This is a genomic window from Staphylococcus sp. HMSC62D11 (genome assembly GCF_001839145.1).
Classification (GTDB): domain Bacteria; phylum Bacillota; class Bacilli; order Staphylococcales; family Staphylococcaceae; genus Staphylococcus; species Staphylococcus lugdunensis.
Genome location: NZ_KV840187.1, coordinates 1 through 55,021, shown reverse-complemented (window position 1 = coordinate 55,021; position 55,021 = coordinate 1). Strand labels below are relative to the sequence as shown.

The 55,021-nt window shown below is 33.3% G+C and carries 52 protein-coding genes; 24 read left to right on the top strand and 28 right to left on the bottom strand.

Going from position 1 to position 55,021, the window contains the following annotated elements:
- Nucleotides 1-239: 239 nt before the first annotated feature.
- Complete coding sequence (locus tag HMPREF3267_RS06635) at nucleotides 240-1,802, bottom strand: SLC13 family permease (RefSeq protein WP_062077837.1); 1,563 nt, start codon at nucleotides 1,800-1,802, stop codon at nucleotides 240-242.
- 135 nt (nucleotides 1,803-1,937) lie between these two features.
- Nucleotides 1,938-3,023 (bottom strand): glycosyl hydrolase family 28-related protein, encoded by a 1,086-nt coding sequence (locus HMPREF3267_RS06630; RefSeq protein WP_062077839.1) that lies wholly within the window; start codon nucleotides 3,021-3,023, stop codon nucleotides 1,938-1,940.
- Nucleotides 3,024-3,140: 117 nt separating this feature from the next.
- On the opposite strand from HMPREF3267_RS06630, the gene HMPREF3267_RS06625 reads away from it, so the two are divergent.
- From HMPREF3267_RS06625 to HMPREF3267_RS06615, 3 genes are all read left to right on the top strand, one after another.
- Nucleotides 3,141-3,695, top strand: a complete 555-nt coding sequence (locus HMPREF3267_RS06625; protein ID WP_002477934.1) for a cysteine hydrolase family protein — start codon at nucleotides 3,141-3,143, stop codon at nucleotides 3,693-3,695.
- A 54-nt stretch (nucleotides 3,696-3,749) separates the two neighbouring features.
- On the top strand, nucleotides 3,750-4,679 hold the full coding sequence (locus HMPREF3267_RS06620) for a manganese-dependent inorganic pyrophosphatase (RefSeq protein WP_002461385.1): 930 nt from the start codon (nucleotides 3,750-3,752) through the stop codon (nucleotides 4,677-4,679).
- A 443-nt stretch (nucleotides 4,680-5,122) separates the two neighbouring features.
- A complete protein-coding gene (locus HMPREF3267_RS06615; protein WP_062077841.1) occupies nucleotides 5,123-6,502 on the top strand; it encodes an aldehyde dehydrogenase in 1,380 nt (459 codons plus the stop codon).
- Nucleotides 6,503-6,596: 94 nt separating this feature from the next.
- On the opposite strand, the gene HMPREF3267_RS06610 is transcribed toward HMPREF3267_RS06615, so the two are convergent.
- Complete coding sequence (locus HMPREF3267_RS06610) at nucleotides 6,597-7,631, bottom strand: 6-phosphogluconolactonase (RefSeq protein ID WP_062077843.1); 1,035 nt, start codon at nucleotides 7,629-7,631, stop codon at nucleotides 6,597-6,599.
- Between the two features lie 125 nt (nucleotides 7,632-7,756).
- Nucleotides 7,757-7,930 (bottom strand): hypothetical protein, encoded by a 174-nt coding sequence (locus HMPREF3267_RS12475; protein WP_002461390.1) that lies wholly within the window; start codon nucleotides 7,928-7,930, stop codon nucleotides 7,757-7,759.
- Between the two features lie 311 nt (nucleotides 7,931-8,241).
- On the opposite strand from HMPREF3267_RS12475, the gene HMPREF3267_RS06605 reads away from it, so the two are divergent.
- Nucleotides 8,242-9,282, top strand: a complete 1,041-nt coding sequence (locus HMPREF3267_RS06605) for a C45 family autoproteolytic acyltransferase/hydrolase (RefSeq protein WP_062077845.1) — start codon at nucleotides 8,242-8,244, stop codon at nucleotides 9,280-9,282.
- A gap of 385 nt (nucleotides 9,283-9,667) precedes the next feature.
- On the opposite strand, the gene HMPREF3267_RS06600 is transcribed toward HMPREF3267_RS06605, so the two are convergent.
- The 3 genes from HMPREF3267_RS06600 to HMPREF3267_RS06590 all read right to left on the bottom strand — a co-directional run bounded on the left by HMPREF3267_RS06600 (nucleotide 9,668) and on the right by HMPREF3267_RS06590 (nucleotide 11,655).
- Nucleotides 9,668-10,507, bottom strand: coding sequence for a DUF4097 family beta strand repeat-containing protein (locus HMPREF3267_RS06600; RefSeq protein ID WP_062077847.1), 840 nt, complete (start codon nucleotides 10,505-10,507; stop codon nucleotides 9,668-9,670).
- Entirely contained in the window at nucleotides 10,507-11,061 is a 555-nt protein-coding gene (locus HMPREF3267_RS06595) for an HAAS signaling domain-containing protein (RefSeq protein WP_002461394.1), read from the bottom strand. The genes HMPREF3267_RS06600 and HMPREF3267_RS06595 overlap by 1 nt, the downstream gene beginning before the upstream one ends.
- Before the next feature lie 69 nt (nucleotides 11,062-11,130).
- Nucleotides 11,131-11,655, bottom strand: a complete 525-nt coding sequence (locus tag HMPREF3267_RS06590; protein WP_002477930.1) for a hypothetical protein — start codon at nucleotides 11,653-11,655, stop codon at nucleotides 11,131-11,133.
- 128 nt (nucleotides 11,656-11,783) lie between these two features.
- Between HMPREF3267_RS06590 and HMPREF3267_RS06585 the strand changes: the two genes are divergently transcribed.
- Nucleotides 11,784-12,341, top strand: a complete 558-nt coding sequence (locus HMPREF3267_RS06585; protein WP_002461397.1) for a thioredoxin family protein — start codon at nucleotides 11,784-11,786, stop codon at nucleotides 12,339-12,341.
- 93 nt (nucleotides 12,342-12,434) lie between these two features.
- On the opposite strand, the gene HMPREF3267_RS06580 is transcribed toward HMPREF3267_RS06585, so the two are convergent.
- The 6 genes from HMPREF3267_RS06580 to HMPREF3267_RS06555 form a co-directional block, all read right to left on the bottom strand.
- Entirely contained in the window at nucleotides 12,435-13,163 is a 729-nt protein-coding gene (locus tag HMPREF3267_RS06580; RefSeq protein ID WP_002477929.1) for a phenol-soluble modulin export ABC transporter permease subunit PmtD, read from the bottom strand.
- Nucleotides 13,163-14,035: a phenol-soluble modulin export ABC transporter ATP-binding protein PmtC gene (locus HMPREF3267_RS06575; protein ID WP_002461399.1), complete on the bottom strand. Its 873-nt coding sequence runs from the start codon at nucleotides 14,033-14,035 to the stop codon at nucleotides 13,163-13,165. The genes HMPREF3267_RS06580 and HMPREF3267_RS06575 overlap by 1 nt, the downstream gene beginning before the upstream one ends.
- Nucleotides 14,036-14,053: 18 nt before the next feature.
- Nucleotides 14,054-14,719, bottom strand: a complete 666-nt coding sequence (locus HMPREF3267_RS06570; RefSeq protein ID WP_062077849.1) for a phenol-soluble modulin export ABC transporter permease subunit PmtB — start codon at nucleotides 14,717-14,719, stop codon at nucleotides 14,054-14,056.
- A complete protein-coding gene (locus HMPREF3267_RS06565; RefSeq protein ID WP_002461402.1) occupies nucleotides 14,716-15,603 on the bottom strand; it encodes a phenol-soluble modulin export ABC transporter ATP-binding protein PmtA in 888 nt (295 codons plus the stop codon). Before HMPREF3267_RS06565 ends, HMPREF3267_RS06570 begins: the two co-directional genes overlap by 4 nt.
- A complete protein-coding gene (locus tag HMPREF3267_RS06560; protein WP_002461404.1) occupies nucleotides 15,600-15,980 on the bottom strand; it encodes a PSM export ABC transporter transcriptional regulator PmtR in 381 nt (126 codons plus the stop codon). Before HMPREF3267_RS06560 ends, HMPREF3267_RS06565 begins: the two co-directional genes overlap by 4 nt.
- Nucleotides 15,981-16,205: 225 nt before the next feature.
- Nucleotides 16,206-16,385: an SE1626 family protein gene (locus HMPREF3267_RS06555; protein WP_002461405.1), complete on the bottom strand. Its 180-nt coding sequence runs from the start codon at nucleotides 16,383-16,385 to the stop codon at nucleotides 16,206-16,208.
- A 473-nt stretch (nucleotides 16,386-16,858) separates the two neighbouring features.
- On the opposite strand from HMPREF3267_RS06555, the gene HMPREF3267_RS06550 reads away from it, so the two are divergent.
- Nucleotides 16,859-18,145: an aminotransferase class I/II-fold pyridoxal phosphate-dependent enzyme gene (locus tag HMPREF3267_RS06550; protein WP_062077851.1), complete on the top strand. Its 1,287-nt coding sequence runs from the start codon at nucleotides 16,859-16,861 to the stop codon at nucleotides 18,143-18,145.
- Nucleotides 18,146-18,683: 538 nt separating this feature from the next.
- Here HMPREF3267_RS06550 and groL read toward each other — a convergent pair.
- Together groL and groES are read right to left on the bottom strand one after the other, a co-directional pair.
- A complete protein-coding gene (gene groL, locus HMPREF3267_RS06545) occupies nucleotides 18,684-20,306 on the bottom strand; it encodes a chaperonin GroEL (protein WP_062077853.1) in 1,623 nt (540 codons plus the stop codon).
- Nucleotides 20,307-20,365: 59 nt separating this feature from the next.
- Nucleotides 20,366-20,650, bottom strand: a complete 285-nt coding sequence (gene groES, locus HMPREF3267_RS06540) for a co-chaperone GroES (RefSeq protein WP_002461410.1) — start codon at nucleotides 20,648-20,650, stop codon at nucleotides 20,366-20,368.
- A gap of 180 nt (nucleotides 20,651-20,830) precedes the next feature.
- On the opposite strand from groES, the gene mroQ reads away from it, so the two are divergent.
- On the top strand, nucleotides 20,831-21,571 hold the full coding sequence (gene mroQ / locus HMPREF3267_RS06535) for an intramembrane glutamic endopeptidase MroQ (protein WP_062077855.1): 741 nt from the start codon (nucleotides 20,831-20,833) through the stop codon (nucleotides 21,569-21,571).
- Nucleotides 21,572-22,055: 484 nt separating this feature from the next.
- On the opposite strand, the gene HMPREF3267_RS06530 is transcribed toward mroQ, so the two are convergent.
- Nucleotides 22,056-23,372 (bottom strand): SdrH family protein, encoded by a 1,317-nt coding sequence (locus tag HMPREF3267_RS06530; RefSeq protein WP_070866798.1) that lies wholly within the window; start codon nucleotides 23,370-23,372, stop codon nucleotides 22,056-22,058.
- Nucleotides 23,373-23,565: 193 nt separating this feature from the next.
- Here HMPREF3267_RS06530 and HMPREF3267_RS06525 point away from each other — a divergent pair, with 193 nt between their 5' ends.
- From HMPREF3267_RS06525 to agrA, 6 genes are all read left to right on the top strand, one after another.
- Nucleotides 23,566-24,189 carry a nitroreductase family protein gene (locus HMPREF3267_RS06525; RefSeq protein ID WP_062077860.1) on the top strand — a complete coding sequence of 208 codons (624 nt, stop codon included), beginning with the start codon at nucleotides 23,566-23,568 and terminating at the stop codon, nucleotides 24,187-24,189.
- A gap of 134 nt (nucleotides 24,190-24,323) precedes the next feature.
- Complete coding sequence (locus HMPREF3267_RS06520) at nucleotides 24,324-25,109, top strand: carbon-nitrogen family hydrolase (RefSeq protein WP_002477923.1); 786 nt, start codon at nucleotides 24,324-24,326, stop codon at nucleotides 25,107-25,109.
- 627 nt (nucleotides 25,110-25,736) lie between these two features.
- The gene (locus tag HMPREF3267_RS06515) at nucleotides 25,737-26,303 is read left to right on the top strand and encodes an accessory gene regulator AgrB (protein ID WP_037540641.1); all 567 of its coding nucleotides are present in this window, start codon (nucleotides 25,737-25,739) and stop codon (nucleotides 26,301-26,303) included.
- Between the two features lie 2 nt (nucleotides 26,304-26,305).
- Entirely contained in the window at nucleotides 26,306-26,449 is a 144-nt protein-coding gene (agrD, locus tag HMPREF3267_RS06510; RefSeq protein WP_002461416.1) for a cyclic lactone autoinducer peptide AgrD, read from the top strand.
- Nucleotides 26,450-26,469: 20 nt separating this feature from the next.
- On the top strand, nucleotides 26,470-27,759 hold the full coding sequence (gene agrC, locus HMPREF3267_RS06505; protein ID WP_062077862.1) for a quorum-sensing sensor histidine kinase AgrC: 1,290 nt from the start codon (nucleotides 26,470-26,472) through the stop codon (nucleotides 27,757-27,759).
- 12 nt (nucleotides 27,760-27,771) lie between these two features.
- Nucleotides 27,772-28,488, top strand: coding sequence for a quorum-sensing response regulator AgrA (gene agrA, locus HMPREF3267_RS06500; RefSeq protein ID WP_002461418.1), 717 nt, complete (start codon nucleotides 27,772-27,774; stop codon nucleotides 28,486-28,488).
- Nucleotides 28,489-28,579: 91 nt separating this feature from the next.
- Here agrA and HMPREF3267_RS06495 read toward each other — a convergent pair whose 3' ends face one another.
- From HMPREF3267_RS06495 to HMPREF3267_RS06465, 7 genes are all read right to left on the bottom strand, one after another.
- The gene (locus HMPREF3267_RS06495) at nucleotides 28,580-29,554 is read right to left on the bottom strand and encodes a carbohydrate kinase family protein (protein ID WP_062077864.1); all 975 of its coding nucleotides are present in this window, start codon (nucleotides 29,552-29,554) and stop codon (nucleotides 28,580-28,582) included.
- Nucleotides 29,555-31,039, bottom strand: a complete 1,485-nt coding sequence (locus HMPREF3267_RS06490) for a sucrose-6-phosphate hydrolase (protein ID WP_070823905.1) — start codon at nucleotides 31,037-31,039, stop codon at nucleotides 29,555-29,557.
- A gap of 99 nt (nucleotides 31,040-31,138) precedes the next feature.
- Nucleotides 31,139-32,089, bottom strand: coding sequence for a LacI family DNA-binding transcriptional regulator (locus tag HMPREF3267_RS06485; protein WP_062077868.1), 951 nt, complete (start codon nucleotides 32,087-32,089; stop codon nucleotides 31,139-31,141).
- A gap of 99 nt (nucleotides 32,090-32,188) precedes the next feature.
- Nucleotides 32,189-33,433, bottom strand: coding sequence for an ammonium transporter (locus HMPREF3267_RS06480; protein ID WP_002477917.1), 1,245 nt, complete (start codon nucleotides 33,431-33,433; stop codon nucleotides 32,189-32,191).
- Nucleotides 33,434-33,627: 194 nt separating this feature from the next.
- Nucleotides 33,628-33,852 carry a sulfurtransferase TusA family protein gene (locus HMPREF3267_RS06475; protein WP_002461424.1) on the bottom strand — a complete coding sequence of 75 codons (225 nt, stop codon included), beginning with the start codon at nucleotides 33,850-33,852 and terminating at the stop codon, nucleotides 33,628-33,630.
- 16 nt (nucleotides 33,853-33,868) lie between these two features.
- Nucleotides 33,869-34,963 (bottom strand): YeeE/YedE family protein, encoded by a 1,095-nt coding sequence (locus HMPREF3267_RS06470; protein ID WP_062077870.1) that lies wholly within the window; start codon nucleotides 34,961-34,963, stop codon nucleotides 33,869-33,871.
- A 419-nt stretch (nucleotides 34,964-35,382) separates the two neighbouring features.
- Nucleotides 35,383-36,018: a redox-sensing transcriptional repressor Rex gene (locus tag HMPREF3267_RS06465; RefSeq protein ID WP_002461426.1), complete on the bottom strand. Its 636-nt coding sequence runs from the start codon at nucleotides 36,016-36,018 to the stop codon at nucleotides 35,383-35,385.
- A 265-nt stretch (nucleotides 36,019-36,283) separates the two neighbouring features.
- Here HMPREF3267_RS06465 and HMPREF3267_RS06460 point away from each other — a divergent pair, with 265 nt between their 5' ends.
- A complete protein-coding gene (locus HMPREF3267_RS06460) occupies nucleotides 36,284-38,227 on the top strand; it encodes an ABC-F family ATP-binding cassette domain-containing protein (protein WP_037544451.1) in 1,944 nt (647 codons plus the stop codon).
- Nucleotides 38,228-38,581: 354 nt separating this feature from the next.
- Nucleotides 38,582-40,195, top strand: coding sequence for a MutS-related protein (locus tag HMPREF3267_RS06455; RefSeq protein WP_002461429.1), 1,614 nt, complete (start codon nucleotides 38,582-38,584; stop codon nucleotides 40,193-40,195).
- Nucleotides 40,196-40,519: 324 nt separating this feature from the next.
- Here the strand turns inward: HMPREF3267_RS06455 and tsaD are convergent, their stop codons facing one another.
- From tsaD to tsaE, 4 genes are read right to left on the bottom strand one after another with little or no spacing between them, the layout of a single operon-like run.
- Nucleotides 40,520-41,542 (bottom strand): tRNA (adenosine(37)-N6)-threonylcarbamoyltransferase complex transferase subunit TsaD, encoded by a 1,023-nt coding sequence (gene tsaD, locus HMPREF3267_RS06450; RefSeq protein WP_002477915.1) that lies wholly within the window; start codon nucleotides 41,540-41,542, stop codon nucleotides 40,520-40,522.
- Nucleotides 41,535-41,960, bottom strand: coding sequence for a ribosomal protein S18-alanine N-acetyltransferase (gene rimI / locus HMPREF3267_RS06445; RefSeq protein ID WP_002461431.1), 426 nt, complete (start codon nucleotides 41,958-41,960; stop codon nucleotides 41,535-41,537). Before rimI ends, tsaD begins: the two co-directional genes overlap by 8 nt.
- Before the next feature lie 11 nt (nucleotides 41,961-41,971).
- Nucleotides 41,972-42,634: a tRNA (adenosine(37)-N6)-threonylcarbamoyltransferase complex dimerization subunit type 1 TsaB gene (gene tsaB, locus HMPREF3267_RS06440; RefSeq protein ID WP_002461432.1), complete on the bottom strand. Its 663-nt coding sequence runs from the start codon at nucleotides 42,632-42,634 to the stop codon at nucleotides 41,972-41,974.
- Nucleotides 42,615-43,076 (bottom strand): tRNA (adenosine(37)-N6)-threonylcarbamoyltransferase complex ATPase subunit type 1 TsaE, encoded by a 462-nt coding sequence (gene tsaE / locus HMPREF3267_RS06435; RefSeq protein WP_070823906.1) that lies wholly within the window; start codon nucleotides 43,074-43,076, stop codon nucleotides 42,615-42,617. Before tsaE ends, tsaB begins: the two co-directional genes overlap by 20 nt.
- Nucleotides 43,077-43,543: 467 nt before the next feature.
- Between tsaE and ilvD the strand changes: the two genes are divergently transcribed.
- The 9 genes from ilvD to ilvA all read left to right on the top strand — a co-directional run bounded on the left by ilvD (nucleotide 43,544) and on the right by ilvA (nucleotide 54,191).
- The gene (ilvD, locus tag HMPREF3267_RS06430; protein WP_002461435.1) at nucleotides 43,544-45,232 is read left to right on the top strand and encodes a dihydroxy-acid dehydratase; all 1,689 of its coding nucleotides are present in this window, start codon (nucleotides 43,544-43,546) and stop codon (nucleotides 45,230-45,232) included.
- 15 nt (nucleotides 45,233-45,247) lie between these two features.
- Nucleotides 45,248-46,981, top strand: a complete 1,734-nt coding sequence (gene ilvB / locus HMPREF3267_RS06425) for a biosynthetic-type acetolactate synthase large subunit (protein WP_002477912.1) — start codon at nucleotides 45,248-45,250, stop codon at nucleotides 46,979-46,981.
- Nucleotides 46,978-47,211: an ACT domain-containing protein gene (locus HMPREF3267_RS06420; RefSeq protein WP_002461439.1), complete on the top strand. Its 234-nt coding sequence runs from the start codon at nucleotides 46,978-46,980 to the stop codon at nucleotides 47,209-47,211. The genes ilvB and HMPREF3267_RS06420 overlap by 4 nt, the downstream gene beginning before the upstream one ends.
- 132 nt (nucleotides 47,212-47,343) lie before the next feature.
- The gene (ilvC, locus tag HMPREF3267_RS06415; protein ID WP_070823907.1) at nucleotides 47,344-48,348 is read left to right on the top strand and encodes a ketol-acid reductoisomerase; all 1,005 of its coding nucleotides are present in this window, start codon (nucleotides 47,344-47,346) and stop codon (nucleotides 48,346-48,348) included.
- A 21-nt stretch (nucleotides 48,349-48,369) separates the two neighbouring features.
- Complete coding sequence (locus HMPREF3267_RS06410; protein WP_070823908.1) at nucleotides 48,370-49,920, top strand: 2-isopropylmalate synthase; 1,551 nt, start codon at nucleotides 48,370-48,372, stop codon at nucleotides 49,918-49,920.
- Nucleotides 49,910-50,950, top strand: coding sequence for a 3-isopropylmalate dehydrogenase (gene leuB, locus HMPREF3267_RS06405; RefSeq protein ID WP_062077874.1), 1,041 nt, complete (start codon nucleotides 49,910-49,912; stop codon nucleotides 50,948-50,950). The genes HMPREF3267_RS06410 and leuB overlap by 11 nt, the downstream gene beginning before the upstream one ends.
- Nucleotides 50,951-50,963: 13 nt before the next feature.
- Nucleotides 50,964-52,334, top strand: a complete 1,371-nt coding sequence (gene leuC, locus HMPREF3267_RS06400) for a 3-isopropylmalate dehydratase large subunit (protein ID WP_070648260.1) — start codon at nucleotides 50,964-50,966, stop codon at nucleotides 52,332-52,334.
- A 2-nt stretch (nucleotides 52,335-52,336) separates the two neighbouring features.
- The gene (leuD, locus tag HMPREF3267_RS06395; protein WP_002477907.1) at nucleotides 52,337-52,906 is read left to right on the top strand and encodes a 3-isopropylmalate dehydratase small subunit; all 570 of its coding nucleotides are present in this window, start codon (nucleotides 52,337-52,339) and stop codon (nucleotides 52,904-52,906) included.
- Between the two features lie 16 nt (nucleotides 52,907-52,922).
- Nucleotides 52,923-54,191 carry a threonine ammonia-lyase IlvA gene (ilvA, locus tag HMPREF3267_RS06390; RefSeq protein WP_062077876.1) on the top strand — a complete coding sequence of 423 codons (1,269 nt, stop codon included), beginning with the start codon at nucleotides 52,923-52,925 and terminating at the stop codon, nucleotides 54,189-54,191.
- A 143-nt stretch (nucleotides 54,192-54,334) separates the two neighbouring features.
- On the opposite strand, the gene HMPREF3267_RS06385 is transcribed toward ilvA, so the two are convergent.
- Nucleotides 54,335-54,901 carry a LysE family translocator gene (locus HMPREF3267_RS06385; protein ID WP_002477905.1) on the bottom strand — a complete coding sequence of 189 codons (567 nt, stop codon included), beginning with the start codon at nucleotides 54,899-54,901 and terminating at the stop codon, nucleotides 54,335-54,337.
- Nucleotides 54,902-55,021 lie beyond the last annotated feature (120 nt).

Below are 55,021 nucleotides of genomic sequence, written 5' to 3'. Positions count from 1 at the left end.
CGAACAACGCGAGTTGGGGTGGCTGAGACGGCACTCTAGGAAAGCGAAGCCATTCAATACGAAGTACTGTGAAAATAGAGAACAGCAGCAAGATATTTTTTAATTGAAAATATCTTGCTGCTGTTTTTCTGAGATTTATATCCCAGACCATATTTTTTGGAATTTATATCCCTACCTGTATTATTTTAAATTTTTATCTTAAACTGTATTTTCTTGTATTAATATTTATACTTTAGCCATTATTTTAATGGTAAAGCTTTTGAAATATCAATACCTAAAATGATAGGCATAAAGAAATAAACTACAATAATGATAAGTACGGCACTAATGAGATTGACCCAAAAACCTACATAAGCCATTTCCTTAATTTCTAATTTCCCAGTACCAAACACGATTGCATTGGGCGGTGTTCCCACAGGTAACATATAAGCACAGTTCGCTGCCATAGCTGCAGGAACCATCAATAATAATGGGTGTACATCAACAGCTACAGATAATGATGCCAATATTGGTAATATCATCGTCGCTGTTGCTGTATTGGAAGTTATTTCTGTTAAAAACAGGACAAATAATGTAATAACAGCTACAATAATCATCGGGCTAACACCATCTAAAGATTTTAATTGTAAACCTAACCATTTAGCCAAACCACTCTCTGATATCCCTTTCGCTAAAGCTAAGCCACCACCAAATAAAATTAGTACTCCCCATGGTAATTCTTTAGCCACTTCCCAATCAATGATTCGTTGAAACTGTTGTTTGTTCTTTGCGGGTATAATGAAAAGTAGCACTGAAATAAATATGGCGATGGTACCATCAGCTATTTCTGACGTTACAGACCAATTATTCAATAAAAATTCACGCGAAATCCAGAGTAAACTTGCAAATACAAATATAGCCTGAACAACCTTTTCTTCGTACTTCATTTTGCCAAGCTCATCTAATTTCGATTGAATCAATGATTGTCCACCAGGCAAATATTTCATATCATGTTTAAAAGCTACATATCTTAAATATGCCCATGTTAATGCGATAAGTATAAATACAGTTGGAATACCAATAATCATCCATTTAGCAAAACTAATTTCTTGTCCAAAATGTTGTTCAAATTGTCCTTTCAAAATTATTAATGGTGGCGTTCCTATCAGTGTGCCAAGACCACCTATCGTTCCTGCATAACCTATCGCTAATACTAAAGACTTTTCAAATTTGTGTAAGCTGACTTTGTGTTTTTCTTTATCATTCAATTCATTTGCTTCTTTAATTATAGCTAGTCCAATAGGAATCATTATCATGACAGCTGCTGTGTTTGACACAAACATTGATAGAAACCCTGTTGCTATCATAAAACCCAATAATATTTTGGCTGTACTTGCCCCTATATACTTGATAATCGTTAAGGCAACACGTGTATGCAAATTCCATCTTTCCATTGCAATAGCTAGAATGAAGCCACCTAAAAATAAGAAAATAATATCATTGCCATATTCTGATGATACAGCTTCAGGTGATAACACATGACCAATTGGTAATAAAATTAGCGGTAAAAAACTTGTTGCTGCAATCGGAATTGCTTCTGTTATCCACCAAATTGCAATCCACACAGTTATTGCTAATACAAAAACCCCTTTTTCTGGCAAAGCCGGTGGATGAAAGAAAATTAATATTAAAGCAAAACATAGCGGCCCTAAAATAAGCCCTAATAATTGCCCTAAATTGTAAGACTTTTTTGTACTATTTTGCGAGAAAAATGTTAAATAACTTGATGTCCGTTGCTGCGAGTCATTTTTTGAAAATAACATCGCTTCCACCCCCTACATCTTTATGTTAATTATCAAAATATTCACTTAATAGATGATAATTATAAGTATTATACCATATAAAAAAACACCCTTTTGAAAATTAATTCAACAGAGTGTTCGAGTAAATAAATTTTATTATTCAATATTAATTAAATTTATATTGATTTCTTCAGTCTGATTTATGGTCACGTCTTTGGCATCTTCAACATGTATCGTTTTTTCAGCATTATCAAATGTATTAGCCGAAATGCAAACAGTTTGATGCTTCACATTATTATAGCTGCGTATGTGAATAGCATCTTTAGTCATCTTACCTTTAAAATGATTGTTAATAATATTGATATTTCTCCCTGCCTCTGTTTGATGTTCCTGCCCCAGCATATCAGCCGCATTTTTCCCATCTTTCACTGCTAAAAAGCGGATGCCTCCAGCACAGCTAATAAAATGATTATGCGCAATAAATGTATCTTTCCATTTCAATGGTGTCACTGCATAGTCAGTCATGCCATCAAAAACATTATTATTTATGTGAACATTTTCATAAAAATGTTGATAACGACTCGCATGAGAGCCAATCGCCCGATTCCAAGGACCCATGCCAGCTGTTTCAGATTTTCCAAAGTAGCAATTTTCTATCACTACATTTTTAGTTATCGTACCATCACGCGTTCCAAATTTTGGAAATGCTCCAGGCACTTGTATATCGAGTTGAACAGCTTCTGAAAACCAGCGATCTCCATCTACATCTCTAAATCCAATAAATCGACATTGCTTAATATACAAACCATTGATTCCACAAGCATCAATACAGTGGCCTCCTACAACATTTCTAATGGTGACATCCAACAACTGTATATCTTCAGCATGTCCAAAACAAAGTGCGGTATTATTATAGGGACAATTTTTACCGTTCATATCAAAGGTGCCCCCTTTAATATGGATATGACCATTACCACGATATTCATGATAGAAAATATATGGTTTCCCATTTTTCAATAAGGCATCTTTACCTGTTCGCAATAAAGTGGTTTGCTCATCTAGCAATAATGTCGTTCCTTCATAAATAACTAATGCTTTATTTATATGAAATTCACCCGCAGGTATATAAACCGTTTGTCTTCCTTTTCTTCGATGTGCAATATTAAGTGCTTTTTGAATCGCCCGTCTATCTGCACGTCGATTCTTGCCTTTCAACCCATAATCTTGTGCATTGATAATCATATCGCACCTCCTCAAAAAAAGTTGTAACTGCAGTGTCCTATGGCTATACTTATTACTATAAATACATCATATCACATTACACGTTTTTCTTTATTTTAAGCAATTTGGGAGGCAAAAATGATTAAGAAAGCATTAATCGTAGTTGATTATTCAAATGATTTTATCGCAACTGATGGAAAATTAACGTGCGGACATCCAGGCCAAGCCATAGAGGAGTATATCAAATCCCGATTGGAAGCATATCATGCCGCACAACAAGACATTATTTTTACAATGGATTTACATTACGAAGAGGATATTTATCATCCAGAAACCCATCTTTTTCCACCACATAATCTTGCGGGCACACATGGACGAGAATTGTATGGAACGATAGGTGATTTCTATAAGCAACATCAAGATCAAAAGCATATTCACTATCTCGATAAACGTAGATATGATTCTTTTTATGGTACACCTCTTGATTCTCTTTTACGTGAACGGCATATTGATACCATTGAAATCGTAGGTGTGTGCACTGATATTTGTATTCTTCACACAGCGATTTCAGCATATAATTTAGGCTACAATATTCATATACCAGCCAAAGGGGTCGCTTCCTTTAATCCAGCTGGACATGCTTGGGCGTTGCAACATTTTAAAAATACATTGGGCGCAGAGGTAGAAGAATAATCTGAAAACGTGCTAAAATAAAAGATATCATATTTAGTAAGGGAGAATAAAAGCATGACAAAAACTTATATATTCGGGCATAAAAATCCAGATACTGATGCAATTTCATCAGCTATCATTATGGCAGATTTTGAACAACTCAGAGGTAATACTGAAGCAACTGCTTATCGTTTAGGTGACGTAAGTGCAGAAACACAATTTGCGTTAGATCATTTTAATGTCAATGCACCCGAACTTTTAACAGATGATTTGGAAGATCAAGATGTTATTTTAGTTGATCACAATGAATTCCAACAAAGTTCAGATACGATTTCTGGTGCTACAATTAAACATGTTATTGATCACCATAGAATCTCTAACTTTGAAACAGCAGGACCTTTATATTATCGTGCTGAACCAGTGGGTTGTACAGCTACTATTTTATATAAAATGTATAAAGAGCGTGGTTTTGAAATTAAACGTGAAATTGCAGGACTTATGGTGTCTGCAATCATTTCAGACAGCTTATTATTTAAATCACCAACTTGTACTAAAGAAGATGTTGCCGCTGCTCAAGCACTAAAAGACATCGCTCAAATAGATTTAGATAGTTATGGTTTAGATATGCTTAAAGCAGGCGCATCTACTACAGATAAATCTGCTGAATTTTTAATTAATAAAGATGCAAAATCTTTCAACATGGGAGATTATGTCACTCGTATTGCACAAGTTAACACAGTAGATATTGATGAAGTATTAGACCGTAAAGATGAATTTGAAAAAGTAATGTTAGAAGCAAGTGCCAATGAAAAATATGATTTATTCGTGTTAGTTGTCACTGATATTATCAATAGTAACTCTAAAATATTAGTTGTTGGTGCTGAAAAAGAAAAAGTTGGCGAAGCATTTAATGTTAAGTTAGACGACGGTATGGCATTCTTAACTGGTGTTGTATCACGTAAAAAACAAGTTGTTCCTCAAATAACTGAAGTTTTAATTAAATAAAAATTTTACAGTTTAATTGAATATTAATTAAGTAACGATTTTCATTGCTCATGCTGTGGAAATCGTTATTTTTTATAGTGAGTAAATATTTATATCATTTTTTCACATTACATCCTCCTACCCTAAATGCAAACACAAAAACTGAATTAGTATGATTATAATGAACCATATATTACAATGACAATGATATGTATTTATCTTATTAGACATGCTTTTATGGTCAAAACGTAATTATGAGTTTATAAAAAATGAGTCTGGAACATCATTATGTTTTAAACTATAAACTAAATATTGGCAGTAATTGACTTGATTGAAAGTACGCTGAATACAAGCTTTTTTCAATCCTAGTCAACCTTGCCGGGCGAGACTACGAATTCATAATGAATCCTGTCCCACTCCCCATGTCATTAATAATATTGATATAGAAAAAAGGAGGCACTGCATTGAATCACATAGAACAAAGATTTAATGAGAGCAAACAATATTTTAATACTCAAGCTACTAAAAATGTTAAGTTTAGAAAACAGCAATTAAAAAGTTTGCGTAAAAATATTAAAAATAATGAAAAAGCATTACTAGAATCATTGAAAAAAGACCTAGGCAAAAGCAATGTCGAAGCCTACGCGACTGAAATTGGCATCGTACTAAAAAGTATTAAGCTCGCACTCAAAGAATTAAAATCTTGGACTAAAACCCAACAAGTCGATACCCCATTATTTATGTTTCCAACAAAAAGTTATATTATGAAAGAACCTTATGGTACTGTCTTAATTATCGGACCTTTTAATTATCCTGTTCAACTAGTATTTGAGCCACTCATAGGTGCCATAGCAGCTGGTAATACGGCTATTATTAAGCCATCCGAATTGACACCACACACTACCGAAGTCGTTAAGCACATCATTGAATCGTCTTTTGAACATCGGTATATTAGTATTGTTGAAGGTAGTATTGATGAAACTCAAACGTTGCTTCATCTCCCCTTTGATTACATTTTCTTTACAGGTAGTGAAAAGGTTGGACGTATTGTTTATGAAACAGCTAGCAAACAATTGACTCCTGTAACCCTTGAATTAGGAGGAAAATCACCTGTTATTGTCGACGAAACTGCGAATATTAAAGTAGCAAGTGATAGAATAACCTTTGGAAAATTTACAAATGCTGGACAAACGTGCGTAGCACCTGATTATATATTAGTAAATAAAAAAGTAAAATCTGCACTAATTACAGCATTAAAACACTCTATTGCAGAATTTTATGGCAAAAATGTTCAAAACAGTCCTGATTATGGGCGCATTATTAATGACAAACATTTTACTAGGTTAAATGAATTATTAAATATTCATCGCAATGAAATTATTGTTGGAGGGACTAGCGACAAAGAAAACCGATATATAGCGCCTACATTGTTAGAAAATATTACCCCACATTCTAAAATTATGGAAGAAGAAATATTTGGCCCTATTCTACCTATCATTGAATACGATGATTTTAATGAGGCATTAGATATCGTGCGCGCAAAATCAAAACCTTTAAGTTGTTACTTGTTTAGTGAAGATGAAAATAATACACAACGCGTACTGAATGAATTATCATTTGGTGGCGGTGCAATTAATGATACTTTAATGCATTTAGCTAATCCAAATTTACCTTTTGGAGGCGTTGGTGCTTCAGGCATTGGACAATATCATGGTAAATATTCATTTGATACATTTAGTCATGATAAATCTTATATATTTAAATCGACACGCTTAGATTCAAGTATGATTTATCCACCTTATAAAGGTAAATTAAAATACATAAAAGCGTTTTTTAAAAATTAATAAACAAGCCCAATAACCACAAGGCAGTTTTGATAGATTGACTATCATGACAACATATGCCAATGTGTTATTGGGCTTATTTTTATCTATTATTTCAAATTAAAAATGTGACACAAACACCTTCTGGAGCAACATGTGTTGAATCAGTCAACGATAACTTTCCAGTATCATGATTGCGTTCAAAGACTGTGACAATGCCTCCATCTTCTTGATGTGCACAAACAATGTAATCATCTGAAGCTGTTATATTAAAGTCTCGAGGAAATACGCCGCAACTTTTAACGATATCAATTAACTCTAGATGTGCACCTTCGTCACTTAATTTAAAAATGGCAATGCTATCATCTCCCCTATTACTCACATAGATAAAACGTTGGTCGTGAGATAAGCGTACTGCTGCTAACTTCGTTTCATTTTGTAGCTGTTCTGGTATTGTTGAATGACGTTCTAATTCATGAAACTCGCCATTTTGATAAGTTGTCACACTGATGATATTTGATAATTCATGTACCACATACGCATATTGTCCATTGTTATGAAATGCGATATGACGAGGCCCATCTGCATCATTAAATTGTGATACTGCACTTTCTTTAAATCCTTTATCACTGAATTCATATGTGATAATTCGATCCGCACCCAAATCAGTAACAACAACAAAGCGTTGATCTGGTGTCTCATGAATAAAGTGTGCATGTGAGTGTTCTTGACGTTCATGAGAACCAAGGGGATAATGGAGTGCTAATTCATCTATAAGGTTGATAATATGGCCTGTTTGAGTATCCAATTTATATAATCTCACAAGTCCAGCACTATATACTGCCTCAAAAAGGTATTCACCACTTGTTGATATAGATATATAACAACCTGTCCCTTCCGTTGATGGCAGACATTGATTCATATATGTTAAAGAGCCATCCGCTTCCTTTTTAAAACTTGCAACACCACACTGAGCATCCTCTTTTGTGATTGCATATAAATAATCATCTGTCTGAGCCAAATATGTTGATGCTTCAATGTTGTAACCTGTTTCTAAAAATTTGATACGCCCTTGTACATCATCTAATTCATAACGATAAATACCCTTTCCGTTATATTTCGTATATGACCCAATATATCCAATTGTCATAACTATCATCCCTCCAAACTTCTTATTTACTATTCTATAAAAGATTACAATTAAATAACAACTATTTAACAAATAAAAAAACAGCGTCTGTAACACTAACAGACACTGACTAAAACAATATAGAATTAAGCATTATTTCCTTCAATATCAGAAATAATTTCTTTTGTTTTTCTTTCGATATCTTCAAAATCTTTTTTGAAAATGTAAGCAAAAGCTACAAAACCTACACTTACAATGACAGTTGTAATAGCCACTAAGCTAAATACAAATTTAAATAATCCTTTAATAAAGTTCCACATTGCGATTTCACCTCTATTTAAAAATAAGCATATTTACAATATATAATATTATCACATATGCATTTACCATTAAACTTATACCCTTATTCTGATATAATAATCAAAAGCTTATCACAATATTTTGTTACCAATTCCACCAATTAATAATAGCATTTTTTACTTTATTATAAGTGTTTCCATTCATGAAAATCACCTCATTAATTATGATTAGCAATATCTAATGCTGTTATTTATTATAAATTCATTATTGTGAAAAATACAATTAATAACATATTACAATTCTGTAATAAATTAACTTGTGGAGGTTTACAATGCAACATGTTCAATCTGAAATTATGACACATCGTGGCTCGCACTATGATTTAGGTGTTAAAACAGCTCAATGGTTACGTAAAACCCCTTTACTAAAAAATAGAGAACAAGAGTGGAAGAAACGCATGCCAAGATTTGATATAGATGTTAAAGAAACGTATGGCGTTTTTCAAACATATGCGCCAGAAATATGGCAAGAACTAACTGGAATGCAAGATGTATTAAATCTTCCAAGTAAACAAATGGTCTTAAATTTCGCACATTATCGTTTTACTGATTTACCAGAGAGCGGTTGTACCGTCTTTCAAGGCAAAGATTATATGGTCAGAAATTATGATTATCATCCTGCAACTTATGATGGTCGTTACTTATTATTTCAACCGAATGATGGTGGTTTAGCTCAAATTGGACCTACATCCAGAGTGACAGGTCGAATGGATGGCATGAATGAAGCTGGCCTAGTAATGGGGTACAATTTCATGCATCGTAAAAAGCCAGGTAATGGATTTGTATGCTATATGATTGGTCGCTTAATTTTACAATATTGTAAAACTGTTGATGATGCAATTACGTTTTTACAAGAACTTCCTCATAGAAGTTCTTTCAGCTACATAGTTATGGATAGAAACTTAAACCATGCAATTATTGAAGTCACGCCTCGCAGTTTCAACGTCCGTTATGATAAAGTATGTACGAATCACTTTGAACTTTTAACTCACGAAAATAGAAATTATACGGCTGAATCTCAAGCTCGCCTTGAACGTACTATCAGTCAAACATCACAATCACTTGACAAACATCAAGCATTCAAACTATTTAATGATCCTCAATATGAAATATATAGTAAATTATTCAGAAGTTGGTCTGGTACGATCCACACTTCTATGTATGAACCACAATCTTTATTTGCATGGATGACTTTAGGTGAAAATAAAGCGCCACGCGTAATTGATTTTCAAGCATGGTTAAACGGCACGCCGCTATCCTTTAATCAATTTGATGGTCGTTTAGATACAGATTTAACCTTTGCTACTTATTAATGAAAAAACATTAATTAACGTGTTTACTTCTATAACGAATAAACAAGAGAAAATAAGTCTCTGACAATATATAATTTAACATTAGGAATTAGTTCAAAGTATTTAGGCAAGGCTTTTGAGGGTTCAAGATGTGCTGAAACTATTACCAATGAAAGCAAGTCAATAATACGAACGATCATTAATAAAGAAAAGAGCGGGACTACGAGTTCATGATGAATTCGCAGTCCCGCCCTGGCAAGGTTGACTAGGATTGAAAAAAGCTTGGTATCAGCGTACTTTCAATCAAGTCAATTACTGCCAATATTTAGTTTATAGTTTAAAACATAATGATGTACCAAACTGAACTGTTTTCTAGGTATCATGTTTTAGACTCTGTGTCATCTAATTACTGGATTATTATATCTCCATCAGTTGTATAAAACTCTAAAACGTTATGACTGATACCTACTTTTCCTTCTTTAAATGCTGACTGTGTGACAACACTTTTACCGTGACCTGGATGAAGTTTTAATAATGTGTTTTTTGGCTTTCGTTTATATGCAAAATTAATGTCTCCATTTTTCGTAGCTGCTTTCAAATTTGATTGTCGCGGCATATCTTCAAATCTTATATCTCCTTGATTAGCAAGAAAAATAGAATCATTCATTTGGCTATTTTCAATGTTAAAGCCCCCACTGTCTACTTTAAAACGACTTGACCGCATCTTACTGTTATTGATGTTCATATAATAATTATCGCCATTGATTTCAGCATTATCGAAATGACAATTGGTAATATTTATGCTGTCAACCCCTTTATAAATTATTGTCTCAGCTGACTGAATACCATCAATAATTAACTTATTGTTTGGAGCATCGATCGTTAAATGCTTTAACATTTTAGATGGTACCTCTATTTCAATCATATAATTAATGGTTCTAAATGGATTGACATTAACACTATAACCTCTATTTGAAGATTTGGTTTGCATTACGCGCAATGTACCTTTGTATTTATGCATAGTTACCTTATTATCACTGTAATATTTCACCTTAAATTGTTTACCTTGCTTTATATGAACGCCACCAGAAGCTTTAATTGATAAACTTTTTATTTCATTTGCATCATAAGACTGAGTATATTTCAAATTTTTATATTTTTCTTTATCATGCATAAACCATGATAGTGTACCGCTAATGAAGAAAATAATAAATATAGCGATACCTGCAATCATTACTTTTTTCATTATTGGACGCTTCCTTTAACCGTTTTAATATACCACATTAAATATTTAATAATTAAACGATAAATTAAATTAACCAGTTTTAATGCTAAAACGATAAATATTAATCCCAATCCTGAATATGAAAGCCCAAATAAAATATTACTCAATGAATCTGGAATGTGTCGCCACAAACTTACGAGCATTAAAATGATAGGTGTTAATGTTAGAACACAAGCCATTACCAATATAAGCATTAAAATCATCCCAACAATTAATGTAGGAATTAAAATAAATAGCGTCGATAATACACCTAAACTAAGTGATGCCATAACTGCTCTAACAACATTACGTAGATTAGGACGGAACTCTGCATAACTAATCGCTGATTTCGCTTTAAAATTTTTGGCAATATTTTGCGGTTCCGGCATTTTTGTAACAATTTGTTGTTCTGTTTTCCCTTGTTGTTCTTCAGCCAAAAACATCGATTCATACTTATACATAATTTGGTCTTTTTGTTCTCGAGGCAACTCATCTAATTCAATTTCAAGCTGGTTTAAAAAAGTAATCTTATCCATACGTTCACTCCACTATATCGTTTATCTATATATCATATTTAGTGGTAAAAATTTAATAAGTCGAATGTATTAGCGACTGAAAAATTCTAATCGTTTTACACTATTATCTTTATATAAAATAGATAATTTCATATGATTTTGCTTATCAAAATATGTAATTGACTTATATTTCTTGCCCTGATGTGTTTTTTTATAACTTTCCCCTAAATTCATAATGGCTTGATCAATTGAATCACCAATTTGAACTCCAAAATTAGTAGTAATATTAGAATGATTAATTAACACAATCCCTTTTATTTTATTACTATGCTTTTGAACTTTAACTATAAGATTTTTATACTTTTTATGTGTATAAAAACGATATCTATCTAACTTTATTTTGTGGTTCAGTTGATAATCCGAATTATTGAATTGTTGATTTAGTTGTAAATCATTAATTTTTAGTTCAGATAAATCCACCGACTTTTCATTTTTATAAACATTTAAACTTATTAAAACAATAATGGAACTTATTAAGAATATTAAAAAAACAATCCATCTGTTTTCAATACGCACTTTATTCACCACTTTCTTACTATTTATTAAATATATCATAAGCACTAGCTCGTTGCATTTATCTTTATGGTATCTTTATGAATATCTTATAAAAGAAAGCGTCTTCATTTGTATATTATGCATTTGTTGCTATAATTATATAAACTACTTAATGGGAGGAAATGATTATGGCTAAGTTAGAAACATATTTTAAGCAAAGTCAACCTATTGGTCAGTACATTGATGACATGACAGTAAACAAGGAAAATGTATTGTCAATTTATGAGTCATTCAAGCTACCTAATGATGATCAGCGACTCAAACAGTTGCAACAATCAGCTTACAGCAAAGTATTAGTAATATCAGAAGACTGGTGTGGCGATGCGATGATGAATTTACCTATTCTGAAACGTATCAGCGAAGAACTAAATTGGGAAGTGCGTGTCTTCCATAGAGACGAAGATACGGATTTAATTGATCAATATTTAACTAATGGTACATCTCGATCGATTCCCATTTTTATCTTTTTAAACGATAACTATGAACAAGAGACCGTTTGGGGTCCACGTGCACAAATTGTTCAAAAATTTGTCGATGACGTTCGTTCAACGCACTTACCTAACAAAGAAGATGCTAATTACGAAGATAAGTTAAATGAAACACATGTTATTATTTCTAATCGTTATAAAACAGACTCTACATTATGGCAAGCTGTTTATGACTCTATTATTACGAAATTAAGTTAATTATCCAATGTAAAAACACCCTAAAAGTTAGAAAAAAGCTAACTTTTAGGGTGTACTTTGTTTCAATATTACTTTTATTATTTTTAATATTTTTTATATATCGCGCTTAGTTGCATAAAACAGTGTTGTTACAAAAAGCACTACAATTGATGCGATTGAGATAAACCACTGCCAATTTGTAAATTCTATATTGCTATTTAATTCTTTTTTTGTTAAATAGCTAAACGGTATATATTTCATCGCATCTTGTATGTGTTCTCCCCATTCTGGAATAAGTCCTAAAAATGGATCAATAAATGGCACAATAAAGATTAAGAAAATACCTATTGTAAATATCACTGCTGGCTTTTGAACAATGAGTGTCAGCAAGAATAATACTAATCCATAAAATAATAAGAAAATCACATAGAACCAAATGTTTTTTAGGAATATATCTCCATCTAATTTATCGCCCTTAGTAAAGGCTTGAATTAACAGCATAGAAATATAAGCTACTCCTGCAAATATAAGTGCTATCAAAATAATTGATATAACTTTCGCCATCACATATCCAATTCTGCTAGAAACTCTGTTCATATAAAGTTGAATTGTCCCTTGTGAATAATCTCTAGTGATTGTTTTAATTACAAAAAGCGTGCCCACAAATAGTAAAGCCCAGTTAATCATTGGAATTAATGACTCATAGTGGACTTTATGCGTATTTTTCATAAACAAGTAGGATACTAGTCCAAATAACCCACCAACAAGTGCAATTGCCACATATGTCAAATAACTTTTTATTATACTAATTAAATCATATTTCACTAGTTGTAAGCTTCTCATTATTTATCACCTCTTTGATTAATATTAAAATACGTGTCGCGTAATGAATTTTTACGTGATTCGATAAACGTTGGGTACACATGACGTTGCGCTAACAATTTAAGTAATTGACTATAATCTTGTTGAATTTTAATATGCAATTCTCCAAGTTCAGCATGTGACTCGAGTACATTGAAATGGTTCTCTAGCACTTCTTTCGCCTCGTCAAACTGCTCTACCTTAACTTTAATAATAGTAGCATCATCAATACTTCCTTTTGTCATATCAACATCTTGTACAAATTTACCATTTCTTAAGAAAATAGCACGATCACAAATTAATTCAATATCTTCAAGTTTATGACTAGAGATAAGTATTTTCATTTGTAGTTCTTCAACTAATGACTTAATTGTCTCAAGAACATCAATCGATCCATCTGGGTCCATACCATTCGTTGGTTCATCTAAAATCAAATACTTTGGTTTATTCATCAAAGAAACTGCAATTGCTAACTTTTGTTTCATACCCATAGAGTATTTTTTAACTTTTTTATTAATATATGATCTCATTCCAAAAGCATCGATAATTTTATCTGAATAACTTTTATCAAATCCATTACCTAATACTTGAGCAAATAATTTCAAATTATCTAATCCGGATTTATTATCATAAAGCTTTGGATGTTCAATTAAATAACCTATATTATCTTCACGATTAACCGCAACTTCTCCTTGATAGTTGATAATATTATTGTTCATCACTTTCATCAATGTTGTCTTTCCAACACCATTTTTACCAATAAGTCCTACAATTTGACTTTCCTTAAAATCAAAATCGATTTGGTCTAACACGACATTATCTTTATATGTTTTGGTGATTTTCTTTAATTGCATCAAATACCTCCTGACTTTTTATAAACGTTTAATGTATTTTAACTGTATGAAATAATTAATAATAAATATGAGAATTGCAATTACTAATAACCCGTTGTTTAAAAAATAAGCAACCTCATTTTTAGACAATTGATTATTGAACATAGCATGATTTAAAACTGTAAAGAAAAATGAATACATAACTGGTATAACAATTAACATGAAGATTAAATAACCAACATAGCTAACGCCTTTTCGCTTATACTCCGTATATTTTGGAAAAGCGATTGGTATAGATAGGAAATTAATAATTAAAAATGAATATGCAGTTGAAATATGCAGTCGATTCATGAGTTCATTATCAATTGTTTGACTATCATATAAACCGATGACCAGTGCTCCAAAAAGTGTTAACAATAAGCACGTAAGATAATTTGCACGAAGCATGTCCTTTTTAGATACGGGCAAACTGGCAAAATATATATAGGCTTGTTGTCCACCTAGTCTTTTATGCACTCTAAACATATGTCCTGCATCAAAGATACTAATTATCATTAAGATAATACCTATTGGAATAAAGATGATAAATCCAAAATCTGTATTTACTGTAATAATAATGTAAATTGGAAAGAACACTAAAAGCCCTAAGTATATGTAAAGGGTCCATTGTCGTAATTTAAAGTTTCGCATCAGAAGGGATTTCATTGTGAATCCTCCCTTACTGATAGATTATTTTTCTGCCCTTTATCTAAATAAATCATTAATTCTTCTATCGTCGGACTATAAACTTCTACATCATGACCAAAAAGCTCTTTAAATGTATTACCGTGACTCGTCAATCCTAAGTAACCAGTGTGGCGTATCTCTTTGTAATCTAGTAGGTCATCTAGTTCGCTATCTAATTGAGCTGCATCACCTTTGACAATATCATATTTTGCTAATAAAGCATCACATTCACCTGTTAATAAGATTTCACCATGCTTTAGATAAACTAAATAGTCGGCAATTTTTTCTAAATCAGACATAATATGCGTTGACATCAATACTGTCTTTTGTTCATCTAATAGTTCATGTTGTATCAATGTCAGAACTTCATTACGAGCTACTGGATCTAATCCAGAGGTAGGCTCGTCAAAAACAAACAGTTCTGCGTGATGACTAAGTGCTAACGCTAATGATAATTTCATTTTCATCCCACTCGAAAGCATCTTTATCTTTTGCTGCTTGTTCAAGTGAAATTGTCTCAAGTAATCGTTAAAACACTTCGTATCCCACTGATTATAAAAAGGTGCCGTATAATACTCTAATTTATCGATTGTCCAATCAGGATTTGCATATATATCTGAATAGACAAAGCCTATTTTATCCTTAATGTACTGTGGTGCATCATCCATAGTACGATTAAAGAGTTGAATTGTTCCACTAGAAGCCTCGAGTAAACCCATTATCAGACGTATGATGGTCGTTTTACCAGACCCATTAGCTCCGATAAAACCAGTGACAAATCCACGTGGTATATTAAAGGAAATATTTTTGAGTTCAATTGATGGATTTTTGTAATTAACGTTGTTTAGTTCTACAACATTCATACTTCATCCTCCTCATAAATCAAAGAGATAATTTCCTTTATTTCTGCTAAAGGCATACCAATCGTTTTAGCCTCTTTACACAATGAATGAGCAAGTTGTTCAATCACAATAAATTGTTTCTCTTTTAAAATAGATTGGTCTTGTTCTTTAACAAAGGTGCCTTTTCCTCTAATTGTAGTCACAAATCCATCTTTTTCTAAATCTTCATAAGCACGTTTTGTCGTGATTAAACTGACTTGTAAATCCTTAGCCAGCTCTCTCATTGATGGTAAATGGCTCCCAGCATCTATCTGACCTGTTAAAATATTTTCTTTTATTTGCTGCTTTATTTGTTCATATATAGGTTGATTAGAGGTGTTTTTTATCAGTATTTTCATGCACGTCCCCCTTTAATAACTGTATATACATAATATACACACCATAACTTCATATGTAAAGAGAAAAAGAGAGATTTATTGTTTTATTCAGGAGGACTGTATATATACTATATATATGCAATTGCATTTTCTCGTAATATATAAGCCGTAAAATGCCTGAAGTTCAGCAATTTACGACTTAAGTATATCGATAAGAACATGGTAAAAAATGTAATTATTATTACTTTATTTTCTATTTTGCTTGCGTCTATCATTGTTCCGACTAATAAAAGCACAAATAATGAACAAAATAGCAGCGGTTAAAATTTTAATTCCTGAGCTTTCGTGATTCGTAGCTTGTAAATAGTATCCAAGAACAAAAAGAATAATTGCTAAAATAGCAAATATTTTAGTTAAATGCTTCATTTCATTCACCTCAACACGAGCATTATATCAGACTTAGCTACAACAATGAACTGATTTTAATAACTATAAATAAGATAGCACACTTTTATATTGATGAAATTAGAATCGAATGTTAGAATATAGGTGTATCCACAAATTATGCTACACAACCCCAAGTCTGTTGCCGCAGACTTGGGGTTTTTTGTGTATGGTCATCCTTTATCTTTCCATTTGTTTTCTAACCAAATACGAAAAATAACAAGTATTCCACCTGTTAATAATGTAGTTATTACATCTAACCACCACGTCATTATGCTACACCTCCCAAACTGCAAAGTGCCATTGGATAGATGACCTGTTCTTATTTTAACATAAAATCAGAACATATGTTCGTATTAAAGAAATTTATTTACCTATATTTTTAAGATGACTTTATCTTTATCAATTTTCAAGATAATATAAGTATGAATATAAATTAAAGTGAGGTTAAATAAATGAACCCATTAGCACAGAACTTAAATAATGAACTTTATCAGTACAATCCAGAAGTTTTATCCATGTTGTCTCAATTAGGTAAAGAAATGTTTTACCCAAAAGGTATTCTTTCCCAATCAGCAGATGCCAAATCTACAAAATATAATGCAACAATAGGAATGGCCACAGATAAAGACGGTAAAATGTATGCTAACGAATTATATGGTGTCTTTAATCATTTATCACCAGATGAAATTTTTCCTTATGCGCCACCTCAAGGCATTGAAGGATTAAGAACATTGTGGCAAGAAAAAATATTAAAAGAAAATCCAGATTTAAAGTCACATATGATCAGTAAACCAATCGTGACAAATGCGCTTACTCATGGTTTGTCACTAATTGGTGATCTCTTTGTTGATACAAATGATACTATTTTATTGCCATCACATAATTGGGGTAACTATAAACTAATCTTTAATACAAGACATCAAGCTAATATCAATACTTATGATATTTTTGATAATAATGGCCATTATACTACGGATGCATTAGTATCAACTTTAGAACATTACACTTCTGACAAGGTTATTATGATTTTAAATTATCCAAATAATCCAACTGGCTATACACCAACTAAACAAGAAGTGAAAACAATTGTTGAAGCCATTGAAGCATTAGCCAATAAGGGGACAAAAGTAATTGCGGTTGTAGACGATGCATATTATGGTTTATTTTATGAAGATGTCTATACGCAATCTATCTTCACAGCGCTCACTACTTTAAATCACAAGAATATTTTACCTGTTCGTTTAGATGGTGCAACAAAAGAATTTTTTGCATGGGGATTGCGTGTTGGCTTTATGACATTTGGTATTCATAATGATACAGCTCAACAAGTATTAGAAGCTAAAGTCAAAGGGTTAATCAGAAGTAATATATCTAGTGGACCAATGCCATCACAAAGCGCAATTAAATATGTATTAGAACATCATGAGCAATTTAATAAAGAAATTCAAGCAAACATTAATACTTTGCAAAAGCGTTATGCTGTAACTAAAGAAGTCGTTTATGATAAACAATACCAACGTCATTGGCAAGCTTATGATTTTAATTCAGGCTACTTTATGGCACTTAAAGTGAACGGTGTTGATCCTGAGGAATTACGTGTTCATTTAATTAATAAATATTCAATCGGTATTATTGCCTTAAATGACACTGATATTCGTGTTGCCTTCAGCTGTGTCGAAAAAGATGATATTCCGCATGTATTTAATTCGATTGCTCAAGCTATTGAAGATTTAAAATAAGGAAATCGTTGATTTGAAAAACATTTTTTTAGAATATCATTCATAAAAAATATAGGCTAGACCATTTTCCCCTAAATAATAGAGTCTGGCACATAAATCTCAGAGAAGGAGCACTCAGATGAATTGAATTCAACTGAGTGCTCCTTTTTGATTTAATACTTCGTATTGTTGGCTCGCTTTCTTAGGGGACAGCTTTAGTCACCCCAACTTGCTTTGTTCGACGAAATGCTTTTCGCATTTCTTTTTGTTGGGGCCCCACCCCAACTCGCTTTGTCTGACGAATTTCTTCTCGAAATTCTATTTGTCTAAGAACTTTATGTCCCAGACTGTTTTTTATATTTTATACTGCACGCTTAAAAGATCGGAGTTTTTAATGAATCAAAATGTTTAGCGTTCTTAACTTTCAAAGTTGATTAGGACGGAAAAAGCTTGGTATAAACTTATTTTCAATCTAGTAAACTACTACCAATATAATAGTTAAGAGCCTAAGACATAATAATTGTGTCTTAGGCTCTATATTTAACTTTTTAACGCTATTTTACATCATACCTGGCATGCCGCCGCCCATTGGTGGTTGGTTATTGCTTTCAGGTTCAGGAATATTAGCTACAACTGCTTCTGTTGTTAAGAACATTGCTGCAACACTTGCTGCATGTTGTAAAGCTGAACGCGTTACTTTTGTTGGATCAACAATACCAGCTTCTAACATATTTACCCATTCGTTAGTAGCAGCGTTAAATCCAACACCAGAGTCCGCATGTTTTAAACGTTCAACGATGATAGAACCTTCTAGTCCTGCATTTTCTGCGATTTGTCTAACTGGTGCTGTTAATGCTTTTAAGACGATATTGATACCTGTCTCTACATCACCTTCTGCTTGAATATCACTCACTTTTTTATAGATATTAACTAGTGCTGTACCACCACCAGCAACAATACCTTCTTCTACAGCTGCGCGAGTTGAGTTTAAAGCATCTTCAATACGCAATTTACGCTCTTTTAATTCTGTCTCAGAAGCTGCGCCAACTTTAATTACTGCAACGCCCCCAGCTAATTTTGCAAGACGTTCTTGTAATTTTTCTTTGTCAAAGTCTGAGTCAGTTTCTTGAATTTGTGCTTTAATTTGACTAACACGTGCATCGATATTGTTATTGTCTCCATCACCATCAACAATCGTTGTATTATCTTTCGTTACTTCAACTTTATTGGCACTACCTAACATATCCATCGTTGCATCTTTAAGTTCTAAACCTAAGTCATCAGTAATCACTTGTGCACCTGTCAAAATAGCTAAATCTTCTAACATAGCTTTACGACGGTCACCAAAGCCTGGTGCTTTAACAGCAACTGCAGTGAATGTTCCACGCATGCGGTTTAGAACGATATTAGTTAATGCATCACCTTCTACTTCATCAGCAACAATTAATATTGGTCGACTAGATTGAACGACTTGTTCTAGTAAAGGTAAAATATCTTGGAATGAAGATATTTTTTTATCTGTAACTAATATATATGGACGTTCTAATTCTGCAGTCATTTTATCTGAATCCGTAACCATATATGGTGATTGGTAACCTCTATCAAATTGCATACCTTCTACAACTTCAAGTTCAGTATTGAAACCACTAGATTCTTCAATAGTTATTACGCCATCATTACCTACTTTATCCATAGCTTCTGAAATATATTGTCCAATCTCTTCATCTGCTGCAGAAATAGCCCCAACTTGTGCAATTTCATTTTTATTTTCAACTTTTTGTGATATATCATGTAATGCTTCGATAGCTACTTTAACTGCTTTATCAATACCTTGACGTAAGCCAACTGGATTTGCACCACTCGTTACGTTTTTAAGTCCTTCTTGAATCATTGCTTGTGCTAGCACTGTAGCAGTTGTTGTTCCATCCCCAGCAATTTCATTTGTTTTATTAGCTACCTCTTGAACTAATTTTGCCCCCATATTTTCATATGGATCTTCAAGTTCAATTTCTTTTGCGATTGTCACACCATCATTAGTAATAAGTGGTGCAGCATATTCTTTATCTAAAACAACGTTCCGTCCTTTGGGTCCTATTGTTACTTTAACTGCATTTGCTAATTTATCCACACCACGTAACATTGCTTGACGTGCGTCTTCTGAAAATTTAAGATCTTTTGCCATTCTATTTAACCTCCATTAAAATATGTGTCTGTAAAAATTGAATTCTATAAATTATATTATTATTCTATAATTGCTAAAATATCATCAGCATTTAATATTAAATATGTGTCGTTTCCTTGTTTTATTTCAGTTCCCGCATATTCTTGGAATACAACTCTATCCCCTTCGTTAACATCTGGAGTGATACGTTGACCATTTTCAAGTTGTCGACCTAAACCTACCGCGATAACTACACCTTCATTAGATTTTTCTTTAGCACTATCAGTTAAAACAATGCCACTTTTAGTTGTTTGTTCTTGTTCTTTTTTTTCAATTACTACACGATTACCTATTGGTTTAAGCATGTGTTTTCCTCCTCAATGGGACAAATATTTTAGCACTTTAACAAGTAGAGTGCTAAGCTACTTTTTATATTAATCAAAGTTGGTCAAAATTTCAAGCAAAAAGCTTCCTTCTTTTTTGTGCTAATCTTGCTTTTAAGATACAATATAATAAGTGTTATTTACATTTATTGGAGGTACTTTATGTCCAGAATTTGGATTTCTTTCCTAACAATAGTCATCTATGCACTAGCTCAATATCTACCTGTATTTATAATTAAATTAACTAGTTTTCAAATTAAGTCACCTACACAGCTATTGCATGTTGCTATTTATATTCAAGTTATTTTATTTATCATTGCAGCGATCATTATTATTTTGCTGCAAAAAGTAATTAAGAATCCAACTAAACTCGAATCAGATTACAAAGAACCTAAACGTTATTTAGTTCAATACGCATTATTAGGTTTTATCGTCGTAATGATTTATCAAATGTTTGCTGGTTTGATTAATACTTGGATTTTTGGTGAGCTTAAAGCCAGTCCTAATACAGAACGATTGATGGACATAGCTCGACAAGCACCAATATTTATTATATTAATTTCTATCGTAGGACCTATTCTAGAAGAATATGTTTTTAGGAAAGTAATATTTGGGGAAATTTTAGATAGGCTTAAAGGAAATATAGTAATGCGATTTCTAATTGCATCTGTTGTCAGCTCATTACTCTTTGCACTAGCACATAATGACATAACATTTATTATTGTCTACTTTGGTATGGGAATGATATTTTCACTTGCCTATGTATTGACTAAACGTATCGCAGTGTCAATTATGATACATATGATGCAAAACGGTTTTGTTGTTATTATGCAAGTTTGTTTCGGCGATGTGCTTAAACATTTACAAACGCAAGCAATTGCTATTTTCCATTTATTTTTTTAATCAAAGAATCCCATCTAAGCTTATATTACTGCTAGGATGGGATATTTAACATTTAAAGTAGGAAATTGAACTGATAAAACATTTGCTACGTCGATTTCTAAAATGTTTAAATACAAAACGTAAAGCTGGAACATAATTTCCAAAATAATAGCACACAGATGGTTTGACATTAATCATCTGTGTGCTTCTTTTATCTTCAATACTCCGCATTATTGGTTCGCATACTTAGGGAATCAGTTTCAGTCACCCCAACTTGCTTTGCTTGGTGAATTTCCTCTCGAAATTCTCTCTGTTGGGGCCCACCCCAACTTGCGTTGTTCGTGGACTTTCTTTTGGAAAGTCTTTGTGTTGGGGCCCGCTGTTCTTTTATATGTCTTGGCGAAGTGTTTCGTACTTTGTCTTAGTAGTACTTAATATAAAAAATAAGGCGCTGGTAATTTGTCAAAAATATTTATATCCTAAACTGAAATAAATATTTATTCATTTATTGCTCTTTTTCCTTTTGACGATTGATGAACCAGTAAATCATTACGGCGACAAAGATCATACACATACTTCCAATAAGCGTTACATTTAAACGATTAAATTTAACATCTGTCATGCCTTGCTTATGGTCTTCACCTTCTGCAGAAATAATTTTATCCTCAGAACGCTGAGTATGATTATCTTCACCTTTTTTATCAACTGGTTTTTTCAAATCAGGCATTGAACCAATTTCTCCAGTTATTAAAGCTAATACCTGCTCATCCAAGTTTTTATAGTACTTTGATGAGTTTGTTGGATTGAAATATTCAAATCTAAAATAATTTGAACCACGTTGTAATGAATTTAAATAACTATTGCCACTAAAATTTTGTTTTCTAAAAAGTGCATATAAATCTTGATCAGAAACTTGGTTACCACTCTCGCCAAGTTTGTTTACCTGTTCTATAATAAATGGATTATATTTAAATGAGCCAATGGCTAATGATTCAAATCGTTTCATGATTGATTGACGTTGATTGTTAGCAACAGGTCCCTCATCATAATGATTTCGTGGAAAATAAGATGACGAATTACGACCAGAATTATGTCCCCGTCCATTAATTTGATTAATGAAATCATCCGAGATATTATGATCTGTTTTCTCTCCATTTTGAGGAGATTGTTGTCCATTAGATGTGTTCCAACCTTGATTTCCATTACCGTTATTTTGTCCATTATTGTTATCTTTATTATTTGGTTGATTCGTTGGTTTGTGACCATGACCACCATTTTGTGTTGGTGTCTGTGGATGAGAAGATGTTCTCCCATTGTCCTTCCCGTCGGATGGCTTGTTGTCTTTACCTCCATGGTCCGTGCCATCTGATGGTTTGTTTGGCTTGTTATCTTTACCTCCATGGTCCGTGCCATCTGATGGTTTGTTTGGCTTGTTATCTTTGCCTCCGTTATCCGTACCATCCGATGGCTTATTTGGTCTGTTGTCTTTGCCTCCATGGTCTGTGCCATCCGATGGTTTGTTTGGCTTGTTATCTTTGCCTCCGTTATCTGTACCATCTGATGGCTTGTTTGGCTTGTTGTCTTTGCCTTCATTGTTGGCACTATTTGACGAATTGCTTGGTTGGTTCGTATTATCTGAATCTTTCTGGTTACTATTGTCTTGTGATAAATTATCTGAATGAGCCGTTGATTTTTCATTAGTAACTTTGTTATATAGCGTATTATCCTGTGCATGAGTTATATGCGGACTTATAACCTGTGTGCTTACAGCAATAGCAAAACTTGCAGATAAATATTTGATCTTTGTCTTTTTTCGTGTCATCTCTATTCCACCTCCTCTCTACATGTCATGACTTCTTTCACTTACTAGTATAAAGAAGTTTACATACATATGCATTTAATTATTATTATTGAAAAGTAATATTAATATTTCTGAAACTTTAAAGTAAATTTATTTCACTTCGTTGAGTATATCAATTATACTAAGTATATTAAAAGGCAAAGGAGTTTTTAAAATGGGTTTATTTAGCAAAAATAGTGAAAAATCATTTCTAAATGCTATCGAAGAAAGACGTACAGTCTATAATTTAAAAGAAAGCATTTCTATTAGTGATGAGGAATTAGAACAAATTATGACTCAAGCAATAAAACATGTGCCCTCCGCATTCAATTCACAATCAACACGCATTGTCTTATTATTGAATGATAAGAATAAACAATTTTGGGACAATACTAAAGCTGTATTAAAAGAAAAAATGGGTGCTGATCGAGACTTCACTGCAACTGAACAAAAAATCGATAACTTTAAACATTCTTACGGTACAATATTATATTTTGAAGATCAATCTGTAGTTAAAGGGTTACAAGAACAAATGCCTTCTTATGCAGAAAATTTTGCGATTTGGTCAACACAAGCAAACGCAATGCATCAATTTGCGATTTGGACTGCTCTAAGTACAAAGGGTATTGGTGCTTCACTCCAACACTACAATCCACTGGTTGATGCAGTAACACATCAAGACTTTGATATTCCTGAAACTTGGGAATTAATGGCTCAAATGCCATTTGGAGATGTGCGTGAAGAACCTAATGAAAAAGAAATTCAACCTGTCGACGCACGCTTTCTTGTACGAAAATAATCCATAGCATTATAAATAGCTTTTTATATAAACGAGGGCAGAATAAATCAAAATTGATTATTCCTTGCCCTCTTTTTGCGTTTCTTTATTGTTTTTAGTAAATTAGATTTAACAATCACCTAAGGAGTGATACGATGAAACTTCAACTTTTACAATTTAACGTTGCTTATGCAGATGTGAATGCAAATGAACATAAAATAAAAACATGGTTTTCGAATTCTTTACAACAAGACACTGATGTCGTGATTCTACCTGAAATGTGGAATAATGGATATGCATTAGAGCAACTAGAAGAAAAAGCAGATTTTGATTTAGAAAGAAGTACAGATTTTATTAAAAATTTAGCACTACAATATCAAGTAGATATTATTGCTGGGTCTGTATCAAATAAGCATCATGACCACATATTTAATACTGCATTTGCAATTGATAAAACTGGTAAAGTGATAAACCAATATGACAAAATGCATTTAGTTCCCATGTTAGATGAACCAGCATTCCTAACTGCTGGTAAAAATGTTCCAGAAACATTTAAATTATCAAACGGTGTAAAAGTGACACAAATGATTTGTTATGACTTACGATTTCCTGAATTACTAAGATATCCTGCAAGAAGCGGTGCGACAATTGCATTTTATGTTGCACAGTGGCCAAGTGCACGTCTTAACCATTGGCAAGTGTTGCTAAAAGCACGTGCAATCGAAAATAATATGTATGTAATAGGATGTAATGGTTGTGGGTATGATGGAAAAACGCAATATGCCGGACATTCCGTGGTTATTAATCCTAATGGCGAAATCATTCAAGAATTATCTACCACCGAAAAAGAACTTACAGTTACTATAGATATAGATGCAGTTGAACAACAACGTAAAGCAATACCTGTATTTGACAGCTTAGTGCCACATTTATACAAATAAACAAATAAAAGTCGTGAGTTTGGGAGTGACTCACGACTTTTTTCGCTTATTAAGGGAATGTTTTTACAGTTATTTTCAATAATAATTTGGGGATGTTATTAATTATGAAAATCTTCTGACTAGAGTAACACTAGTACAATAATTACCTTCTACAGTTAAGTAGCTAAGCGTAATTATCTACATTGAGCCCTACACAACTCAATGTTAGCAATTCATCAATTATCATTAAGTTGGGATGGCTTAACAATAATTAATCAATTTAACGAAGAAAACATAGTTAAGAATGAATAACTTCTATTATTGAGAATATACAGCTCCAACAACTTACTACAATCATTGTTGGAAAATTGAAAAGCTTATCGTAGCTACAATCCAATTAGTTTTCAAAAAGCTTTATCAATATCTATCACATCTCTGTGATATGTCTATATTAAAACATGATAATTACATAAATAGTCTAAAAATTCTCAACTAATTCATTTTTATTCTTAACTGTATCTTAAATATGTTAAAATTAAACAAAGAACATATATATAACATATTTGTATGCGAATTAAACAGTTAGGCATTAATGATCAAATGAATTGCGTAAAATTGTATAATGATACCAAGGAGCGTGACGCTAATTTGAAGGCGATAGACAAAAAAATTGAAAGATTTGCTAGATACTTGCAGCGTCAAAACAATCTAGACCATATTCAATTTTTGAAGATACGCCTAGGCATACAAGTCGCATTAGGTAATTTTTTCAAAACTATTGTTACTTATGGTGTTGCTCTTTTATTCCATACCTTTCTTTACACATTAATTACACACTTAACGTATTTTTTCGTTAGACGTTTTGCGCATGGTGCACACGCAAGGTCATCATTGTTGTGCCACATTCAAAATTTAGTTTTATTTGTGGCATTACCTTGGTCAATTGTGCATTTTCAAGTGTCTTGGACATTCATGATTTTGCTAGCATTTATCGCATTCATAATTATTATATGTTACGCACCAGCGGCAACTAAAAAACAACCCATACTGCCCCATCTCAGAAAGAAAAAGAAAAGAAATGCCATTCTTATTTCAATCTGTTTTTTGGTGCTAATGTTGTTTGTAAGTGAGCCATACATGCAATTAATAGCTTTAGGCATGTGCTTAGAAGCTATAACATTATTACCAATATTCTTTTCCAAGGAGGAAACATAATCATGAACTTATTAAGCGGATTATTTACAAAAGGGATTAGCGTAATTTTCGAATTTATTGGAAATTTTTCTGTACAAGATATGTGTAATGGTTATTTTGATGAACCAGAAGTACCTCAAGAATTAATCGATTTACACAGAAATTAAAGATAGAAAGTGTGTAAAGAATGGAATATTTAAACAGTATCTTCATATCAATCTTTCAAGCAGTTATGTTAATAATTGTAGCTAAAATTATTGCAAACGTTAAGTTTTACTTAAGGGATTATTTAGCCGTTGCCGGCATAATAGTCCCTTCTGCCGTATTATTTGTTGTTTTTGGCAGACAATCAATTATCTTTTTACTTATTATTTGTTTAATATACTTTTATGTAAAAATAGGGTTTTATTCTATAATCGCTATATTAGGCTCTGCCTTAATAATGTACATAAGTAACTTTTTCTCAGTTTCACTCATAATATTAATAGGTAATTTTATCAAATTTAGGATAATATACGTAATAATTTCTTTATCATCATACATACTGATAGGTGTTTTATGTGCATTTATGACAAAATACTTAATTAATAAACTCAAAAAAACATACTTATTTTTTAATAAAGTATACATAATCGTCATATCTACTTTTTTAACATTTACCATCGCTATATTTTATTTATATTCATTAAAATTCCAGCAAACATACCAAGAATGGAAACTATTTGCACTTTTATTCATAGGAATTTTAATATTCCTTGCAATTTTTATCATCGTTATTACATTCTCTGTACATAGAGAGATGCAGTATAAGCGTAATTTAAAAGAGATAGAAACATACTACGAGTACACGCTGCAAATAGAATCGATTAATAACGAAATGCGTAAGTTCCGTCATGATTATGTTAATATTTTATCTACCATGTCTGAGTTTATACGCGAAGATGATATGCCGGGTTTAAGAGAATATTTTAATGATAATATTGTATCGATGAAAGACAATTTACAAATGAATTCTATTAAAATTAATGGTACGGATAAGCTAAAGGTTCGTGCTATCAAAGGGCTTGTGACAACCAAAATTTTACAAGCCCAAGAAAAAAACATTCCCATCAGCATTGAGGTTCCAGAACTAATTGAACATATTGAAATGAACACAGTTGATTTAAGTCGAGTGATTGGCATTATCATTGACAATGCCATTGAAGCTTCAGAAAGTTTAGAAGATGCATTAATCCGCATTGCCTTTATAAAAAATGAGGATTCTGTGTTATTTATTGTAATGAATAAATGTAGCGATACAACGCCCAAAATTCATGAACTTTTTCAAGAGAATTTTTCTACTAAAGGCAAAAATCGTGGTTTAGGTTTATCTAATTTAAAAGAAATTACAGATGCAACACCAAATACGTTACTTGATACTACTATTGATAATGGATATTTCATACAAAAAGTAGAAATTTTAAATAATATACCATAAGGACGTGAAGACATGAAGATTTACATTTGTGAAGATGATGTTAAACAACGTGAAAATATGGTTGAGATCATCAATAACTATATCATGATTGAAGAAAAACCAATGGAAATTGCTTTAGCTACAGATAATCCTTATGAAATTTTAAAAATGTCAAAGGAAAATGAGGATGTTGGTTGTTATTTTTTAGATATTCAATTAGAAGCTGACATAAACGGTATCAAGTTAGGTAGCGAAATAAGAAAGTATGATCCGATAGGTAACATAATTTTTGTTACAAGTCATAGTGAGCTGACATATTTAACTTTTGTTTACAAAGTATCGGCTATGGATTTTATTTTTAAAGATGACCCTGCCGAACTTAAAACTCGTATTATCGATTGCCTTGAAACCGCACATACGCGCTTAAAGTTATTGTCAAAAGAACGTACCGTTGAAACGATAGAGCTTAAGCGCGGTAGTAATTCTGTATATGTGCAATATGATGAAGTGATGTTTTTTGAATCATCAACAAATTCACATCGATTGATTGCACATTTAGATAATCGTCAAATTGAGTTTTATGGTAATCTAAAACAAATTAGTCAAATCGATGATCGTTTCTTTAGATGCCATAATAGTTTTGTTGTCAATCGACACAATATCTCTTCAATCAATTCAAAAGAACGTGTTGTATATTTTAAAAATGGTGAACATTGTTATGCATCAGTACGCAATGTTAAAAAAATATAATTATTAGTTAACATGAAATAATGGGTGGCGGACAAAATCTTGACAATAAATCAGACTTTGTCCACCACCCATTAATATTCACAGAAACGCTCTAGCTAGTTTTTTTGTTTAATTGTTGTTTAACTTCTTCTAAGGTTGGAATGCTTTCGATAGCACCATATTTTGTTGTTACAGTTGATGCAACACAATTACTAAATTCTAATATCTCTGCGCCATCTTGTTCAAGCTGTTGTGTCACTGGTGTATCTTCAGCTAATAATAAGCGACTTATAACTGCTCCAATGAATGCATCTCCAGCACCTGTTGTATCAATAGCTTTGACTGTAAATCCCTCGTGATAGATATGTTTACCATTTTTCAAATAGATGGACGCACCATTGGAGCCAGCAGTATAAATTACCGCTTCCACGTGCCCTTTAAATAAAGCTTGAATACCCGCTTCTAATGATGATTCACCAGTAATAAATTCAAGCTCTTCGTCAGAAACTTTGACAATATTTGCTTTAGGAATAAACTCATTTATTGCCTTTTTACAATCTGCTGCATTTTTCCATAAAGGTAAGCGAACGTTTGGATCAAAAATAATCGTTCCACGTTGCGCTTCAAACTTTTCAATGAGTTTATAATGCGCTTGTTTCATATCACTATCTATTAAATCTACTGAACAAAAATGCATGATATCTTCTGATGACACATCAATTTCTTCAACATTGTCTGGATGATATAGCATATCTGCAGATGGTTTTCTGTAAAATGAAAAGTCACGCTGTCCATCTTCCTTTAAACTGACAAAAGCTAATGCTGTGTTAGCGACGTCAGTACGTTTTATATGAGACGTCCCTACGCCAATTTGTTGTAACGTTTCAACAATAATATCACCAAATGCATCTTGACCCAACTGCGTTATCATATGAGCTTGCCCTCCAAGACGCGCTACTGTGCTCGCGACATTTGCTGGTGCACCACCCACTTGTCTTGTAAATACTGTAACATCTTTCAATTCCGAATTAACAACATTTGGAATAAAATCAATCAATGCTTCTCCAATAGCATAAAGGGTTCTCATTTATTTTTCATCCTTTAACTCATATTTTGTAAATTTTAAATAAACTTGACCTGATTCGGTTGACGTTTTAATACCTGTTGCCTGCTCATCTGGGAATATCCGTGAAGTTAACACCCGTTCTCCGTTATTACAGAAAATTTCTATGCTTGATGTATCGACAAATATTTGTAATTGGAATAATGGTGTATCTAAAATCGTACTTCTTGTTGTTCCCTTAACCGGTTCTGGTAAAGCGCCACTATCACTGCGATCTAATGTTAACCGCTGACTTTGTTTATTATAAGTAATCAGCGTGCTATGTTGTTTTGATGTTCGCAATTCAAAATAAACTTCGGAAGCTTCATTTTCTAGAATATCAATTATTAATTCATAATGTAGTCCCTCATATGGATGTAACTTTGTTGTGAATTTATTTGCATACCCTTCAGCTGTTTCTTCATTATGACGTAACTTTTGTAACGCTGGTAGCGGGCGTTGAATAAGTTTACCATGTTCAACTGTTAATACTCTTGGTAATGTTAGGCAATGTGCCCACCCTTCGTCATCTGTTGGATAGTGCGTATCAGGCATACCCATCCAACCAATGAGAATGCGATTACCTTGTTTATCTAGAAAGGTTTGTGGTGCGTAAAAATCAAATCCATAATCAAGCTCCTTAAAATCTTGATGCTCAAATGCTGGCTTTTGAATATCCAATGTTCCTAGTAGATAGCCTGATTGGTAGATGTTATTAAAGCGCTCTCCTTCAGGGGAGATACCTTGAGGACAAAATAGTAAAACGTCAGTCTGATTAAGATTGAAAAAATCCGGACATTCCCACATATAACCAAAGTTCGATAACTGTGTCGCTATTTCACCTACAAACGCCCATTCATTAACCTGTTCTTCCATTTTATAAAGTAATAAGCACGCATTTTCTTGCTCGTTTTGAGCTGCGATAATCATAAAATATTGCCCATCTTTTTGAAAAACGTTTGGATCTCTAAAATGTTGTGTATATCCCGTTGGTGGTGCTGGAATAACTGGTTTTTCAAACTTTACTGCGTCACCATACTCATCAACTTTAGCTAACATTTGGCTAGAGTGTCGATTCCACTCTGAATCTCTATGATTTCCGGTATACATATAGTAAAGTTGACCGTTGTATTCAAAAGCACTTCCACTATATACACCATGACTATCGTATGCAGTATCTGGTTCTAAAATGGGGCCGTGCGGGGTAAAACTTACTAAATCCTTACTAGTATAATTAAACCAATATTTCAAACCATGAACAGCTCCTAATGGAAACCATTGATGTGATACATAATAAGTCCCATTATAAAATATTAAACCATTAGGATCATTTAAAAGTCCTGTTTCAGGTTGAATATGATACGTTTGTCTATAATGTGAAGCATCAACTTTTTGTTTCAATTCAATTAATTGTGATTGAGGAACATCATCGATACCTTGATAGCGTTGTTCTCTTGTCCATTCACTCATGATTTACCTCCATCAATTTGTTGTTACTTATTTTCATTCATAGTTTATCACTTAGATGGTATCGGTTCCATCCAAAGACAATAACAAATTTAGTTATTTTTATAATTCTACTGGTATGACTGTCAGTAGCTGTGCATCATGATGATTTATGAGCCGATGCAATTGAGATAAAGCTTGTTGACCCGCTTTAAAATAATGATACATTACCGTATTGATTTGCGGTGTCACAATTTGTGTTATTGGATCTCCTCCAAAGCCATATATTTTATGTGGTATTAACTTGCGATGAGGTTGCGAACAATAACTATGTATAGCTAAGGCAATTGTATCTGTAGCTCCTATAATAGCATCTGCAGTGTGTACTGATTGTAGATGCAATTTCACATCATTCTTAGCTTCCATAAACTGGAATGATGTTTTAAAAACTTGGACGTCAATATGGTTCAAAGCTAAAATATCAAGTACACCATTTTTACGTTGTTGTCCAACTGCTTTATCTTCTTCAGTGACACCAAAGAAGTAAACTTGTTTGTAATTTGCTTCAACTATTTGACGTCCTACATAACTACCAGCTAAATAGTCATCATGAATAATACTATTAACGCCAGAATGTTCTTGACCAACTAAAATAACCGGCACATTTATCTTATTAATTACATCTAAATGTTGTGGCGTGATACGCGTTGCCATTAAAATAATACCGTCAACCTTACTTCTTGATAGTGTCTCTAGTGCAATAATTTCTTCTGATAGATCCAGTCCTGTATAATTAAGCAGTAATTGATATTCTAACTCTTTACAGACATGTGCAACGCCTTTGATAGTTTCATCTACAGCATGTGAATTCATACGTGGAATAATCGCACCAATCATTTTTGTGTGTCTAGCACGTAAACTTTGTGCAAATTGGTTAGGTTGATAATCTTGCTCTTTGATTATTTTGCTTAATTTTTCTTTTGTTTTTGTACTTACCGATCCATTGTTTAAGTAGCGAGAAACTGTACTTTTAGAAACACCAGCTAATCTGGCAATATCTGCTATATTTTTCATCTTCGTCACACCTAATCACTCTGTTTCTCTTTTATATCTTATTTTATCATAAATGTAATCGCTTTAAATACTTTTTATCTATACTTAAGTCTTAAAAATTTAATGCCTTTTGTTCAATTTATTTAATTCTCCATAGAAATAGGCTTTTTCTCCGTGCACAATCTGATCTAATCCTACTTCATCCTCCTCAACTGTAGTTGCAATAGGGCTTATTCTTTGTAATATTCTACCGATAATCCATGTCAAAAGGATAGAATACAATACTACTATAACAACAGCAATACTTTGGATAAATATTGGGTGTAAGTCTCCATTATATATTAAGCCATTTGTAATGTCCGAATTTACTTGATGGGATTGAAAGATGCCTGTCAAAATGGCACCAATAATGCCACCCACGCCATGTATTCCAAATGCATCAAGTGTATCATTATATTTATACTTTTCTTTAATATGATTAATAACTATATAGCAGAAGATACCTCCTACAATTGAAATGATATAGGCGCTAAGTGTAGTAACATAGCCAGCAGCTGGAGTAATTGTGACTAAACCAGCAAGCACACCTGATAATAATCCAAGTAAACTCAGCTTCTTAGTTATAATATATTCAAATACTAACCAACCAAACGCACCTCCACTAGCTGCGATAACAGTATTAATAAATGATGTAAGTGCAACGCTATTAAAAGCAAATGCACTTCCGGTATTAAAGCCATACCAACCCATCCATACTAAAATCCCACCTATCAAGGCAATAAGTAAATTGTGAGGTTTGATTTTCTCAACTTTCTTGCCACTACCTATCATAATGGCTAGCACTAAGCCTGAAATACCTGATGTAATATGAACGACTGTGCCGCCTGCATAATCAAGTGCACCTAATTGTTGAATCCAACCACCACCCCACACCCAGTGTGCAACTGGACTATAAATAACAAGTACCCAAATAAAAATAAATATCATAAATGGAAAGAATCTCATTCGTTCAGCAATTGAACCTGATAAAATTGAAATAGCAATCGTACAAAACATCATTTGAAAAAGCATGAATAATGCAAACGGAACATGCGGACTAAGTTGACTATTAATTTCAAAACCAACATGTTGCAATCCTATAAAGTCAAAATTACCAATAAACATATTCCCTTTTCCGAAGCTTAACGAAAACCCAAGCAAAACCCAGGTAAACGTTACGATCACCATGGCTGTCAAACTTTGCATCACTGTATTAAGTACATTTTTAGAATGTACAAGACCACCGTAAAATAAACTTAACCCCGGTGTCATTACCCATACGAGTAATGTACATAAAAATAAAAATATTGTGTCATCCATCTTCATAATTACCACTTCCTTTAAAAATATCATAATGATACTCTAAAAAAATGACAAAAATACGTAAGATAAATTAACACAATATGTAACATAATATAACAAGGTGGATCGAAAAATAAACTGTGAAGTACAAATATCTGAAGGTTCTTCACAGTTTATTTTAACCATTGTTTATTTTTTATATCTATTTAAATCTTACTTTAAGCTTTTTGAACTGTAATGGTCCATGATGCATCATCTAATTGTTCATAGTTTGTCACTGGATATCCTTGTTCTGCAGCCCAGTTTGGAATTGCTTCTGTAGCTTGAGTGCAATCAAAGTCAATCTTTAGTTCATCACCAGCATCTAATGTTTGCATTTTCTTTTGTGCTTCTATCAATGGAAATGGACAAACCATTCCTACTGTACCTAATTCATATACCATATACTATTCCTCCTATTTATGATGATAATTGTGTTTGAGATACTGTTTTATTCGCTTTTTTATCTGTTTGCTGTATTTGTTTCATTGGTCTTATAAAAATAAAATAGCTTGTAAACCACACGCCTAAAATCATTGCAAAAAGTGCAATCCAACCTTTCCACGACATTATAGCTGTTTCTACTAAACCATTTCCTATTGAACAACCACCTGCAACAGAAGCACCGAAGCCCATGCATATACCTCCTACTGCACTATTTCGAATCGTACGTATATCTGGTAAGCGCCATTTAAATTCATGTGCACCTCTAGCTGCGATGTATGATCCTATAAAAATACCAAGAACCAGTAGTACGCCCCAATCAATAAGTTTTGAATCACCAGTAATGAGATAAGTTACAAGATTTGCAGACGGCGTAGTTATCCCTAAGCCATAATCTCGTCCAGTTGAAATACTCATTGGCCAAGCTAATAAGGCAATTAAACCAACAACAATACCAGCTACAAACGGATGATAGCGTTTTTCAAACAAATAATGTCTAATACCGTGATATTTTTGTTTTAATTTTGGAACTGCTACCTTAGGTTTGGGTTTACGCAATGTTTTAATAACAACATAAAGCGTGATAACAGTAAGTACAATGACAAATATCCACATTGGAATACCGGTTGTTTGTGCCATACTTGCATTTACATTTGTAGGTTGATTTACCCAAGTCATCACAGGTAATAAAATGCCCGTTTTTGTTGCTGCAGCTGTTAAAGCGTACATGATCAATGCGATCCAACTGCCAATCAATCCCTCGCCTGCTCTATACCAAGTCCCTGTTGCACAGCCACCAGCTAATACTATACCGATACCAAATATAAATGAACCGATAATAGTTCCTACTATTGGGAATGTACTATCTGGTATAGCAAACAATCCTAAACTTGTTAAGATAACTAGACCGACACTCTGTACGGTTATTGCTACAAGTAGCGCATAAAACATCTTATTATTTTTTTGTACATACATATCTCTAAAGCCACCAGCAAGACAAAATCTTGTCCGTTGCATTACAAAACCTAATAATACTCCTACAATAAGACCACTAATAATCATCCAAATCATTCAATCCCTCTTTTCCGATAATAATAATAAGATATTATACATTACTGTGTTAGTAACTGTAAATATTGAAAATGAGAAATTCAGATAATTAAATTCATTGTTAAACGTATTAAAGATCATGGATAACTATTGAAAATTGTATGATTAAAACTAAGACCACTTCTAATAATATTTTTTCTGTACATACCCCCCTCAGAAAACCTACTGCCGACACAGTATTAAAGCATTTGAGTGACCAAAAATTAGATAAATGATTGCTAAATATAATGCTACAATTAAAGCTAGAAATATCATAACTATCTTTTAGCGATTCTAATTTGAAAGCATAAAAAAACAGTAATAATATTTTCTTTAAATTTAAAAAGCGTAACAAAAGTCTTTTTGACTTTCATTACACTTCCAATATATATTCTCTATAATTATGAATAGTTTTTCATAAAGAAAAGTAACGACTGTAACTCAATTCCGAAATCAATATGTTGTACCTGAACCGTAGATGGTGCTTTAACGCGACGTGGAGTGAAATTTAAAATGCCTTTAATATTCGCATCAACTAATTGATTGACAACATCTTGTGCCGCTTTTTCTGGCGTTGTCAAAATTGCAACATCGATATCTTTTTTAGCTAATATTTCTTTTAAGCGGTCAATATGTTTTATAGTTACTTGGCCGATTTGTTGACCAATCATCGTTTCATCAATATCAAATGCTTCAGTAATCGTCATTTCACTATGAATCGAAAAATTATAATTAAGTAGTGCTTTACCTAAATTACCTACACCTACAAGTGCTATTTCTATGGTATCACTATCACTTAATTCAGATTTAAAAAATTCTAACAAGCCATCAATATTATAGCCATATCCTTTTTTACCTAGCTCACCAAAATAAGAAAAATCGCGTCTAATCGTAGCTGAGTCAATATTCAATGCCTCACTGATTGTCTTCGAATTTACGCGGTCATATCCTTTTGATTTAACCCTTTGAGCAAATCTATAATATAGCGGTAAGCGTTTTAAGGTTGCTCTTGGTATTTTGACACCGTCTTTAGCCATCTTTTTGTCCCCCTCTTGTTTGAATGGTTTATAGTATTTTTATTCAAACTAATTAGAGCAAAATTAGTTACGTATAAAATGTATTTCATCTAATAAAGAACATACTGGCTCATTATACCGTAACTTAATAAAAAAAACATGTCCTATTTCCAAGTTTAAATGTAATACTGTAAAATAAATAGTAACGTTATGCAATAGATTATGAAAACCATTTATATACTATTATTTTATATTTTATTTTCTTAATTAGAAAGGTGAAGGTTGAATGATACTTTTACAACTTAATGACATTTCAAAATCATTCGATGGTGAAGATATATTTACAAATGTCGATTTTGAAATTAAAACTGGAGAACGTATCGGCATTGTCGGTCGTAACGGCGCTGGAAAATCCACTTTGATGAAACTCATTGCTGGCGTTGAAGACTACGATCATGGCCATATCTCTAAAATTAAAAATTTAACAATAGGTTATCTCACTCAACAGATGACTTTAAATTCTGAAGCCACAGTTTTTGAAGAAATGGCTAAACCCTTTACCCATCTTAAAAATATGGAACAGTTAATTAAACAAGAAACCGATTGGTTAGCACAACATGGAAATGATTATGAATCACTAGATTATCAACAGCACATGGAGCGATACGAATCTTTGAGTTCACAATTTGAACATCAAGATGGTTATCAATATGAAAGTAAAATAAAAACGATACTCCACGGTCTAAATTTTACTGAGACAGATTTCGATAGACCAATAAATGATTTTAGTGGTGGTCAGAAAACACGTTTGTCATTAGCTCAAATGTTATTAAACAATCCCGATTTATTATTACTAGATGAACCGACTAACCACTTAGATATGGAAACAACTCAGTGGCTAGAAGATTATTTAAAATATTTTCAAGGTGCTATTGTCATTATTAGTCATGACCGTTATTTTTTAGATAAAATAGTCACACAAGTGTATGATGTAGCTCTTGGTGAAGTAAAGCATTATGTCGGCAATTATGAACGCTTTATTGAACAACGCGATCAATATTATCAAAAACGTATGCAAGAATATCAAAAGCAACAAGATGAAATAAAACGTCTCGAAACATTTGTCGATAAGAATATTACCCGGGCATCTACTAGTGGCATGGCTAAAAGTAGACGCAAAATGTTAGAAAAAATGGAACGCATAGATAAACCGATGCTCGATGCACGTAGTGCTAATATGCAGTTTAGTTTTGAGCGCAATACAGGCAATGACGTGATGCATATAAACAACTTACTTATTGGCTACAGCACGCCCATTACAAAAGAAATTAATATTGAAATTACGAAAGGAGATCATATTGCCGTTATCGGACCAAATGGCGTAGGTAAAACAACGCTGATAAAAACCATTGCTAATAAACAAGAAAAGCTTGGTGGCAGTGTAACATTTGGTGCAAACCTACAAATCGGTTATTATGATCAAAAACAAGCTGAATTTAAATCGAATAAAACAATTTTAAATTATTTGTGGGACCAATATCCTAATATGAATGAAAAAGATATTCGCGCTGTACTTGGCCGTTTCCTCTTTGTACAAGAAGATGTTAAGAAAATTATCAATGATTTATCTGGAGGAGAAAAAGCACGCCTACAACTTGCCTTATTAATGTTACAGCGTGATAACGTGCTTATTCTCGATGAACCTACAAACCATCTAGATATTGATTCTAAAGAAATGTTAGAACAAGCACTCCAAAACTTTGAAGGTACAATTATCTTTGTCTCACACGATCGCTACTTTATAAATCAATTAGCCAATAAAGTATTTGATTTAAATCATGACGGCGGTAAGATATATCTTGGTAATTATCAATATTATATTGAAAAAACCGAAGAACAAGCAGCTATCAAAGCACATGAAAACATACAACGTGCTGACAATAAATTGGAGAAAAACCATGTTAACAACGATAATCATTCAAATTATTTTAATCAAAAAGAACACAAACGTCAGCAACGTAAAATAGAACGTCAAATTGAACAATGTGAAACACGCATAGAAACCTTTGAAACACAAATAACTGATATTGATGAACAGTTAACCCAACCAGAAGTTTTTAATAATCCACAAAAATCTCACGAACTAAGCCAAATTAAATCTGATACCGAACAAAAGCTAGAACAAACATTAATTGAATGGGAAGAATTACAAGAAATGTTATTAAATTAAACACGCAGTTAAAAAGCAAGAAAAGTACAATTTGTTACTTTTCCTGCTTTTTTTAACGACTTTGTCAAAATATTTATTCACATAATAAAACCTATAAAGATAGCTATCCACAAAGTTATCCTAGTTATCCACAGGTAAATTGTAACTTTTGCTCAATATATTTGTTACAAATTTTACAATATCCACATATATAACCACTTGTTATCCACAAGTTGTGCACTGATTGTTGATAAGTACAAACGTTCCCTCTTGACGTACAAACTACGCTTAAACTTATTATATTTTGCATATCCAAATAAGTTATGAAATAATATCAATTATTACCTATAAATATATTAATATAAGGGGATTAAAATGTTCGATAATACAATATTTTTATTTATTTTAGCTATAATTATACTAACTATTATTGTAAGTATCACAACTGCTATTATTGAGCAAAAAAAGTTAACTATCAAAATCAAACAACTTTGGACGAATAAGGAGCGCCTAGAAGAATTTATTCGTCCAAACGCTCGTTATGATTATCAATATCAAAGTTATCGTTCGAATTATGCTCATGATAATTTGGTTGATGATAAAACATGGAGCGATTTAAGTATGGATAGCTTGTTTCAAACGATGAATTATAACTTTACTGCTATTGGAGAAATGAAACTTTATGCAACATTACGTGGTATGTTTAAAGCAAATAATAAAACATTAATACATAAAATTAAAACGTCAGAATCATTTAGAAATTATTTATCACTCAAATTATCAAAAGTTGGAAAAAAATATTATCCTTTTTTTCCCGATCAACTAACCGCTATTAAAAGAAATAATCTATTGATGCTTACTCCATTCTTACCTATTTTGAGCATATTGATTATTGTATTTAATAAAAATTTAGGTATTTTATTAACCTTATTAGTATGTTCGATTAATATTTTATTGTCTGTATTTTTGAAACGAACTTATGAAAAAGATTTAAAATCAATTTTTTATACTTCAAATGTTTTAACACAAAGTAAAAAGTTAAATGAGCTTGACGGAACACCTGAATTGAATATTAACTTTAATCATTTTAAAAGTTCACGATATTTAAGTGGTATTTTAGTTAAATTAGATGCTAACGACATTGGTTCAAGCATTATTTTGTTATTTAAAATAATTTTCATGCTAGATTATGTTATTTTTCATATTATTCAACGTAGTTTTTTTAAGTATATTGATGAAGTTCTTGAAAGTTATGATTATATCGCTATGTTAGATAATCATTATTCTGTAGCACTCTATCAAACCACGTTAAATATACAGTGTCAGCCTGAAATATTAGACAATCATGTGAAAGATGAGTCCTTATGTACATTTACTGAATTAGTTCATCCACTTATTGACGGTGCTGTACCTAATAATTTATGTCTTAAAAACAATATTTTACTAACAGGATCAAACGCTTCCGGAAAATCAACATTTATGAAAGCTATTGCGATAAATCTTATTTTGGCGCAAACAATTGAAACTGCTGTCGCTGCTGAATTTAAATATGTTCCAGGACATGTATATTGTTCTATGGCTAATGCTGACGATGTATTATCTGGTGATAGCTACTTCATGGCAGAGTTGAAGTCAATTCGCAGACTATTTAATATTTCGTCAAAACGCCAAATATATTGTTTTATCGATGAAATATTCAAAGGTACTAACACGACAGAGCGCATTGCTGCTTCTCAATCCGTTTTAAGTTATTTAAGTAATATGAATAACTATTTTATTTTAGCTGCAACACACGATATCGAATTATCAAGTTTACTAGATTATTCAAATTATCATTTTAATGAAATCATTGAGAAGCAATCTATTGCTTTTGACTATAAAGTCAAGCCTGGAAAAGCTAATACTAGAAATGCTATAGAATTGCTGAGAATATCAAACTTTCCATTAGATATTTATCATCATGCCAAAGAGATAGTTGAGGACATATAAGCTTTTTGGGACAGCATTCATTTTGAATTTGTATTGCCTACCCCGCAAGATTGTTTAGAATTGAAAAAGCTTGGTATAAGTGCATTTAAAATTCACTTAACTACTGTTATATATAGTTAAGTGAGTCAGGGACATAAATCTTAGAAAAATAGTACTCAAATGAATTGATGTGCCCCCCATAAAGTTGGATTAAAAATCTAACTTTATGGGGGGCACATCATTATTTCAATAGAAATTGCTTTTTTATTTGTCTAAGAACTTTATGTCTTAGACTATCTTTATTATTTACAATAATGTCTCCCTGTAATTTAATTAACTAAATGCTTAAATTGTTGCTTCCTCAATATCAATATGGTTTTTGCCATTGAGATCTAATCCTGAAGTGATACCAGCTCGATATAAATAATAGCCTGCAGCACCTATCATTGCTGCATTGTCTGTACATAATTTTGGACTAGGAATTAATAGTTTAATTTGTTTTTGTGCACAACGTTTTTTTAATTCTGTTCTTAATCCGTGATTGCTTGCTACACCCCCAGCAACAATTAGTTGATTAACATCATATTGCTGACAAGCATTAATAGCTTTACCACTTAGTACTTCAACAACACTATTTTGAAAGCTTGTTGCTACATTAGCCTTATTTATTGGCAAATCTTTCTGTTTAAGATTATGCAATTTGTTTATAACAGCACTTTTTAAACCACTGAAACTAAAATCATAGCTGTCCTTTTCAAGCCATACTCTAGGAAAATGATATTCATCTTCTCCTGTTAATGCTAATCGATCAACATGCGGTCCCCCTGGATAAGGTAGTCCAATTGTTCGAGCAACTTTATCGTAGGCCTCACCCACTGCATCATCTCGCGTTTCTCCGATGACTTGAAATTGTAAATGATCTTTCATATAAACCAATTCTGTATGTCCTCCAGAAACGATAAGTGCCATTAATGGAAAAGTTAATGGTTCTTCCAAATGATTAGCATAAATATGCCCGGCAATATGATGAACAGGAATGAGCGGTTTATCATATGCAAACGCTAATGCTTTAGCCGCATTAATTCCTATTAACAGTGCCCCAATTAGCCCTGGTCCTTCCGTCACAGCGATAGCAGTAATATCCTCCATCGATACTTGTGCCGTTTCTAACGCTTCGTCGATTGTAGGGAGTATACCTTCAACATGATGCCTGCTTGCAACTTCAGGTACAACACCACCAAAGCGTTTATGACTATCTATCTGACTTAACACTGCATTAGATAATATTTCTGAACCATTCTTTATAACACTAACACTTGTTTCATCACAGCTCGTTTCAATCGCTAAAATTAAAATATTTTCATTCATGTAACTTCACCCACATCACTAACGCATCCTCTCCATCTCCGTAGTAGTTTTTACGTTTACCACCATATTGAAAACCTAATTTTTCGTATACATGTTGAGCGATAATATTGTCGACACGTACTTCTAAACTCATTGTGTCACATGTATGTGCCGCATAAGTCATGCCATATTTAAGCAACAATTGTCCTAAGCCAAGATTACGATATATTTCGCTCACTGCGACCGTAGTCACTTGCGCTTGATCGAGCACTGTCCAAAGACCTAAATAACCAATAATTTGGCCATTACGTTCCGCCACAAAATATTTTGCATATTGATTTTGAGTTATTTCATGGTAAAAGGCATCAATGGTCCATGAACTATGTTTAAAACTCAAACGCTCTATATCAAATACTTGAGGTACGTCATCGACAATCATTTCTCGTATGTTTAGTTGTTCTGTTGCTGATTCAGCCAATTGCGTTCTGCCTCTGATAATTTAAGATAATTTGGTGTAAACGTATAAATATTTGCAGGTTGTTTTATTAAATCAAGCATCACTGCTGCATCAGGCAAATTTTCCTCTATTGGGCCATCTAATCTTGCACTTAACTTTTTGGCATCTTGACCAATAAAGATATAAGGTTCCTTTAGGCTATGCAGTTGTGTCAGTAATTCATCAATCGTTATATAGCCATCATTTATAATCGTTTTTAATTGTCCGTGTTGATGTTGATAAACACCTGCGTATACAGCATCTCTTCGAGCATCAAATAATGGTACAATAAGCTGATTTGTTTGATGCGTTGTCGCAGCGAGCGCTTCAAGTGATGACACGCCAAATAATCGTACATTTAATGCGTAAGCAAGCGTTTTTGCTACAGTTACACCAATTCTTACTCCAGTGTATGAACCTGGCCCTTGTGCAACTATAATGGCATCAATATTCTCTTTTGTTAAATCGCATTGAGTAAATAGCTCCTGAATTCCAGGCATTAATTGAACTGAGTGGTTTGTTTTATTATTAGTAGTTTTTGCTGCTAATACTTCCTCATCTTTCATCAAAGCAATTGACATTGGCTGATTTGATGTATCAATCAATAAAGTATTCATTCTCTATTGCCTCCTTAATTGCCTCATAATGCTTGCCTTGTGCATTTAAAGATAGTTCACGTTCCTGTTCGTTTATAATGTGAATGTCAATCATTAAGTGTTCCTCTGGTAATAAGTCTTGAATGAACTGACTCCATTCAACAATACTAATGCCATCGTCATCAAAGTATTCATCAAAACCCAAATCTTCTTCCATTCCTTCTAAACGATAACAATCCATATGATGCATTTTTAATTTACTACCTTGATAAGATTTAATAATATTAAAAGTTGGTGAATTGATGTGACGCTTGACACCTAAGTGTTTACCTATGAATTGTGCGAGCGTCGTTTTCCCGGCACCTAAATCTCCGTTAAGTAATATTAAATCTCCAGTTACAAGTGTTGATACTAATTTCGCAGCAAAAGTATCCATTTCATGTAGATTATTGATACGAATCAATGTACATTCTCCTTATTTAATAGCATTAAAATATAAACTTCTAGGCTTTATCTCTAGGACATGACAAATCATTTTAACTTATTTATTGTAACAAAAATTAAGATAGATTTCTCTTTTAAATAATCATTTGCCAAAATAAAACAATTGTTAGAAAATTCAAAATTAAGGTTGACTATCATGACATGTTATAGTAAATTAAGTTTATCGAATTTTAAAACAATTCAAACTATTGAAACAAATTATAACCATTCAAGAAAAGAGGAGTATAATAATGACTAATCACACATTTCTATATCAACCGACAAATGTAAATATTATTATTTTATTATACTCCAAAGGGCTGGAACTTTAGTATCACTTGTACTAAATGTTTAAGTCCTATTTCTAATTGAATGGGACTTATCAGCGTCCCAATTTTATTGGGGCGTTTTTTTGTTTCATGATTGTCAACGACGGGGGAATTATTTATGAGAAGCGATATGATCAAAAAAGGTGATCATCAAGCACCAGCAAGAAGTTTATTACATGCTACAGGGGCATTAAAACATCCAACTGATATGAACAAACCATTTGTCGCAATCTGTAATTCATATATTGATATTGTACCTGGGCACGTTCATTTACGTGAATTAGCAGATATCGCTAAAGAAGCTATTCGCGAAGCGGGTGCAATTCCATTTGAATTTAACACAATTGGTGTTGATGATGGTATTGCAATGGGACATATAGGAATGCGCTATTCTCTTCCATCACGCGAAATCATTGCAGATGCTGCTGAAACTGTTATCAATGCACACTGGTTTGACGGTGTCTTTTACATTCCGAATTGCGACAAAATCACACCTGGTATGATATTAGCAGCCGTTCGAACAAATGTACCGGCTATTTTCTGTTCTGGTGGACCAATGAAAGCTGGTTTATCAGCTCATGGAAAAGCATTAACATTATCATCCATGTTTGAAGCAGTTGGTGCATTTAAAGAAGGCTCTATTTCAAAGGAAGAGTTTCTTGATATGGAACAAAATGCCTGCCCTACTTGTGGCTCTTGTGCTGGTATGTTTACAGCAAATTCAATGAACTGTTTAATGGAAGTTTTAGGCTTAGCACTACCATATAATGGTACTGCTTTAGCAGTAAGTGAACAGCGTAGAGAAATGATTAGAGCTGCAGCATTTAAGCTCGTTGAAAATATTAAAAATGACTTAAAACCTAGAGATATCGTTACACGAGAAGCAATTGATGATGCGTTTGCTCTGGATATGGCTATGGGTGGTTCAACGAATACAGTATTACATACCTTGGCCATAGCTAATGAAGCTGGAATTGATTATGACTTAGAGCGAATTAATGAAATTGCTAAAAAGACGCCTTATTTATCAAAAATAGCGCCTAGTTCATCTTATTCAATGCATGATGTGCATGAAGCTGGTGGTGTTCCTGCTATCATCAATGAGCTTATGAAAAAACCAGGCACTCTCCATCCAAATCGCATTACAGTAACTGGAAAAACACTTAAAGAAAATAATGAAGGTAAAGAAATAGCTAATTTTGAAGTTATTCACTCATTAGAACATCCATATGATAAACAAGGTGGTTTATCCATTTTATTTGGTAACATCGCTCCGAAAGGTGCTGTTATCAAAGTTGGTGGTGTAGACCCTTCAGTTAAAGTTTTTACAGGAAAAGCAATTTGTTTTAATTCACACGATGAAGCAGTAGCTGCGATTGATGATAAAACAGTTCGTGCAGGTCATGTCGTAGTTATTCGTTATGAAGGTCCAAAAGGTGGTCCAGGAATGCCTGAAATGTTAGCTCCAACGTCATCAATTGTTGGTAGAGGTTTAGGTAAAGATGTTGCTTTAATCACTGACGGCCGCTTCTCAGGAGCTACACGAGGCATTGCCGTGGGACATATTTCTCCAGAAGCCGCTTCTGATGGCCCTATTAGCTTATTACGTGATGGAGATGAAATTACAATTGACTTAATTAAACGCACTATTGATGTTCATCAATCTGACGAAGTTTTAGAACAACGTAAAGCCGAAGTCAAACCGTTTAAAGCTAAAGTTAAATCAGGCTATCTAGCTCGATATACTGCGCTCGTTACAAGTGCAAATACTGGCGGTATTATGCAAGTACCTGAAAATTTAATTTAACAAGGAGTGTTATTTATGCCCAAACAATTCGTACACAATACTTTACAAGACGATGAATCCCCTAGTTCACATCAATCATTAAGTGGCTCAGATTTATTAGTAGAAGCATTATTACATGAACATGTCGATTTTATCTTTGGTTATCCAGGAGGTGCTGTTCTCCCATTATACGATACATTCTATGATGGTAAGATTAAACATATTTTAGCACGTCATGAGCAAGGCGCTACACATGCCGCTGAAGGTTATGCACGTGTTTCTGGCAAACCAGGTGTCGTCGTAGTAACTAGTGGTCCAGGTGCTACCAATGCAATTACTGGTATCACCGATGCCTATTGTGATTCACTTCCCCTAGTCGTCTTTACAGGACAAGTCGCATCACCTGGCATTGGTCAAGATGCTTTTCAAGAAGCAGATTTATTATCGATGACCACACCTATCACAAAAGCAAATTATCAAATTAAAAATGTTGATGATATTCCTAAAATCGTACATGAAGCATTTTATATTGCTAATACTGGCAGAAAAGGACCTGTTGTTATTGATTTTCCTAAAGATATGGGTGTTTTAAAAACATCCGTACCTGTAACAAATGACCTTGCTTTACCAGGGTATCATGTGCCAAACGAACCAAATGTAGATGACATTAAAGCGCTTGTCTCACTTTTAACTCACGCTAAAAAACCGTTAATTTTAGCAGGGGCTGGAATTAATAATTCACAATCAAATGAACTGTTAACACAATTTGTTTCAAAATATCAAATTCCAGTTGTCACTACGCTTCTGGGCCTAGGTGCCGTTCCATACAACAATCCTTTATTCCTTGGAATGGGTGGAATGCATGGTTCCTATGCAAGCAATATGGCTTTAACTGAGTGCGATTTACTTATCAATTTAGGTAGTCGTTTTGATGACCGTTTAGCGAGTAACCCTGCTCAATTTGCGCCTAATGCCAAAATTGTACATGTCGATATTGATGAATCTGAAATCAATAAAGTCATTCAAACTGATTTAGGTATTGTGGCAGATTGTAAAAAGGTTTTAAAAAAATTATCTGCCTACTTTAATAAAGAAATTCAATTCACAGCATGGGCACAACATTGTCAAAGTAACAAAGACTTACATCCATTCAAATATGCGACAGATGACCAAACGTTTTGTAAGCCACAACAAGCGATTGAATATATTGGTAAGATAACCAATGGAGATGCAGTTGTAACCACCGATGTTGGCCAGCACCAAATGTGGGCAGCTCAATTTTATCCATTTAAACATCATAGTCAATGGGCTACAAGCGGTGGATTAGGAACAATGGGCTTTGGCATTCCATCAGCAATTGGCGCACAATTAGCCGCACCAGATAAAACTGTAGTTTGTTTTGTTGGTGATGGTGGCTTTCAAATGACTAACCAAGAAATGGCAATTTTTAATGAATATAAGTTAAATATTAAAGTTGTACTGATCAATAATGGCACACTCGGAATGGTCAAACAGTGGCAAGATAAATTCTTTAATCACCGATTTTCACATTCAGTCTTTAATGATCAACCGGATTTTATGAAAATAGCAGAAGCATACGGAATTAAAGGTTATTTAATCGATAATCCTGCTCAATTAGAACAACAATTGGATAAGGCATTTAGTAGTGAAGGTCCAGCACTAATTGAAATTCGAATTTCACCTGTTGAACCTGTTAATCCAATGATACCTGCTGGTAAAGCAAATCATGAAATGGAGGGATTAGAATGAAACGCACATTAAAATTAACGGTTGAAGACAAAGTCAGTACGCTAAATCGCATTACAAGTGCCTTTGTCCGTCTTCAATATAATATCAGTGAACTTGAAGTTAAGCCCTCATCAGATCCTGGCATTTCAAATGTTTTACTAACAGCAGATATCGAAAACGAAAAATTATTTAAAATTTTAATTGCTAAATTAAAAAAACAAGTAACAGTTATCAATGTCGTTGAACTATAGATTATCCCTTTGATGCGCTAGCCTATAAACAATCAAAAATAAATAGAGCTAACATCTTAAATAATTGGGATATTCAATTTTCAATAGATTGAAAATTTTGAATATTATAATAACAATTTGGAGGAATTTATTATGACTAAAGTTTATTATGATCAACAAGTAACTAAAGATGCATTAAAAGGCAAAAAAATTGCTGTAATTGGCTACGGTTCTCAAGGCCATGCACATGCACAAAATTTAAAAGACAATGGATATGATGTCATCGTTGGAATTCGCCCAGGACATTCATTTGATAAAGCAAAAGAAGATGGATTTGATGTGTACCCAGTAGCTGAGGCTACTAAACAAGCCGATGTCATCATGGTGTTATTACCAGATGAAATTCAAGGTTCAGTATATAAAAAAGAAATTGCACCTAACCTTGAAGCGCATAATGCACTAGCATTTGCTCACGGTTTTAATATTCATTTTGGTGTTATTACACCTCCGGAAAATGTCGATGTTTTCTTAGTTGCACCTAAAGGCCCTGGACATCTTGTAAGACGTACATTTGTAGAAGGAACTGCCGTACCTGCCCTCTTCGGCGTTCAACAAGATGCTAGTGGAGAAGCACGTGATATTGCTCTAAGCTATGCCAAAGGTATTGGTGCCACACGCGCTGGTGTTATTGAAACAACATTTAAAGAAGAAACTGAGACAGATTTATTTGGTGAGCAAGCTGTACTTTGTGGTGGTATCCATAAATTAATTCAAAGTGGCTTTGAAACATTAGTAGAAGCAGGATATCAAAAAGAATTAGCGTATTTTGAAGTACTACATGAAATGAAATTAATTGTTGATTTAATGTACGAAGGCGGCATGGAAAATGTTCGCTATTCAATTTCAAATACTGCTGAATTTGGTGACTATGTTTCAGGACCACGCGTCATTACACCAGAAGTAAAAAATAATATGAAAGCAGTCTTAACTGATATTCAAAATGGAAACTTCGCAAATCGATTTATTAAAGACAATGAAAATGGCTTCAAAGAATTCTATCAATTACGTGAAAAACAACATGGTCATGAAATTGAAGCGGTCGGTCGTGAATTAAGAAAAATGATGCCATTTATTAAATCTAAAAGTATTCAACAATAATCATTTAGGGGGAATTTAATTATGGAAAGCCATATTCAAATTTTCGACACAACACTTAGAGATGGTGAGCAAACACCAGGTGTTAGTTTTTCCTTTGAAGAACGTTTAAAGATTGCCAAACAGTTGGAACATTGGGGCGTAGATGTCATCGAAGCTGGATTTCCTGCTTCGAGTGAAGGGAGTTTCAAATCTGTAAAATCCATATCAGAAGCATTAAAAACAACAACAGTATGCGGTTTAGCTAGATGTCGAAAACCTGATATAGATGCTGTATATGAAGCTACTAAAAATGCAGCTCATCCAGCTGTACATGTATTCATAGCTACTTCACCTATTCATTTGAAATATAAATTAAAAATGTCACAAGCAGAGGTTCTAGCATCAATTAAAGAACATGTCAGTTACTGTAAAGCACGTTTTGATATCGTACAGTTCTCACCTGAAGATGCAACACGTACAGAATTACCTTTCTTATTAAAATGTGTACAAACTGCCGTAGATGCTGGTGCATCAATAATCAATATTCCAGACACTGTAGGTTATAGCTATCCTAGTGAATATGGCAACATTTTTAAATACCTCATTAACCATGTTCAAACAACTCAAGACGTTATCTATAGCGCACATTGTCATGATGATCTTGGTCTAGCAGTGGCTAATAGTTTAGCTGCAATTGAAGGTGGCGCAAGACGCATAGAAGGTACTGTTAATGGTATCGGAGAACGCGCTGGGAATACAGCATTAGAAGAGCTAGCTCTTGCTTTATATATCAGAAAAGAACATTACGGTTTAACAACTCATTTAAAATTAAATGAAACGAAATCAACATCAGATTTAATCGCAAGATTTGCTGGTATACGCGTACCACGTAACAAAGCAATTGTAGGACAAAATGCGTTTAGTCATGAATCCGGTATACATCAAGATGGTGTGTTAAAAAATCCAGAGACATATGAGATTATTACGCCTCAACTAGTCGGTGTTAAAACAAATGAATTGCCGCTAGGTAAACTTTCAGGAAAACATGCCTTTGCTGAAAAACTAAAATCATTAGGTTACGATATTGAACCAAAAGCTCAAATACAGTTATTCAAACAATTTAAAGCTATTGCTGACAAGAAAAAAACAGTATCAGACCGAGATATTCATGCATTAATTCAAGGTACAGAACATGAACAAAATGCATTATATCAAGTTGATTCATTACAATTACAATTTGTATCACAAGGATTACAAAGTGCTGTAATCGTTATTAAAGATAAAGATGGCCATCTTTATCAAGATTCAAGTATTGGTACAGGATCAATTGTCGCCATTTATAATGCTATGAATCGTATTTTCCAAAGAGATAGTAAACTCATCGATTATCGAATCGATTCTGTTACTGAAGGCATAGATGCTCAAGCTGAAGTACATGTTCAATTAAATATTGACGGTCAATTTGAAACGGGCATTGGCATTGATCATGATATTTTAATGGCTTCATGCAAAGCTTATGTTGAAGCACATGCCAAATATGCTTTAAACCACCCTACTGCTCTATTACAGGAGGTAATTAGTCATGACTTATAATATCGTAGCTCTACCCGGCGATGGCATCGGTCCAGAAATATTGAATGGTACATTAAAACTATTACAATATATAAGTCACAAATACCAATTTGACTATCAAGTAACTAAACATCATTTTGGCGGTGCTTCTATTGATCATTATCATGTACCTTTAACTGCTGAAACACTTGAAGCATGCCAAAACGCAGATGCTATCTTATTAGGAGCTATTGGTGGTCCAAAGTGGAATGATCCGAATAATCGGCCTGAACAAGGCTTACTTACTTTAAGAAAGTCTTTAGGTTTATATGCAAACATACGCCCAACGAAAGTAACTTCAGGTATGAGTCAATTTTCACCACTAAAAGCGGACCGTGTAGAAGGAACAGATTTGGTTATTGTACGTGAATTAACTAGTGGTATTTATTTCGGAGAACCGAGACACTTATCAGATACATCTGCAGTTGATTCATTGACTTACACAAGCGATGAGATTGAGCGTATTGTGAGAGTCTCTTTTAATCTAGCACAGCAACGCAAGAAAAAACTTACTTCTGTAGATAAAGAAAATGTTTTAGCTTCCAGTAAATTATGGAGAAAAATAGTTAATAAAGTGAGTTTAGAATATCCTGATGTCACTGTAAATCATTTGTTAGTAGATGCTTGTAGTATGCATTTGATAACATATCCAACACAATTTGACGTCATTGTTACAGAAAATTTATTTGGTGATATTTTAAGTGATGAAGCATCTGTTATTCCAGGATCTTTAGGGTTATCACCTTCAGCAAGTTTTAGTGAGAACGGTCCGCGTCTATATGAACCTATTCATGGTTCTGCACCTGACATCGCTAATCAAAATATTGCTAATCCAGTAGGCATGATTCTCTCATTAGCAATGTGCTTGCGTGAAAGTTTAAATCAAGCTACTGCCGCAGATGAACTTGAACAAAATGTATATTCAATGATTCGTAAAGGCATTTTAACTAAAGACCTAGGCGGCACAACATCTACATCTCAATTCTTTGAATACTTATACAAAAGCTATTAAGGAGGGACGCAATATGGAACAAACATTATTTGATAAAATTTGGAATCAGCATGTCATTACAGGTAATGAAGGTGAACCACAATTATTATATATCGATTTGCACCTTATCCATGAAGTAACGTCTCCTCAAGCTTTTGAAGGATTAAGACTTCAACAACGTCAATTACGTCGTCCTGATCTAACCTTTGCCACATTGGATCATAATGTACCAACAATTGATATATTTAACATCAAAGATGACATCGCTAATAAGCAAATTACAACGTTGCAGCGCAATGCCAATGATTTTGGTGTACATCTTTTCGATATGGGGTCAGATGAGCAAGGCATTGTGCATATGGTTGGTCCTGAAACAGGATTGACGCAACCAGGTAAGACAATTGTATGCGGCGATTCACATACTGCAACACATGGTGCATTTGGTGCTATAGCTTTTGGAATTGGTACAAGTGAAGTTGAACATGTGTTTGCAACCCAAACGTTATGGCAAACAAAACCTAAAAACTTAAAGATTGATATTCAAGGCCAGTTACCTAAAGGTGTGTATGCCAAAGATATCATTCTCTATCTTATTAATCAGTATGGTGTCGATTTTGGTACTGGTTATGCCTTGGAATTCACAGGTGAAGCTATCCGCCAATTATCTATGGAAGGACGCATGACTATCTGTAATATGGCAATCGAGGCTGGCGCAAAATATGGTCTAATTCAACCCGATCAAACAACCTTTGATTATGTTAAAGGACGACCATATGCTCAAAATTATGAACACTCACTCGAAAAATGGAAACAACTTTATACTGACACTCACGCAAAGTTCGACAAAGTAATTGAAATCGATATTTCTAATCTAGAACCGCAAGTCACTTGGGGTACAAATCCAGAAATGGGAGTCAGCTTTAATACACCATTTCCCACTATCAAAAGTGTTAACGATGAACGTGCCTACCAATATATGGGACTACAACCAGGTCAAAAAGCAGAAGACATTGACTTAGGCTATGTATTTCTAGGTTCCTGTACTAATGCACGACTATCTGATCTTCTAGAAGCAAGTCAAATTGTCAAAGGTAAACATGTACATCCTAAAATAACAGCGATTGTAGTTCCTGGTTCAAGAACGGTAAAACATGAAGCCGAGGCTCTTGGATTAGATAAAATTTTCAAAGAAGCTGGATTTGAATGGCGTGAACCTGGATGCTCCATGTGTCTTGGTATGAACCCAGATCAAGTTCCTGAAGGTGTTCATTGCGCTTCAACAAGCAATCGTAATTTTGAAGGACGTCAAGGTAAAGGCGCACGCACACATCTTGTATCACCTGCTATGGCTGCAGCTGCAGCTATTAATGGTAAATTCGTTGATGTTAGAAAGGTCGTGTGTTAACGATGGAAATTAAACCAATAACGATTTATAAAGGAAAAACTGTTCCCCTTTTCAATGATAATATCGATACTGACCAAATTATTCCGAAAGTTCATTTGAAGCGTATCACTAAAACAGGATTTGGCCCTTTTGCTTTTGATGAATGGCGCTATTTATCTGACGGCACTGATAATCCTGATTTTAATCCTAATAAACCTCAATACAAAGGTGCGTCTATTTTAATTACTGGAGATAACTTTGGTTGTGGCTCTAGTCGCGAACATGCCGCTTGGGCACTAAAAGATTATGGTTTCAATATCATTATTGCCGGTAGTTTCAGTGATATATTTTATATGAACTGTACAAAAAACGGGCTATTACCCATTGTGCTGCCGGAAGATGTAAGACATAAACTAGCTCAACATGCCAACATTACGATAGATTTACCTAATCAGACAGTAAATACAGACACACAACAATTCCATTTTGACATTGATCCTACATGGAAGAACAAATTCATTAATGGTTTAGATGATATTGCGATCACATTACAATATGAAGATTTAATCAAAAACTATGAAAAAACGAGATAAAAAGGTTGGAGGTACTATGACAGTTACAAGTCGTGTTTCTGCTCAAGAAGTAGATGATGCTTATTTAAGAATTAAGGATGTTGTCAAAGAAACACCTTTACAATATGATAGATATTTATCACAAAAATATCAGTGCAATGTATATTTAAAGCGAGAGGATTTACAGTGGGTTCGTTCTTTTAAGTTACGTGGTGCTTATAATGCTATATCAGTTTTATCTGAAGCAGATAAAGCTAAAGGAATAACATGTGCTAGCGCAGGTAATCATGCACAAGGCGTCGCATATACAGCTAAACAATTAAAGCTGAAAGCAGTCATTTTTATGCCAGTAACAACCCCACTTCAAAAGATAAACCAGGTCAAATTCTTTGGTGAATCACATGTCAAAGTCATTCTTACTGGGGACACTTTCGATGACTGTCTTAAAGACGCTTTAGCTTATACAAAGCAGCACCACATGACTTTTATTGATCCATTTAATAATGTTCATACAATTGCTGGTCAAGGAACCATTGCTAAAGAACTAATTAGTGAAGCTGAGAAAGGTCATCTTCAATTTGATTATGTATTCAGTGCAATTGGTGGCGGTGGCCTTATTTCTGGTGTTAGCACCTATTTAAAGCAACATTCCCCTAAGACTAAAATTATCGGTGTAGAACCTATTGGTGCTAGTAGCATGTATGAAGCTGTGGTTGTTCAACATAAAATCGTTACTTTATCCAATATCGATAAGTTTGTAGATGGTGCCTCTGTCGCACGCGTTGGTGATATTACTTATGATATCGCACGCCATAACGTAGACGATTTTGTACAAGTGGATGAAGGTGCAGTTTGTTCAACCATTTTAGATTTATATTCTAAACAAGCCATTGTAGCAGAACCAGCTGGTGCGCTTAGTGTTTCTGCCTTAGAAAATTATCGCGAACAAATTAAAGGCAAAACGATTGTTTGTATTATTAGTGGCGGAAATAATGACATCAATCGTATGAAAGAAATAGAAGAACGCTCTTTACTTTACGAAGAAATGAAGCACTACTTCATCTTAAATTTCCCTCAACGTCCAGGGGCATTAAGGGAATTTGTTAACGATGTGCTCGGTCCTCAAGATGACATTACTAAATTTGAATACTTGAAAAAAACATCTCAAAATACTGGTACCGTTATTATAGGTATTCAATTAAAAAAACATGATGACTTAGCACAACTTAAGCAGAATGTTAATCATTTTGATCCTTCAAACATCTATATCAATGAAAATAAAATGCTATATTCTTTGCTGATTTAAATAAATTACGACTAATCGGTTGATGACATAACTATGTTTCATCAACCGATTTTCTATAAAAAAAGCATATTTATCGCTATCATAAATCTTAATAACTCAAAAACGATAATATGCCAAACGTTAACCTCTAAATTTTTTGATATCTACCATAATTCTACTGCACTATAAAGTAGTAACAGCGCAATAATAACATTAATAATTCTATAATGGCGATGATACAAAGTATTCATCACTTGACCCAATAGTGACCAAGCAAGCGCACCAGCAATACCTATAACAATTAATAATATCGATCGAATATAAGTATGTTCCCAAGCAGCAGGTAATGAAAATGTCGTCAATCCTGTCAAAAAATAAAGCATTGCCTTTATATTAGTAGTTTGAATTAATATCCCTTTCAAAATAGGACGATCTAACGCATCTTCAGCATCCTCTGGCGTAGACACCACCACATGGTAAGCTAAATATAAAAGATACACTGTTCCTATTATCTTCATAATCAAAATAAACATTTGTGATTCTTTCAATGGCTCTGAAAATAATAATGCCACAGTTAAAGTCAATAAAATGCCTAGCAACACGCCTAAATTAAATGGTAACGCTCGTAAAAATCCTTTCCGCTGTCCCTCTGACATCGCCATAATCGTATTAGGCCCAGGCGTAAATGACATTGTAGTAATAAATAATATGTAAGGAAATATAATAACCACCCCTTTCAAAGGAATAGTTATATTTTACCACGATATCAAAAACATACAACTATAATTTCAGAAAATTCCGATAAATAATGTTATCTAATCGCTTTCTCTTCGCAAAGCCGTTATTTATCG

What these genes read in the sequence shown, in the direction of transcription:
- HMPREF3267_RS06635 (WP_062077837.1), bottom strand. Translation starts at nt 1,802, where the DNA reads ATGTTATTTTCAAAAAATGACTCGCAGCAACGGACATCAAGTTATTTA.
- HMPREF3267_RS06630 (WP_062077839.1), bottom strand. Translation starts at nt 3,023, where the DNA reads ATGATTATCAATGCACAAGATTATGGGTTGAAAGGCAAGAATCGACGT.
- HMPREF3267_RS06625 (WP_002477934.1), top strand. Translation starts at nt 3,141, where the DNA reads ATGATTAAGAAAGCATTAATCGTAGTTGATTATTCAAATGATTTTATC.
- HMPREF3267_RS06620 (WP_002461385.1), top strand. Translation starts at nt 3,750, where the DNA reads ATGACAAAAACTTATATATTCGGGCATAAAAATCCAGATACTGATGCA.
- HMPREF3267_RS06610 (WP_062077843.1), bottom strand. Translation starts at nt 7,631, where the DNA reads ATGACAATTGGATATATTGGGTCATATACGAAATATAACGGAAAGGGT.
- HMPREF3267_RS12475 (WP_002461390.1), bottom strand. Translation starts at nt 7,930, where the DNA reads ATGTGGAACTTTATTAAAGGATTATTTAAATTTGTATTTAGCTTAGTG.
- HMPREF3267_RS06605 (WP_062077845.1), top strand. Translation starts at nt 8,242, where the DNA reads ATGCAACATGTTCAATCTGAAATTATGACACATCGTGGCTCGCACTAT.
- HMPREF3267_RS06600 (WP_062077847.1), bottom strand. Translation starts at nt 10,507, where the DNA reads ATGAAAAAAGTAATGATTGCAGGTATCGCTATATTTATTATTTTCTTC.
- HMPREF3267_RS06595 (WP_002461394.1), bottom strand. Translation starts at nt 11,061, where the DNA reads ATGGATAAGATTACTTTTTTAAACCAGCTTGAAATTGAATTAGATGAG.
- HMPREF3267_RS06590 (WP_002477930.1), bottom strand. Translation starts at nt 11,655, where the DNA reads ATGATATATTTAATAAATAGTAAGAAAGTGGTGAATAAAGTGCGTATT.
- HMPREF3267_RS06585 (WP_002461397.1), top strand. Translation starts at nt 11,784, where the DNA reads ATGGCTAAGTTAGAAACATATTTTAAGCAAAGTCAACCTATTGGTCAG.
- HMPREF3267_RS06580 (WP_002477929.1), bottom strand. Translation starts at nt 13,163, where the DNA reads ATGAGAAGCTTACAACTAGTGAAATATGATTTAATTAGTATAATAAAA.
- HMPREF3267_RS06575 (WP_002461399.1), bottom strand. Translation starts at nt 14,035, where the DNA reads ATGCAATTAAAGAAAATCACCAAAACATATAAAGATAATGTCGTGTTA.
- HMPREF3267_RS06570 (WP_062077849.1), bottom strand. Translation starts at nt 14,719, where the DNA reads ATGAAATCCCTTCTGATGCGAAACTTTAAATTACGACAATGGACCCTT.
- HMPREF3267_RS06565 (WP_002461402.1), bottom strand. Translation starts at nt 15,603, where the DNA reads ATGAATGTTGTAGAACTAAACAACGTTAATTACAAAAATCCATCAATT.
- HMPREF3267_RS06560 (WP_002461404.1), bottom strand. Translation starts at nt 15,980, where the DNA reads ATGAAAATACTGATAAAAAACACCTCTAATCAACCTATATATGAACAA.
- HMPREF3267_RS06555 (WP_002461405.1), bottom strand. Translation starts at nt 16,385, where the DNA reads ATGAAGCATTTAACTAAAATATTTGCTATTTTAGCAATTATTCTTTTT.
- HMPREF3267_RS06550 (WP_062077851.1), top strand. Translation starts at nt 16,859, where the DNA reads ATGAACCCATTAGCACAGAACTTAAATAATGAACTTTATCAGTACAAT.
- groL (WP_062077853.1), bottom strand. Translation starts at nt 20,306, where the DNA reads ATGGCAAAAGATCTTAAATTTTCAGAAGACGCACGTCAAGCAATGTTA.
- groES (WP_002461410.1), bottom strand. Translation starts at nt 20,650, where the DNA reads ATGCTTAAACCAATAGGTAATCGTGTAGTAATTGAAAAAAAAGAACAA.
- mroQ (WP_062077855.1), top strand. Translation starts at nt 20,831, where the DNA reads ATGTCCAGAATTTGGATTTCTTTCCTAACAATAGTCATCTATGCACTA.
- HMPREF3267_RS06530 (WP_070866798.1), bottom strand. Translation starts at nt 23,372, where the DNA reads ATGACACGAAAAAAGACAAAGATCAAATATTTATCTGCAAGTTTTGCT.
- HMPREF3267_RS06525 (WP_062077860.1), top strand. Translation starts at nt 23,566, where the DNA reads ATGGGTTTATTTAGCAAAAATAGTGAAAAATCATTTCTAAATGCTATC.
- HMPREF3267_RS06520 (WP_002477923.1), top strand. Translation starts at nt 24,324, where the DNA reads ATGAAACTTCAACTTTTACAATTTAACGTTGCTTATGCAGATGTGAAT.
- agrD (WP_002461416.1), top strand. Translation starts at nt 26,306, where the DNA reads ATGAACTTATTAAGCGGATTATTTACAAAAGGGATTAGCGTAATTTTC.
- agrC (WP_062077862.1), top strand. Translation starts at nt 26,470, where the DNA reads ATGGAATATTTAAACAGTATCTTCATATCAATCTTTCAAGCAGTTATG.
- agrA (WP_002461418.1), top strand. Translation starts at nt 27,772, where the DNA reads ATGAAGATTTACATTTGTGAAGATGATGTTAAACAACGTGAAAATATG.
- HMPREF3267_RS06495 (WP_062077864.1), bottom strand. Translation starts at nt 29,554, where the DNA reads ATGAGAACCCTTTATGCTATTGGAGAAGCATTGATTGATTTTATTCCA.
- HMPREF3267_RS06490 (WP_070823905.1), bottom strand. Translation starts at nt 31,039, where the DNA reads ATGAGTGAATGGACAAGAGAACAACGCTATCAAGGTATCGATGATGTT.
- HMPREF3267_RS06485 (WP_062077868.1), bottom strand. Translation starts at nt 32,089, where the DNA reads ATGAAAAATATAGCAGATATTGCCAGATTAGCTGGTGTTTCTAAAAGT.
- HMPREF3267_RS06480 (WP_002477917.1), bottom strand. Translation starts at nt 33,433, where the DNA reads ATGAAGATGGATGACACAATATTTTTATTTTTATGTACATTACTCGTA.
- HMPREF3267_RS06475 (WP_002461424.1), bottom strand. Translation starts at nt 33,852, where the DNA reads ATGGTATATGAATTAGGTACAGTAGGAATGGTTTGTCCATTTCCATTG.
- HMPREF3267_RS06470 (WP_062077870.1), bottom strand. Translation starts at nt 34,963, where the DNA reads ATGATTTGGATGATTATTAGTGGTCTTATTGTAGGAGTATTATTAGGT.
- HMPREF3267_RS06465 (WP_002461426.1), bottom strand. Translation starts at nt 36,018, where the DNA reads ATGGCTAAAGACGGTGTCAAAATACCAAGAGCAACCTTAAAACGCTTA.
- HMPREF3267_RS06460 (WP_037544451.1), top strand. Translation starts at nt 36,284, where the DNA reads ATGATACTTTTACAACTTAATGACATTTCAAAATCATTCGATGGTGAA.
- HMPREF3267_RS06455 (WP_002461429.1), top strand. Translation starts at nt 38,582, where the DNA reads ATGTTCGATAATACAATATTTTTATTTATTTTAGCTATAATTATACTA.
- tsaD (WP_002477915.1), bottom strand. Translation starts at nt 41,542, where the DNA reads ATGAATGAAAATATTTTAATTTTAGCGATTGAAACGAGCTGTGATGAA.
- rimI (WP_002461431.1), bottom strand. Translation starts at nt 41,960, where the DNA reads ATGATTGTCGATGACGTACCTCAAGTATTTGATATAGAGCGTTTGAGT.
- tsaB (WP_002461432.1), bottom strand. Translation starts at nt 42,634, where the DNA reads ATGAATACTTTATTGATTGATACATCAAATCAGCCAATGTCAATTGCT.
- ilvD (WP_002461435.1), top strand. Translation starts at nt 43,544, where the DNA reads ATGAGAAGCGATATGATCAAAAAAGGTGATCATCAAGCACCAGCAAGA.
- ilvB (WP_002477912.1), top strand. Translation starts at nt 45,248, where the DNA reads ATGCCCAAACAATTCGTACACAATACTTTACAAGACGATGAATCCCCT.
- HMPREF3267_RS06420 (WP_002461439.1), top strand. Translation starts at nt 46,978, where the DNA reads ATGAAACGCACATTAAAATTAACGGTTGAAGACAAAGTCAGTACGCTA.
- ilvC (WP_070823907.1), top strand. Translation starts at nt 47,344, where the DNA reads ATGACTAAAGTTTATTATGATCAACAAGTAACTAAAGATGCATTAAAA.
- HMPREF3267_RS06410 (WP_070823908.1), top strand. Translation starts at nt 48,370, where the DNA reads ATGGAAAGCCATATTCAAATTTTCGACACAACACTTAGAGATGGTGAG.
- leuB (WP_062077874.1), top strand. Translation starts at nt 49,910, where the DNA reads ATGACTTATAATATCGTAGCTCTACCCGGCGATGGCATCGGTCCAGAA.
- leuC (WP_070648260.1), top strand. Translation starts at nt 50,964, where the DNA reads ATGGAACAAACATTATTTGATAAAATTTGGAATCAGCATGTCATTACA.
- leuD (WP_002477907.1), top strand. Translation starts at nt 52,337, where the DNA reads ATGGAAATTAAACCAATAACGATTTATAAAGGAAAAACTGTTCCCCTT.
- ilvA (WP_062077876.1), top strand. Translation starts at nt 52,923, where the DNA reads ATGACAGTTACAAGTCGTGTTTCTGCTCAAGAAGTAGATGATGCTTAT.